Raw genomic sequence first — 48,699 nt, 5'->3', positions numbered from 1 at the left:
GGCGAGCGAACCGGCGGGGGCGACCCGGCCCGCCTCCACGGCGGCCGCGGCGTCGGCGAGCGCCTCGCGCGGCACGATGCGTTCGATCCAGTGCCACGCGGATGCCGGGTGGCCCGCCTCGTGCGCGTACTGGTAGCCGCCCGGAGTGAGCGCCGTCCAGGGGTCGACCCAGTCGAGGGCGATGCCGGCCGGCGTGAACGCCGGGGTCGCGGCATCCAGCGCCTCGACCGACATCGCCCCGAGCACCGCGAACTCGGCACTGCGGTCGGCGACCTCGACGCGGAGCATGAATCGCATGCGGTCGAGCCACGCCGCGAGGGGCGCGGCCTCGGCGCCCTCGACGATGAGCCACATGGTCTCGCCGTCGTCGATGACGTGCACGGCGTGCTCGATGCGACCCGATGCACCCAGGAAGAGCGCCTCGGCGCTCTCGCCCGGCTGCAGGCGGTCGAGCGCCTGGCTCGCCATCGAGTGCAGCCACGAACGGCGGTCGGGGCCGGTGACGCTGACGACGCCGCGGTTGGAGAGATCGACGATCGCCTCGCCGCGTTCGAGGTTGCGCTGCTCGACGATCGGGCCGCCGTAGTGGCCGACGATGCCGGCGTCGACGCCTTCGGCAACGACGGCGCCGGGTACGGCGAGGAACGGGGAGGAGGTCATCAGTCCACTTTCGCGAGTCGGGCAGAGGCGTGGGTGCGGAGGTCTTGACCGAGCGCTGCGATGTCCCACGCCCACAGCAGGTGCGCCTCGACGAGGCCGTAGAGCCGGGTCGCCGCCGCGTAGTCCTTCGCGCCGGCGGTGCGCATGACGGCGTCGGTCGCGAGGTCGATCCGCGGCCCCTTCACCTGGCCGAGGTAGAGCTCGCTGACGCCGCCGGGGTGCACGATCGACACCTCGAGGTCGAATCCCCCATCGGTGTTGCGCAGGGTCTCCACGGAATCGGCGTCGGGATAAGGGGGCTTGCCGACCGCCGGGAGCAGCCCCGGGCCGACGTCGCCCTCGCCGAGGTCGCGGGCGATGCGCCAATAGCCGGTCTCGGTCGCGAGAGGAGCCGGCTCGCCGCCCGCGGTCTCGGGGAAGAGCCACGTGTACGACGTGTAGTTCAGGTGCGGGAGGCCGTCGTGGCTGAAGCTCACGCGCTGGCCGAACTCATGGGTGACCGACCCGTCGCCGATCTTGTAGTCGATCACTCCAGACCCCTCCCAGACTCCGATGAGCCAGGAGAGCGGAACGAGCTCGGCCGGAAGGTCGACGGGCAACTCGATCACGAGTTAGCGCTGCCCCCGGAACAACTTGTAGACGACGACCCCGCTGATGTACGCGATCGCGACGGTCGCAAGGCCGAGCAGGCCGATGAACAGCAATTCGAGGGCGAGCAACGACTCCATGCGGAAAGTCTACCCGTTCACCGCGGCCGCTATGGGGGCCACCGCCGCCGCCGCGAGCGCGACCACGATGACCGCGCCGCCGACGCTCGCGCTCGCTCGGGCGACGAAGCCCGCGGGCCGCCTCGACGCCAATTGCGTGACGAGCGCCGCGAGCACGGATGCCGCGAGCACCACTCCGAGCGCCCCGTAGACGCCGAGCCACGAGGCGTCGCCGAACCAGGAGCCAGTGCCGCCGTAGGCCAGCGCGACGACGACGAGCGCACCGGCCAGGGCGATCGCCCACACGAGGAAGACGCCCGGCCATCCGCGTGACTCGGAATGCGTTTGCATGGTCTCCTCGTTCGGCTCGCACGTCGGGGGGCCCGGCGTCGCGTAGTATTGACGCACCTTACTACTGGAGGGTGAGTGCGTGGCGCAGCTGCTGATCTTGTCGCCGGCAGCCAACGATGACGTTCTTCCGGCTCTGTCACTCCTGACTCACCGAACGCGGGTCATTCCCGCTTCGCCTGAGCAGCTGGTCAGAGCGCCCGAATCCGATCTCGTCTTCCTCGATGCCCGCACGAACCTCGCGGGCGCGAAGGCGCTCTCGCAGATCCTGCGCACGACGGGGCTCTCGGTGCCGCTCCTGCTCATCGTCACCGAGGGCGGACTCACCGCGGTCACTCCCGACTGGGGCATCGACGACGTCGTGCTCGAGCACGCCGGTCCCGCCGAGGTCGACGCACGCATCCGGCTCGCGATCGGGCGCGCGCAGTCCGCCCTGCCGAGCGAGCGCATCCAGACGTCGGGCGTCGTCATCGACGAAGCGAGCTATTCGGCGAAGGTGCACGGTCGCACGCTCGACCTCACCTACAAGGAGTTCGAGCTGCTGCGCTTCCTCGCGGCGCATCCCTCCCGGGTGTTCACGCGCGAGCAGCTGCTCAGCGAGGTGTGGGGATACGACTACTTCGGCGGCACTCGCACCGTCGACGTGCACGTGCGACGTCTCCGCGCGAAGCTCGGCGACCTCGACAGCCTCATCGGCACGGTGCGCAACGTCGGCTATCGCTTCAACGTGCACGAGGAAGACGATCGCGACCAGCCCGTCACCGCCCGTTAACACGCTCCTCATCGCGGTCTCCCGGGTAAATGGCATGATGAGGGGATGACCGCCGACAGTGTCCTCGACGACGACCGGACGTCGAGTGACTTCGACGATGACTTCGAGCCGCTCGACATCGAGGGGGCGCCCGAGCTCCCCGCCGAACGGTACCTCGATCGCGAGCTGAGCTGGCTCGCGTTCAACCAGCGCGTGCTCGAACTCGGTGAAGACCCACGGGTGCCGGCGCTCGAGCGCGCGAACTTCCTCGCGATCTTCGCGTCGAACCTCGACGAGTTCTTCATGGTGCGCGTCGCCGGCCTGAAGCGGCGCATTGTGACCGGTCTCGCGGTGCCGACGAACGTGGGCCGCTCGCCCGCCGACGTGCTGAGCGACATCTCGAGGAAGGCGCACGAGCTGCAGGAGCGGCACGCCGCCGCATACCAGGAGCTCGTGAAACCCGCCCTCGCCGAGGCCGGCATCCGGGTCGTCACCTGGAACGAGCTCGGCGACGAGGAGCGCGAGCACCTTCGCGAGTACTTCTCGCGGCAGATCTTCCCGGTGCTCATGCCGCTCGCGGTCGACCCGGCGCATCCGTTCCCCTACATCTCGGGGCTCTCGCTCAACCTCTCGGTGCGCGTGCGCAACAGCCGCACGGGCCGACAGGAGTTCGCCCGCGTCAAGGTTCCGCAGATGCTGCCGCGGTTCGTGCGGGTCGAGCCCGACGAGTCCGTGGAAGACGCGCGATACATCACGCTCGAAGACCTCATCGCGAACCACCTCGGCGACCTGTTCCCCGGCATGGAGATCGTCGAGCACCACGTGTTCCGCGTCACGCGCAACGAAGACGTCGAGATCGAGGAAGACGAGACCGAGAACCTCATCAAGGCCCTCGAGAAGGAGCTGCTGCGGCGCCGTTTCGGACCGCCGATCCGGCTCGAGATCACCGACGACATGGACGACGTCACGCTCGGCCTGCTCGTGCGCGAGCTCGACGTGACCGAACAGGAGGTCTTCCGGCTTCCAGCTCCCCTCGACCTCGGCGGCCTCTTCGACCTGTCTCGTCTCGACCGGCCCGAACTGCACTACCCGACGCACGTGCCGACGACGCCCGTGCAGCTGCAGCCGTCCGAATCGAACCTGCGAGCGGATGTCTTCGCCGCCGTCTCCCGCAAAGACGTGCTGCTCCACCACCCCTACGAGTCCTTCGCGACGAGCGTGCAGTCCTTCCTCGAGCAGGCCGCCGCCGACCCCGACGTGCTCGCCATCAAGCAGACCCTGTACCGCACGTCGGGTCAGAGCCCGATCGTCGAGGCGCTCATCGACGCCGCCGAGTCGGGAAAGCAGGTGCTCGCGCTCGTCGAGATCAAGGCCCGCTTCGATGAGCAGGCGAACATCTCCTGGGCCCGAAAGCTCGAGAAGGCCGGCGTGCACGTCGTCTACGGCCTCGTGGGCCTGAAGACCCACTGCAAGCTCGCACTCGTGATCCGGCAGGAGAAGGGGGTCTTGCGCCACTACAGCCACATCGGCACCGGCAACTACAACCCCAAGACCAGCCGCATCTACGAAGACCTCGGGCTGCTCACCGCCGACGACCAGGTCGGCAAAGACCTCACCCGGCTCTTCAACGAGCTGTCGGGCTATGCGATCGAGAAGAAGTTCAAGCGCCTGCTCGTGGCCCCCCTCCACTTGCGCAAGGGACTGCTCAAGCTGATCGCGACCGAGATCCGCAACGCCGAGGCCGGCTTGCCCTCCGGCATCCGGATCAAGGTGAACTCGATCGTCGACGAGTCGATCATCGACGCGCTCTACCGCGCGTCGAATGCAGGAGTGCCCGTCGATGTCTGGGTGCGCGGCATCTGCAGCCTTCGTCCCGGCATCCCGGGGCTCAGCGAGAACATCCGCGTGCGGTCCATCCTCGGCCGCTACCTCGAGCACTCGCGCGTCTTCTCGTTCCTGAACGACGGCGACCCGCAGACGTTCATCGGCTCGGCCGACATGATGCACCGCAACCTCGACCGCCGCGTCGAGGCGCTCGTGCGACTCACCGAGATCGACCACCTCGCCGAGATCGACGCGCTCTTCGACCGGGCGATGGACGACACGACGAGCTCGTGGCGGCTCGACGGTTCTGGTGAATGGATCCGGCACTCGGTCTCCGAAGAGGGGCACCCCCTCGGCGACATGCAGAATGTGCTCATGCACCAGATCGGCGCGCGCCCGCGAATCGGGAAACGGCGTTGACGACGGCGGTCTATGCCGCCGGCGCGGTCTGCTGGCGCCTCATCGACGGCAAGGTGCATGTGCTCGTCATCCACCGCACGGTCTACGGCGACGTGACGATTCCGAAAGGCAAGGTCGAGCCCGGCGAATCGCTGCCACGCACCGCAGTGCGCGAGATCGCCGAGGAGACCGGGCTCGAGGTCGCACTCGGCGTGCCGCTCGGCATCTCGCGCTATCCGTTGCCGAGCGGCCGCGAGAAGATCGTGCACTACTGGGCCGCCGAGGTGAGCGAGCGCGCGGTGCAGCGATCCACGTTCCGGCCGAACGCCGAGGTCGCAGCACTCGAATGGGTGACGATCAGGCGCGCCCGTGGTTACCTGAGCTATTCGCCCGACGTCGAGATCCTCGATGCCTTCGCGAAGCTCGTCGACCAGGAGGTGACGAGCACGTTCGCCCTCATGCTGCTGCGGCACGGCAAGGCCTCGACGCGCAACGGGTGGAAGGGACCGGATGCCGCTCGGCCGCTCGTCGCGCGCGGCGTGCGGCAAGCGGCCGCCCTCGTCGAGACCCTCACGGCGTGGGGTCCGAAGCGCATCGTCACGAGTCCGGCAGTGCGCTGCGTCACCACGGTGACACCGCTCGCCGCCGCGACCGGGATGAACATCAAGCGCGACGACGGCATCAGTGAGGAAGCCTGGGAGTCGGGCAACGGCGAGGTGCGTCGCGTCGTGGGCAAGCGGGTGCGCGCCGGGAAGGCCGCGGTGCTGTGCAGCCACGGTCCCGTACTGCCCGAGATCATGCGCGAGATCGCCCTCGCCACCGGCACGCCGATCGGCTCGTATGTCACGGATGCCGCGGGGCTCGAGGCCGGCGCGTTCAGCGTCGTGCACCTCTCGGCCAGCAACCCGAGCTCGGGCATCATCGCCATCGAGACGCATGCGCCTCGGGCGTGACGCGAAGCGTCACGCTCCGAGGCGAAAGGCGGCAGCCCCGCCGCCTCCCAGCGGTGCGAGGCGCAGCCTCGCGGGCTGCGGCAGCCTCCTCGACGTGACGAGCACGTGACCTGCCAGGAACATCTACTGCAGCGTCACGCCCCTCCCCTCCCATCAACCTCCCAGCGGCGGCATCCGCCCCGACAGCGCTCGTTCACCTCCTGTTCACCGACGTGGCGGATGCTCGTAAGGCGCGCTCATTAGCGTCGCAGGCGGGTCGGCACCGGCCCCAAACCCCCTGCAATTGAAACCCCGGAAGGGAACCACGTGAACCTCAAGCGTTTCGGCGTGCCCACCGTCATCGCCGTCACCGCGGCGATCGCGCTCAGCTCCTGCGCCTCGAACGAAGGCGGTGCAGTCCCCGAGGAGTCGGCCTCGTCGCTCTCGGGCAACCTCGTCGGCGCCGGCGCGTCCTCCCAGGACGCCGCACAGCAGGCATGGATCGCCGGCTTCCAGACCGCGAACCCCGACGTCACGATCGACTACGACCCGTCGGGCTCCGGCGCCGGTCGCGAGACCTTCCTCGAGGGCGCGAGCGACTTCGCCGGTTCCGACCGTGCGTTCAACGACGAGGAGATCGCCGCGGGCGGCTTCGCCAAGTGCGCGGCGGACTCGAGCATCGTGGAGCTCCCGCTCTACGTCTCGCCGATCGCCGTCATCTTCAACCTCGAGGGCGTCGACGAGCTGAACCTCGACGCGGCGACCATCGCGGGCATCTTCGCGGGCACGATCACGACGTGGAACGACCCGGCGATCGCCGCCCTGAACGACGGCGTCGAACTCCCCGACACGGCGATCACGCCCGTGCACCGCTCCGACGACTCGGGCACCACGGAGAACTTCACCGAGTACCTCGGTGCGGCCGCTCCCGACGTGTGGACCTATGAGGCCGACGGTGTGTGGCCGTTCGAGGGCGGCGAGGCTGCCCAGGGCACCTCGGGCGTCGTCGACGCCGTGACCAACGGCACCGGCACGGTCGGCTACGCCGACGCCTCGCGCGCCGGCGACCTCGGTACCGTCGCCGTGCAGGTCGGCGACGAGTTCGTGCCGTACTCGCCCGAGGCCGCTTCCGCCATCGTCGACGCCTCTCCGTTCGTCGAGGGTCGGAGCGAGGGCGACCTCGCCATCGAGATCGACCGCACCTCTGAAGAGGCCGGCGTCTACCCGATCGTGCTCGTGAGCTACCTCATCGCCTGCCAGCAGTACGAGGACCCGGCCAACGTCGAGCTCGTGAAGGCCTACCTCGGCTACATCGCGAGTGAGGACGGCCAGGCAGTCGCCGCGGAGAGCGCCGGCTCGGCTCCGATCTCGGAAGCGCTGCGCGAGAAGGCAGTAGCTGCGATCGACTCGATCCAGTAGTAGGTTCGTGCCCGACCCCCGAAGTTCCGAGGAACGTGACGGGGTCGGGCACATCCATCTCCCAGATTTCCAACCAGATACCGACCAGAGAACCCGAGGATTGCGTCAGATGAGCACCGCAACCGCCGCGATCAAGGCGAAGCAGCGACCGGGCGACCGGGTCTTCTCGGGTTCCGCCGTCTTCGCGGGTTCGATGATCCTCGTGACCCTCGCCGCCGTCGCGCTCTTCCTCATCGTGCAGAGCCTCCCCGCCCTCGTCGCAACGACCGAGGAGGCCTCGATCCTCCCGACGAACTTCTGGGCCTACGTCGGCCCCCTCATCTTCGGCACGATCTGGGCCGCAGCTCTCGCGCTCCTCATGGCGGTGCCGGTGTCGATCGGCATCGCCCTCTTCATCTCGCATTACGCGCCGCGCCGCCTGGCCTCGATGCTCGGCTACATCGTCGACCTCCTCGCGGCAGTGCCGTCCGTGGTCTTCGGCCTCTGGGGCATCGGCGTGCTCGCACCGGCGGTGCAACCGGCCTACACGTGGCTCGTCGACAACCTCGGCTGGTTTCCGCTCTTCGCCGGTCCGGTCTCGGGCACCGGCCGCACGATCCTCACCGCCGCGATCGTGCTCGCCGTCATGGTGCTGCCGATCATGACGGCCATCTCACGTGAGGTGTTCCTGCAGACGCCGGTGCTCCATGAGGAGGCGGCCCTCGCGCTCGGCGCCACGAGGTGGGAGATGATCCGCACCGCGGTGCTGCCCTTCGGTCGTTCGGGCATCATCTCCGCTGCCGTGCTCGGGCTCGGCCGGGCGCTCGGCGAGACGATGGCCGTGGCGATGGTGCTCTCGGCCACCGGCGCCGTGACGCTCGAGCTCCTCACCTCGGTGAACCCGTCGACCATCGCCGCGAACATCGCACTGAGCTTCCCCGAGGCCTACGGCATGAACGTCAACGTGCTCATCGCCACGGGCCTCATCCTCTTCATCGTCACCTTCGCGGTCAACGCGTTCGCTCGCTGGATCGTCAGCCGTCGCAAGGAATTCTCGGGAGCCAACTGATGACCACGACGACCAGGGCCGACCCGAACACCGGCTCGCCGATCGCCAACTCGCTGACGGCGGGCCGCCTCCCGACCTCCGCTCCGTGGACCATCCTCGGTGCCGCGATCGCGATAGCCGCCGCGGTCTTCGGCGTCGTCGCCATCGGCTCGGGAGAGGGCTTCAACTGGGGCGGCGCGCTCCTTGTCGGTGCGCTGCTCTACATCCCCTCGATCTGGCTCTTCTCCACGCTCGTCGAGGGCGAGCGTCGCGCGATGGACCGGCTCGTCACCGCCCTCGTGTCGGGGGCCTTCCTGCTCGCGATGATCCCCCTGATCTCGCTCACGATCACGGTCGTGACCTTCGGCCTCTCGCGCTTCGACCCCGAGTTCTTCTCCTTCTCCATGCGCAATGTCACCGGCGAGGGCGGTGGTGCGCTGCACGCGATCATCGGCACCCTCCTCATGACCGGGGCCGCGGCGATCATCTCGATCCCCATCGGCCTCATGACCTCGATCTACCTCGTCGAATACGGCCGCGGCCGGCTCGCGCAGGGCATCACGTTCCTCGTCGACGTCATGACCGGCATCCCGTCGATCGTCGCCGGTCTCTTCGCCTACGCGCTCTTCGCGATCTTCCTCGGCCCCGGCGTGCGCCTCGGCATCGCGGGTGCTGTGGCCCTCGCTGTGCTCATGATCCCGGTCGTGGTGCGCTCGAGCGAGGAGATGCTTCGGCTCGTGCCGAACGAGCTGCGCGAGGCGGCGTTCGCCCTCGGCGTGCCGAAGTGGCTCACGATCGTGAAGGTCGTGCTTCCCACCTCGATCGCGGGCATCACCACGGGCATCATGCTCTCGATCGCCCGGGTCATCGGCGAGACCGCGCCGCTGCTCATCGCCGCCGGATTCACCGCGAGCATGAACTACAGCCTCTTCGAGGGCCGTATGCAGTCGCTGCCCGTCTTCGTGTACACGCAATACGCGAACCAGGGCAATCCGCCCGAGGCGTACATCGACCGCGCGTGGGCCGCCGCCCTCACCCTCATCCTCATCGTGATGGCGCTGAACCTCATCGCCCGACTCGTCGCCCGCTTCTTCGCCCCGAAGTTCGGCCGCTGACCCGCCAGTTAGGAAATCCGTGTCCAAGCGCATCGAAGTCCGTGATCTCAACGTCTACTACAGCAAGTTCCGTGCTGTCGAGGGCGTGACCCTCGAGATCGAACCCCGCAGCGTCACCGCGTTCATCGGCCCGTCGGGCTGCGGCAAGTCGACGTTCCTTCGCACGCTCAACCGCATGCACGAGGTCATCCCGGGCGCGCGCGTCGAGGGCGAGGTGCTCATCGACGGCAACAACCTCTACGACCCCGACGTCGACCCCGTGCTCGTGCGCCGCCAGGTGGGCATGGTGTTCCAGCGGCCGAACCCGTTCCCGACGATGTCGATCAGGGACAACGTGCTCGCGGGCGTGAAGCTCAACAACAAGCGCATCTCGAAGGCCGAAGCCGACGACCTCGTCGAGCGCTCGCTGGGCGGTGCGAACCTCTGGAACGAGGTGAAGGACCGCCTCGACCGGCCAGGCTCGGGCCTTTCCGGCGGCCAGCAGCAGCGCCTCTGCATCGCCCGCGCGATCGCCGTCTCCCCCGAGGTCATCCTCATGGACGAGCCGTGCTCGGCGCTCGACCCGATCTCGACGCTCGCGATCGAAGACCTCATCGAAGAGCTGAAGCTGCAGTACACGATCGTGATCGTGACGCACAACATGCAGCAGGCGTCGCGAGTCTCCGACCGCACCGCCTTCTTCAACATCGCGGGCACGGGCCAGCCCGGCAAGCTCATCGAGTACGACGACACCACGACGATCTTCTCGAACCCGTCGGTGAAGGCAACCGAAGACTACGTCTCGGGCCGCTTCGGTTGAGCTGCCGCGCCCGCGCCGTCAGTCGCGCGGGCTCAGCAGGTAGTCGTTGAGCGCTCGGGTCTCGTCGGCGTCGTACGCCACCGGCGAGCCGTCGATGTGGGTGATGCCGGCGGCGAGCCGCACGCTCGAGACGAGCCACGCGGCATCCGCCGTGCCGAGCTCGGGCACCCGGATGTCGCGATAGTCCGTGCGCGCGCCGGTTGCCTCGAGGTGCTCGAAGAGGCTCTGCTGCGTCGTGCCGTGCAGGATCGCGCCCGACGGCGCCGGCGTCGAGTACACGTCGCCGTGGCGCAGGATCACGCTCGACGTGGGGCCTTCCATGACGTACCCGTCGGGCGTGACGAAGATCGCGTCGTCGGCGCCGCGCCGCTTCGCCTCACGCAGTGCCGCCATATTCACGGCGTAGCTCAGCGTCTTCGCCCCGAGCAGGAGCCACGGCGCGCGCTCGGCGGTGTCACGGTCGTAGCCGCGGTCGAGTGTGACGACACGGATGCCTCGCGCTCGCACCGCGCTGAAGTCGGCTGCGGGTGCGACGTGCAACCACGCCGTCGGCGCGGGGCCGTGCTCGACCCCACGGCTCAGCACGAGCTTCAGCGCGAACTCGCCCTCGGCGGGCAGTGACGCGACGGCTCGGGCGATCGCCGCCTGCCACTGCTCGAGGTTCGGTTCGGGCAGCTCGCAGATGCGCGCGGAGTTGCGGAGGCGCTCGAGGTGGGCGCGGGCCTCCTGCGCGTGGCCGTCGATCACGGCGATGGTCTCGAAGATGCCGTCGCCGCGCTGCGTCGACAACTCGCCGACGCGCAGCGCGGGTGCCGAGGCATCCACCTCGCGGAAGGTCGCGTCGAGGTCGTGGCGGGTCTCGCCTGCGGGCACGGGTTCGATGAGGAGGGTCACGGTCGAGGCCATGCTCCGATGCTACGCGGATGCCGCGAGCCGGACGGGCGCGGGGGCATCCGTGACCGATCGAGAAGATTGAGGCCGGGCCGCAGAACGCCTCTCGGCGCGAGGCCGCTCGTAGCGGCGAATATTGGAGCCCGGGGTTACTGCGGCCCGGCCTCGTCCAGTCTAAACGAGGAGACCGCGGCGTTCATTCCTGTTCGCCCAGCGCGATTGCATTCACGCCCGGGCGATTCAGTCGAGGGAATCGCGTCGCCAGAGTCGAGCGCACGAGGCGAGCTCGTCGGCGAGTTGCGTGAGCCGCAGGGCTCGTCGTGTGAGCTCGCCCGGACGGGCCGCGTTCACAGCCGAGGCGGCATCCGCGTCGTCGGCGAGGCTCGTGAGCCCTGACGACGACACCCGCGCGAACGCCGCAGCCCGGTCGAGCGCCACGGCGAAGTCGCCCGTGAAGAGTCCGTGCAGGATGCGGTCGGCGAGCTCGCGCACCTCGTCGGGGCCGGCGGGCACCGGTGCGCCTGCGACGACCTGGTCGATCGTGTGCGAGACCTCGGTGCCGCGCTGGAAGGCGAGGCTCGAGCCGAGCGGATCCTGCCGGATGAGCGCTCGCAGAAGGTAGACCCGCCACAGCGCGCCCGGCAGGCTCTTGGCCGAGGCCTGCGACCACAACTCGGCGATGGAGTCGATGCCGTGCTCGTCGGTGTAGTGCACGAGGCGCTCGACCACGTCGGGATCGGGGTCGGCCCGCACCCGCGAGAGGATCGCCGAGGCGGTGTCGTGCGCGACACGGCTCAAGCGCGCGGGGTCTTCGCCGCCGAGGAATCCCTCGAACATCCCGGGCGGGAATCGTGTGGGGCGATGGAAGTCTGAAGCCATTGCCGCACACAATACCCGCCCGAGCCGAGAGCCGACCGGGGGTATTGTGGATTCGCGGGCCTCTAGCTCAGTTGGCAGAGCAGCGGACTTTTAATCCGCGGGTCGTGGGTTCGAGCCCCACGGGGCCCACTCCCGTCACCGCTTGCAGGAGAAGGGCTTCGACACCCTCGACGCGAACATCGCGCTCGGCCTGCCCGCTGACGACCGCGACTACGCGGCAGCCGCTGCGATCCTCGACGATCTGGGCTTGCAGTCCGTGCGCCTCCTCACGAACAATCCCGAGAAGATCGCGCAACTCAGCGCAGCCGGCATCGACGTGATCGAGCGAGTCCCACTCGTCACCGGCGAGGCCGCATCCAACCTCACGTATCTCCGCGCCAAGCGCGACCGGATGGGCCACCTCTTCGCTGCCGACATCTGACCGGCCCTGCCCGGAGCGAGCAGGCAGTCAGCGCGCACTGACAGCCGGCGGACGCGGGCGGGTGAACCTGCGTCAGGGTGCCGGCGGCTCGTACAGCAACCCGGTGGCCTCGATTGCGCCACTGGCTCGCAGGCGATCGCGCGCCTCGTGCTCGACGAGCACCGGAATGAAATCCCGGATGGGGTTGCCGTCGAGCCGCTGGTGCTCCTCGGTCACGATCGCCTCCACGTTCGCACGCGGGACTCCGGGGAAATGGGCGGAGAGACGATCGACCACGACGGCGACCGCACTGTTCTCGTCAGACCTGTCCATGCACAAAGTGTCCGCCTCCGAGCGCCGGGATTCAAGAGGCATGATCGCTCGACCGGTGACACGCCGGGTTGCATGCATGTGCTCCTCGCACCTGTCAAGGGCTGTCGCATGCAGGAAGGGACGCGTTAGATCGGATGCACGGAGTTGGGCAGCTCCGATTGGTGGACCGGCCCCGGCAGCGCGACATGATCGACAAGCGCATCCAAGGAGTCTGCAGGGCCGGTCCACCGCTTGGACATGGCCGGCACGTTCGATGGGGAAATGGTGCACGATGCTCACGCAACACGAAGCTCAGGTCGGCGGCTCCCACGTGGAGCTGACTCCTCTGAGCGAGACGGTCTGGCGGGTCTGCGACGACCGTTGCGATGACGGCGACACGCGCAAGCTCATCGGCTATCTGCAGCTCATCGACGATGAGGTCGAGATGATGTGGATGCGCCCGCGTCCCGGCGTCTGCTACCGGTACCGCAGCATCGAGGAGGCCGTGCGCGCCGTCGCGCTACGGCACGCGCTCGTGGCATCCGACCACCGTTGACGACCAGCCCCGGAACGCCCGCCGGTCACTCGATCGACAGGTTCGGCCGAGTGCGCACGCCGAATTCGTGCCGTAAGGCGCTGAGCGCTGCATACCAGCCCGCGAGGCCGTGCACGCCGGGACCCGGCGGCGTCGATGCCGACGCGAGGTAGACGCCCCGCGCGGGAGTGCGCCACGGCTCGGTCGAGACGACCGGGCGGCGCACGAGCTGGCCGAACGACGCTGCGCCGGCGGCGATGTCGCCGAGGACGTAGTTGGGATTGTGGTGCTGCATCTCGATCGCGGTGATGCTCGAGGAGGCGAGCACGACGTCGCGGAACCCCGGCGCGAAGCGCTCGACCTGGCGCGTGACGGCCTCGGTCTGGTCGATCGTGGATCCGGCGGGCACGTGCGTGTATGCCCACAGCACCTGCCGTCCGTCGGGCGCGCGCGACTCGTCGACGATCGACGGCTGCGAGGCGAGCACGTACGGCGAGTCGGCGTGCCGGCCCCGGTGCACCTCGCGCTCGGCACTCGCGATCTCGGCGCGAGTGCCGCCGAGGTGCACGGTTCCGGCATCATGGAGCGCCGGATGCCGCCACGGCACCGGTGCCGAGAGCGCGAAGTCGACCTTGGCTGCGGCGTCGCCGTATGCGAACCGGCCGAGCGCGCGGAGGTAGTGCGCAGGCAGGCGCCGTCGGGCGATGCGCGAGAGCGCACTCGGGGTCACGTCGAGGAGCACGGCGCGAGCCGGCGGCAGCTCCTCGAGGTCGGTCACCTCGGCATCCGTCACGAGCTCGCCGCCGTGGGCCAGGAGGTCGGCGACCATCGCGTCGATGATCGCCTGGCTGCCGCCCACCGGAATGGGCCAGCCGCGAGCGTGCGCGAACGCCGTGAGCGAGAGCGCCGCTCCCGCCGTGGAGAGGCTCGGCATGGGCCTGATGGCGTGCGCGGCGACGCCCGTGAGCATCGCGGGTGCCACCTCGTCGGTGAAGCGGGCGTTCCACAACGGCGACCCCTGCTCGAGCGCGGCGAGCCCGAAGCGCGCGGCGGTGAGCGGGTGGTCGGGCACGCGCAGCAGGTGCGAGCCGGTGAACGACGCAACCTCGTCGGCGTGCTCGACGAGGGGGCGCAAGAGCGAGCCGTACGCCGCTCCGTCGCGCCCGAGCCCCGCGATGGTGCGGTCGAGGTCGCGGTAGGCGATGCCCGCGCGCCCGCCGTCGAGCGGATGCCCGAACGACGCGGGCGGCAGGCGAAGCTCGATGCGGCGTTCGAGCTGGAACTCCCGGAAGAACCGGGATGCGAGCGCCATCGCATGCACGGCCGAGCACACGTCGTGCTGAAAGGCGGGCAGGGTGAGCTCGGCGGTGCGCGCCCCGCCGCCGGGGGTCGCGTTGCGCTCGAGCACCTGCACCGCGAGGCCCGCCCGGGCGAGCGTGACGGCGGCTGCGAGCCCGTTCGGCCCGGCCCCGACGACGATCGCGTCGAACGAGGTCATGTCGCCGTCATCGCCGCCGGGCGACGCCGGAGGTTCGTGGGCATCATGGGTTCATTCTGCTCCGGCGGTGCCGCCGCGACGACGACGGCGCGCGTCATCCGAGCGCCCGGCTCTCCCCGCGGTACTCCCGACCCTCGGCGAGGAACGCGAGCCGGCGAAGGGTCTCGGCGTTCCGCCACAGCAGCAACGGCTCCGTGAGGAACCACGGCACCCAGCGCGCGGGCCCGGCGGCAGGCTCCTCCTGCAGCCGCACGACGCATCCGCCGCCCCGCCGCTTCACGTCGATCGTCACCGTCGCCTCGCCGATCGGCCAGCCCCTGGCCTGGAGGACGGCACGGCGCGGCGGCGACCAGTCGAGGCTGACCGTCAGGTCGTCGATCACCGCGGGCCACACGCCGACGGAGTGGTGCAGCCGGCTCTCGGGCCGGGGCCACGTCAGCTCGACATCACGCATGCGGGATGCGCCGACCACCCACGACGGGTAGAGCCAGCCGTCGGCGAGCACATCGAACACCGCTTCGGGCCGGCACGCGAACTCACGCACGTTTCGCGACATCCGGTCTCCTTCACCTCGGCCGCATCGATGACACGTCGACAGGACGCGTCGATGGACTCGACGATACGAAGTCGTGGCGCCCCCGCGCGCGGGGTTGACACGACGTCAGCGGCGCGGGGTCGTGCCCCTACGATGCCGCTCTCGAACGGGCGACCCCGGCACCGCCCGACGGGCGTTCGAGCTACTCGGTCTGGCCGGCGAGCTCGAACCCGCCCGTCACAGCGGCCCCTCCCCAGTTGTCCCTCGAGCGCACCACCTCGTGCGTTCGGGATCACGCTAGACCTCGCATCGGCTGCGCACTAGGGGCGCAGTGATTTTGGCAAGGTGGCCGCCTCAGCCGACGAGCGCGCGGAACCCCGACATGAGCGCGACCCGCTCCGCCGAGGTGCGCGCGAGCGGCGTGACCGTGAGGCTCGTGACGCCGGCTTCGGCGAATGCCGCGACGCGCTCGGCGACGTGGGATGCCGGGCCGATGAGCGAGACCGCGCGCACGAGCTCGTCGGGCACTGCTGCGATCGCCTCGTCTTTGCGACCGTCGAGGTAGAGGTCTTGGATGCGAGCCGCCTCGGCCTCGAAGCCGAAGCTCGCGATGAGGTCGTTGTAGAAGTTCTTGCCCCGTGCGCCCATGCCGCCGACGTAGAGCGCGAGCTGCGGCTTCACGAGCGGCAGCACCGCCTCGGGATGGTCGGTGATGGCCAGTGCAGGGCTCGCGACGATGTCGAGCGGGCCGAGCTCGGCCGAACGGCGGGCGCGGCCCGCGGCGAGCGCGTCGCCCCACACCCCGGCCGCGCGCTCGGGGTGGAAGAACATCGGCAACCAGCCGTCGGCGATCTCGGCGGTCTGCTCGACCGATTTCGGGCCGAGCGAGGCGACCGTGATCGGGATGCGCTCCCGCACGGGATGGTTGATGAGCTTCAGCGGCTTGCCGAGTCCGGTTCCCTCGCCTGCGGGGAGCGGGATGTGATACCGCGACCCCTCGTACACCACGGGCTCTCGACGCCACACCATGCGGCAGATCTCGATGATCTCGCGCGTGCGGCCGAGCGGCGCGTCGTACCGGACGCCGTGGAAGCCCTCGATCACCTGCGGCCCCGACGCGCCGATGCCGAGCTCGAACCGCCCGTTCGACACGTAGTCGAGACCGGCTGCCGTCATCGCCGTCAAGGTCGGCGTGCGCGTGTAGATCTGGAAGATGCCCGACGCGAGCGTGATCGTCGAGGTGCGCGCCGCGAGGAATCCGAGCTGGCTCACCGCGTCGAACGAATACGCCTCGGGCACGGCGATCAGGTCGAGGCCGGCCCGCTCGAGCTCGGCCACCTCGTCGGCGACCTCGCGGAAACCACCCGCGTAGTTCAGGAACATGCCGACGCGCATCCACGGCTCCTCACGTTGGTTGGCCCGGGCGGGTGCCGACGGACACGTCAGACCCTAATCCAGGCAGCGCCCTGCGCCCCCGCGTTTGTGCCCTCTCCACTACACGCGGATGACGACGACGGGTTCCGTCGTGGGATGCGGACGACGGCACCTCGCCGCGAGCGCGCCTTCAGCAGTCTCGAAGACGGATGCCGCAGGCTGGTGTTCCGCGCTCAGCGCGCGGCGCGACGAACGGAGACGTGATGGGCTGGAGCGTGGTGCTCGACGTGGTGCTCGTGCTGGTGTTCATCGGCGCGCTCGTGAACGGATACCGCTCCGGCATCCTCGGCACCGCCGCCGGCCTCGTCGGCCTCATCGCGGGCGGCATCGCCGCGTACTTCGTCATGCCGTGGATCACCGGCATCGTCCCGGTGCCCGAGTGGCGGGCGCCCGCGGCGATCATCGCGGCGCTCGTGCTGCTCTCGCTCGGGTCGTGGCTCGGCGCCGTGGTGGGCAGCGCCCTGCGGCACGGCGCCCGAGCGGTGAAGCTCGGAGTCCTCGACCGCGTGCTCGGCGCGATCGGCAACCTGCTCGTCACGGCCTTCGTCGTGGCGCTCGTCGGCTCGGGCGTCTCGGCGATGGGCGTTCCCGTGCTCTCGCCCGCGGTCGCGAGCTCGCGAGTCCTCCAGGTGCTCGACGACGTGACGCCTGCCCCTGCGCGCACGCTCCTCGCCGAGCTCCGCACGGCCGCGCTCGGCGGCGCCATCCCGTGGCTCGTCGACGTGCTCGAGGCGCCCCAGGAGAGCCCCGAGTTGCCGACCGGCGTCATCGACGACGCGGAACTCGCCCGCGCGGCGGCATCCGTCGTTCGCATCACGGGCCCGGCATTCGAGTGCGGCAGCAGCCTCTCGGGCAGCGGATTCGTCGTCGCCGAGAACCGGATCGTCACGAACGCGCATGTCGTGGCCGGCGTCACCGAGCCGATCGTCGAAGCGCCCGGGCAACCGGCGGTCGAGGGGCGCGTCGTGGCATTCGACCCCGAGAACGACCTCGCGCTCATCGCGGTGGAAGGCCTCGCCACCCCGCCGCTCGCGATCGCCCAACCCGCGGCCGGCGCTGACGTCGCCGTCGCGGGCTATCCCTTCGGCGGGCCGTTCGAGCTGCGACCCGCGCGCGTGATGTCGAGCGGGCCGGTCACCATCAATGAGAGCGGCAGCACCTCGACCCGCGACATCATGACCCTCGCCGCCGACGTCGACCACGGCAACTCGGGCGGTCCGGTGCTCACGGTCGACGGCGCGGTCGGCGGCGTCGTGTTCGCGAAGGCGGACTCGGTCGACAACGTCGGCTTCGCGATTCCGGTCGCGACGCTCGCGCCGCTCGCGGCCGAGGCGCCCTCGCTCAGCTCGCCGGTCGCATCGGGGTCGTGCGTGCCCGGGTAGCGCACGACGCGCGCAGCACGACGACGCGCCGCGCGGCATCCGGCCCCGCTATTCGGCGCTGAAGCCCTCGAAGCGGATGCCCCAGCTCAACTGCCACTCTTCGCCCGGGTCGAGCCAACGCAGCCCACGGCCCGAGTTGAACGCCTCGGCGGGCGCCGTCATCGGCTCGACGGCGATCGCGATGTCGCCCTCTTCGCCCGGGAACTGCCGGGTCGTGAACACCTGCACGTAGTCGAACTCGTCGTCGGCCCAGATCGAGACGCTGCGGCCGTCGGGCGCGGTGAGCGTGTGCAGCACCTGGCCGTCTTCGCTCGCGAGCTCGCCGAACGCGTCGTCGAGCGAGAGCTCGCCGACCGGGCGGCCCTCGCGGAAGTCCCAATCGGTGCCATCGACCGGCACCTCGCCGGTGGGCAGCAGTCGCTCGTCGACCTCGATGTGGCTCGCGGCGTCGAGCCGCAGCGTGAGGTCGCGCGTCGGCACGTCGCCGATCTTCACGTAGGGGTGGGTGCCGATTGCGACGGGCGCGGGCTCGGCGCCGAGGTTCTCGACGAAGTGCGTGACCCGCAGGCCGTCGGCCACGAGCTCGTAGTGCACGGCCGTTCCGAGGAGGAACGGGTACCCGAGCTGCGGATAGATCGTCGCGGAGAGGGTCACCGAGTCGCGTTCGCGGGCGATCGGCTTGTACTCGGTGTACCGCAGCAGGCCGTGGATGGCGTTGTTGCGCGCCGGCTCGGTGATCGCGAGCTGGTGCTCCTCGCCCTCGTGACTCCAGCGGCCGTCGCGGATGCGGTTCGGCCACGGCACGAGCACGATGCCGGCGCCCATCGGCGGGGACTGGTCTTCGGCGAACTCGGGCACGAGGTCGATGCCGTTGATGCTGAGCGAGCGGATGCCGGCGGCGACGGCGGTGATGGTCGCGCGCACCTCCCCGCTCGAGGTCGAGGTCTCGAGGGCGAACTGCTCGCCCGTGGGAAGGGTCATGGATCCACTCTAGGGTCTCGGGCGAGCACCGAGAGCCCGGCATCCTCGAGCTCGGCGACGAGTGCCACGGGGGCCCAGGCATCCGTCACGAGCGCGTCGAAGGCATCGATCGGCGCGACTCGGCCGAGATGCACCTCGCCGAGCTTCGAGCCGTCGGCCACGACGATCGAGCGGGCGGCGGAGCGCAGCATGAGTGCCTTGACCGCAGCTTCGGGCAGGTTCGCATTCGTCACGCCGTGCACGGGGTCGACGCCGTTGCATCCGATGAACGCGAGGTCGACGTGCACCTCGTCGAGCATGGAGCTCGCGAGCGGATGCACGAGCGAGTGCTGCTTCGGGCGCAGCGTGCCGCCCGTGACCACGACGGTGAACCGCGGGATCTCGTCTTCGAGCTCGAGGGCGATCGAGAGGCCGTTCGTGAACACGGTGAGATCTTCGAGGTCGGTGCGAGCGCGCAGCGCCCTGGCGATCTGCAGCGTCGTCGTGCCGACGTCGAGGATGATGCTCTGCCCGCTGCGCACGAGCGAGGCGGCGTACTCGCCGATCTGCCGCTTCGGCTCGACGGATGCCGCGAGCGCCTCTTCGAAGCTCGGCTCGCGTTCGGGGCGCTCCGCCTCGAGCTGCGACGACACGGGCACCGCGCCGCCGTGCACGCGCCGGATGCCGCCTTGCCGTTCCAGTGCATCGAGGTCGGCCCTCGCGGTGACGGGGGTCACGCCGAAGGCGTCGCTGAGCTCGGCGACACGCACGAATCCGCGCTCCGCGACGAGGGCGAGGGCGAGCTCGCGCCGGCGCGGCGCGTCGAGCGCGACCCGCACATCGGCACGAACGCGGGCCTCGCCGACCCTGATTCGAGCGACGTCGACGTATTCGTCTCCAGCCATACCGGCATTCTGCGGCCTCACTGGTCGCTTTGCAATACGAAACCCAGTTGTTTGCGAAACGAAAGGCGCGTATCATCGCCGCGTGGCCGACCCGAACGAGACCGCCGACGCGGCATCCGTCCCCATCACCGACCCTCGCATCGAGGTGCGTCGCAGCACCCTCGCCGACGGTCGTGAGCTCATCTACTTCGACGACGCCGACACGACGCTGCCGCCAGAACGCGGCATCGACGAGCGAGCGCTCGACCCTCGACCGGCCACCGCGCACATGCGGCAGGATCCGCTCACCGGCGAGTGGGTCTCGATCGCCGCCGCCCGGCAGAACCGGGTGTTCCTGCCTCCTGCCGACCTCGACCCGCTCGCGCCGCAGCGCGAGGGCAACCCGTCGGAGATCCCGAGCACGTACGACGTGGCCGTGTTCGAGAACCGTTCGCCGTCGTTCGGGCCCGAGCTCGCAGCCGACGGCACGGATGCCGCGAGCGCCGCCGCCCTCGCCGAGCTCCGCAGCGTCGGGCTCGAACGCACTCGCACGTCGATCGGCCGGTGCGAGGTCGTGTGCTTCAGCCCAGAGCACGAAGGCTCCTTCGGCACCCTCACGGTGTCGCGCGCACGCACGGTGATCGAGGCGTGGGCGCACCGCACAGCCGCGCTGTCGGCGCTGCCCGGCGTGGAGCAGGTCTTCCCGTTCGAGAACCGCGGGAAGGAGATCGGCGTGACGCTCGGGCACCCCCACGGCCAGATCTACGCCTACCCCTACGTGACGCCGCGCACCCAGCGGCTCCTCGACTCGGTCGAGGCCTACGGGCCGACGCTGTTCGCCGACCTTCTCGAGCGGGAACGCAACGGGCCGCGAGTGCTCATCACGGGCGAGCACTGGACGGCGTTCGTGCCGTTCGCTGCGCGCTGGCCGGTCGAAGTGCACCTGCTCCCCCACCGCCACGTGCCCGACTTCGCGGCGACGAGCCTCGCCGAGCGCGACGAGCTCGCCGAGCTCTACCTGCGGCTGTTGCGCGGCGTCGACGCGCTCTACGACACGCCGACGCCGTACATCGCGGCGTGGCACCAGGCGCCCGTGCACGAGCGACGCGACGAGGTGCGGCTCATGCTGCAGCTCACCAGCCCTCGCCGCGCCGCCGACAAGTTGAAGTACCTCGCCGGCTCTGAGGCCGCGATGGGCGCATGGATCGGGGATGTCACCCCCGAGTCGCAAGCTGAGGCGCTGCGCGCCGCAATCGGAAGGGTCCAGGTATGAGCGAGGTCGCCGAGGCGATGCACGGGTTCGCCGAGTGGTTCGGACGGCCTCCCATCGGCACCTGGTCGGCGCCCGGCCGCGTCAACCTGATCGGCGAGCACACCGACTACAACGACGGGTTCGTCTTCCCGTTCGCGATCGACCGGCGAACGGCCGTGGCCCTCGGCGATCGTGACGACCGCGTCATCCGCGTCGCCTCGAGCCTCGCCGCCGAGCCCGTCGAGGTCCACCTCGACGAGCTCGCGCCCGATGCCGTGAGCGGCTGGTCGGCGTATCCGCTCGGCGTCGCCTGGGCCCTCGGCGAGCTCGGCGCCGATCTCGAGCACGTGCGCGGCGTCGATCTCTACCTGAGCTCCAACGTGCCGGTGGGTGCAGGGCTCTCCTCGTCGGCCGCGATCGAGTGCGCCGTCGCGCTCGCGCTCGACGAGCACTGGGGCCTCGGCTTCGACCGGCCCACGCTCGCGAAGGTCGGCCAGCTCGCCGAGAACCGTGTGGTGGGCGCGCCGACGGGCATCATGGACCAGTCGGCGTCGCTCCTCGGCGAGGCCGACGCCGCCGTCTTCCTCGACTGCCGGAGCCTCGACGCCGACGTGATCCCCCTCGGGTTCGAGACCGACGGGCTCTCCCTCGTGGTCATCGACGTGCGCGTCGAGCACGCGCACGCCTCCGGCGGGTACGCGGCGCGGCGCGCCTCGTGCGAAGCCGGAGCGCGCGCGCTCGGGGCCGAGTCGCTGCGCGACGTCCATCCCGACGATCTCGCTCGCGCCGAGGAGCTGCTCGACGACGAGACGTTCCGCCGTGTTCGCCACGTCGTCACCGAGAACCAGCGGGTGCTCGACACCGTGCGCACGCTTCGTGAAGACGGCCCTGGCGCGATCGGGCCGTTGCTCGACGCCTCGCACGTCTCAATGCGCGACGACTTCGAGATCTCGGTGCCCGAGCTCGATCTCGCGGTCGAGACCGCGCAGGCTCACGGCGCGATCGGCGCGCGGATGACGGGCGGCGGCTTCGGCGGCTCAGCGATCGCGCTCGTGATCGACGGGCTCGTGCCGGTCGTGACGCATGAGGTGCTCGCCGCGTTCGCCGAGCGCGGCTATCGCGAGCCCGCGGTGTTCACCGTGCGCCCGAGCCAGGGTGCGCGGCGCGACGCGTGACCGCGTGCACCGGCGAGCGGGCCTGACGCATCAGGACGCCGACACCCACTCCTCGGCGAGGATTCCGTCCGTGTAGCCGTCAACGCGGAGCGACGTCACGCGGAGGCCTCCCGCGCCGGCTCCACGGGACTCGGCGCGCCGCCCGTGATCCGCACGAGCTCGTCGAAGGTCGTGGGGAACACCGTCTTCGCGTGGCCGGCGGCTGCCCACACGACGGGATACTCCGCGAGCTGCACATCGACGATCGTGCGCACCGGTGCAGGGTGGCCGAGCGGTGCGACGCCGCCGATCACCTGCCCGGTGGCCTCCTTCACGGTTTCCTTCGACGCGCGCCGGATGACGCCGCCGAGCTCCGCGCCGAGCCACTCGGTGTCGACGCGGTGCGATCCCGAGGTGAGCACGAGAATCGGCTCTTCGTCGATCGTGAACACGAGCGAGTTCGCGATCTGGCCGACCTCGACACCGAGTGCCTCGGCCGCGAGCTGCGCCGTCGTCACGGCGTCGTCGAACCAGAAGATCTCGGAGCTGAGGCCGTGGCCGGCGAGAGCCTCGGCGACGCGGTCGACGGCGGGGTGGGAGGACTGGGCCATGCACCGATCCTACGATCGGGCGGAGATCGTCGGCGCGACGGAATCACCCAGCTAGAAGGCGATCCCGCCACCCGACACGTAGATGGGATCCTCACCGAGCCTGATCGAGACGCGCCCGTTGACGGGGTCGAGCCGCGAACTGCGACCGAACTGGTCGACGACCGTCACCGTCCCTGTGGCAGCGGCGGACACGGTGGTCGACGCCGTCGCCCACATCACGCGAAGGGCGCCGCCCGTGGCATCCGTGAACACGAGTGAATAGGCACCCTGCGGCACGGAGTCGCGACGATCGAAGACGCGATTCTGGAGCTGGCGCGTGAGCACCGCCATCGTCGTGAACGCAGGCTTCGGAGCGAGCACGCCGTCTTGCGAGGAGGGATTGCGCACGAGCCCGAAGTTCGCCTCGGGATTCTGCGGGTCGTTCCAGTCGTCGGCCAAGTCGTACACCATGTAGACGTCGATGCCCGCGGCGAGCGCGAGGGTTGCGTCGCGAACGAGGTACCGCGCCTGCTGCAGCTCGCTCACCCCGCCCGCGGCCTCCCCGGTCGTGAAGTACCCGGTCTCCCCGAGCCACAGCGGCGTATCCGCCGCAGCGGGATACTCGGCCATGAGATCGGTGATCTTGCGGATGACCGCTTCGTTGTGCCCCTCGGGTACTGCCGGTGCTCCGTAGTTGTGCACGCTGACGACGTCGACGAGGTCGAGACCCCCGAGGGCGAAGAACTCGGCGAGCCAGTCGTACGCCTCGTTGCTCGTCAACCACATTGCGGAATTGCCGCCGAGTGCCGGTCCGACGACTCGCGCAGCGGGCGCCGCCTCGTGCACTGCCTTCGACGCCGGCTCGAGGAGTTCCACGTAACACGCGGGGGTCCGGCCGCAGAGGCTGTTGCTGTAGGCGATATTGAACTCGTTGTAGATCTGGTAGTCCACTCGGCCGCCGTAGCGCTCGGCGGCCGCTCGCACGAAGTCCGCGTAGCCGGCGATCCCCTTCGTGCTCGAGGGCGTTCGCCCGTCGTCGTAGGGGCCGTAGTACGCGATCACGAGCGTCGGCCGCACGCCCCGTGCCAGGAGTCGCGCGACCTCGTCATCGGTCGCGGCATCCCAGGTGTACTGGCCCGGCGACAGTTCGATGTCCTCCCAGCGCAGGTCGACCCGGGCGGCGCCGAATCCGAGCCCTGTGGTAGCAGCGTCCTCTCGGATACCCGCCTGCAGCGCCGGATGCAGCGTCGTTCCGAATCTGCGCGCGCTCGCGCCGAGCGCCTCGTCGAGTCGGTCGATGATCGTGAGACTCGTCGAGCGAGCGGCATCCGCTCCCGACAGGTCGAGGCGGTAGTACCCTGGCCCGAGCGAGCTGAAGTCGAGTGTCGCGGCGCCCGTCGAGGTATCGGCCGTGCCGGTCTTGAGCAGCACATTGCCGGCGTCGCGCAGCTCCCACGCGATCTTCGGCGTTGGAGACGAGATCGGGATCCGCGCATCGCCGGGCGCGAAGAAGAGGTCTGGGACGCCGATCCCGATGGGGTTCTCGAACGCCTCGAATCCGCCGTTGGCGAGCACCGAGGTGGTTTGACCGCGTGCCGTGATCGTGAAGTCGTCGAACCAGAACGTGGCCAGATCCTGTGCCTGCAGCGCGATCGGCAGCACCGTCTCCGAGGCCCCCGTCGTGTAGCTCCACGTGAGCTTCCGCCACCCGTAGCTGCCGGCGGGCAGATACTTCCGATCCTGGGGGCGGCCCGCGTAGAAGATCGAGCCGGCATTGAGGCGCGCCCCTGCCGCGCGCACCCAGACGGCGAAGTCATAGCGCGTATTGGGCTTCACCGTGACACCCTGCGAGATCGCGCCGTAGACCCCGGCCTTGAGCGGCGAGGCATTCGTCACGCGCAGCGACACGGCTCCGCTGCGACGGACCGCGGTGTCGGCGACGAAGCCGACGTCGGCGCCACCTTCCGTCCACGAGCCCCATGAGTCGAAGGTCGATGACGGGCGCGCGGACGCGGGTTCGCTCGCGACGAGCGCGATCACGCCACCACCCGCGAGGAGCACGATGATGGCGGTGACGGCCAGGACGATGCGCCGGCGAGCGCTGAAACGACGAAACGAGAGCGGCATGTAGGGGTGCCTCCAAGAGCGAGCGTAGTCGCGTCGTTCCCTGAGCGCCCACCCCAAAACGGGTCGCCGATCAGACAACTGCGATCCCCCACCGCGACCAGAATACCGCGAAGCTCGGGTGCCGCAGAACTCGACCGCGTCGATCCGCCCCAATGCACTATCGTGCGAGCGTGACCCAGCAGCCTTCCCTCGCCCGCCGCCTCGGACTCCACGACGCCGTCGTGATCGGCCTTGCTGCGATGATCGGCGCCGGTGTCTTCGCCGCCTTCGCCCCCGCCGCGCACGCCGCCGGCGAAGGGCTGCTCATCGGCCTCGCGATCGCCGCCTTCGTGGCGTTCGCGAACGCGAGTTCGTCGGCGCAGCTCGCGGCACGCTACCCCGAGTCGGGCGGCGCCTATCGCTACGGTCGCGAACGGCTCGGCGAGTGGCCCGGCTTCCTCGCGGGGTGGAGCTTCGTCATCGGCAAGACGGCGAGCTGCGCAGCCATGGCGATCACGTTCGCCGCGTACCTCGCCCCTCCCGGCTGGGAGCGGCCGCTCGCGGCAGCCGCCGTGATCGTGCTCGCGGCCGTCAACCTTCGCGGCATCACCCGTACGGCGCGAGTCGCCACCTTCATCGTGATCGGCGTGCTCACGGTGCTCGTGGTCGTCGTCGCCGCCGGATCGGCGTCCGTGTTCCAGGGCGGCGCGCCGTTCGGCGCGGGTGATCTGCTCGCCGAGGGGTGGCTCGGCATCCTGCAGTCCGCGGGGCTGCTGTTCTTCGCGTTCGCGGGCTACGCGCGCATCGCGACGCTCGGCGAGGAGGTGCGCGAACCGGCTCGCACGATCCCCCGCGCGATCGCGATCTCGCTCGGGATCACGGTCGTCGTGTACGCCGCGATCGGCACGGTCGCACTCGCCTCGCTCGGCGCCGACGGGCTCGCGGCATCCGGCGCCCCGCTCGTCGACGTCGTCGAGGCCAACGGCTGGAACTGGGCCGAGCCGCTCGTGCGCCTCGGCGCTGCGGCGGCGGCCCTCGGCGCGCTGCTCGCGCTCATCGCGGGCGTCGGTCGCACGAGTCTCGCGATGGCGCGCGACGGCGAGCTGCCACGACCGCTCGCGGCGGTGCATCCGCAGTTCCGGGTCCCCTACATCGCCGAGATCGTCGTGGCCGCCGTCGTCGTCGTCCTCGTGCTCGCGGTCGACCTGCGCGGTGCGATCGGCTTCTCGTCGTTCGGCGTGCTGCTCTACTACTTCATCGCCAACGCCGCGGCGATCACCCAGCCGCGCGCCGACCGCCGGGTGCCGCGCGCACTCTCGGCGGCGGGGGCGATCGGATGCCTCGTGCTCGTCGTCACCCTGCCGCTCGTGTCGATCGTCGCGGGCGTGGCCGTGCTCGCCGTCGGCGTGGCGTATCGGCTCGTCTCGCGGGCCGTCCGCTCGCGACGCGGGGCCGGACCGAGCGGCACCGTAGGCTGACGGGATGAGCACCGACCCGTCTGCCCGCATCCTCACCCTCGCGGGCATCCAGGCCCCTGTCGTCGACGAGACCGCGTTCGTCGCGGCGGGCGCGGTCATCGTGGGCGATGTGCGCCTCGCCGCCGGGTCGAGCGTCTGGTACAACGCCGTGCTCCGCGCCGAAGCCGAGCGGATCACCCTCGGCGAGGAGTCGAACCTTCAAGACGCCGTCGTCTGCCACGTCGACGCGGGATACCCGCTCACCATCGGCCGTCGCGTCTCGGTGGGGCACGGCGCGGTGCTGCACGGCTGCACGGTCGAAGACGACTGCCTCATCGGCATGAGCGCGACGGTGCTGAACGGGGCCGTGATCGGCGCCGGCTCGCTCGTCGCGGCCGGCGCCGTGGTGCTCGAGGGAACGGTCGTGCCGCCCGGCTCGCTCGTGGCCGGCGTTCCCGCGAAGGTGCGGCGCGAGCTGAGCGACGACGAGCGGGCGGGTATTCGCCGGAACGCCGCCTCGTACCTGCACCACGTCGACGAGCACACCGCTCCCGTCGACTGACGGCGCTCGAGCCGCCGGCAGCCGGGTTGCCCGGTCGCAGGTGCCGTCGACCGGGCTCAGCTCAGGCCGATTCGGTGAGCAGCCGGCGGATTTTGCGAACCCGTCGCAGGACCCAGCGCGAGGGAATGGCAACGGCCATCGCGACGAAGCCGGAGAGCGAGCGGTCGTGACCGCCCAGCATCCGCTTGCGCTCGAAGGCCCTGCGGAGTGCCCCGCCCTGCAGGTTGTGCCGGCGCGCACGGAGCGGAAGCTGCCCGTCGTCTCGCGCGGCGACGAGCTCGTCGAGCCGGTCGGTCCAGTCGTCGTGCTCACGGCCGTGGAAGTAGTTGTCGGCGAGCCAGTCGGGGTCGGGATGCCGTCCGGCACCCGCGATGACGGCGTCGGCGCCGGCGAACAGGCCGCTTCCCTCGAAGACCGTGTTGATGAGCTTCGGCTCAACGCCGAACTCGTCGACGAGGAGTGCCGGCACGCCCGACGCCACCGCCTCGAGGACCGCCGTCGAGCTCACGGTGACGAGCACGGCGGCCCGCTCGAGGTGCTCGTGCATCGGACCGTCGAGCACCAGGAGGTTCGGCGGGAGGGTGCCGCCGAGCTCATCGCGCACGGCCGGGTCGGTGAGGAGCTCGGCGAAGTCGAAGGTCTCGGCATGCGTCTGCGCCTCGCCCGCCCGGGCCCGCACCTTCACGACGACGCGGCGCGCCGGGCGACGTCGCGCCGCGGCCGCAAGCCAGCCGAGGAGCTGCACGCGCTCCTCGCGGGTCGCGGGCACCTTCGCCTGGGCCGCGAAGACGAGGTCGGTGCGTTCCTGTGCGCTCGTGCCGCTCGAGTAGACGGTGCCGCTCGAGTCCGCAGTAACGCTCAAGTCGCTCCCGCCGCCGGCTGCCGCCATCACCGACGTGCGTGTCCGGAGGAACGGCAGGGTCGCGAGCCCCAAGGCGACCGGCACCTCGAGCATCGTGGCATTGCCCGTGAATTCGCGAACCTCGCGCCGGCTGTGCAGCACGATGAGGTCGACCTGCTCGCGGTACACGATCGCCTTCGGCTCGGCCGGGATGGTGAGGCCGGGGAATCCGCTCAGGAGCACCGGCCGATCGGGGCCGGCTGCCACGAGGGGCACGACGACGCGCACGAGCGGCCCCCGGAGCGAGAGCAGCACGGCGTCGGGTCGCTGCGCTGCGATGAGTCCGGGCAGTTCGTCGAGCTCGACCGTGCGCACGGAATCCGGCGAGAACATCGTGCCGGCGAGCGCGACACGGAGCTGTCTGGCGCTCGGAAGAACCGGCGTGGCGAGCACGACGAACTCGACCGACCACGAGTCGGCTGGCAGCTGCGAGGCGAGGGAGGCGCCCCACTTGACGTAGGAGTCGGAGTCCGCGACGACGAGGAGCGAGCGCCTCACAGCGCCGGCACCCGGCGGAGCTTCGCGCGCGGAGCCTCCTCGCCCGGGAAGACGCGCTTCACGCCGTCGCCCATGGCCTCGCCGATCACGCGGATGTCGCGCACGAGGTGCTCGAATCCCACCGGCTCGAGCGACGCCGCCTGGTCGGAGCCCCACATCGCCCGATCGAGGGTGATGTGCCGCTCCACCGCGACGGCGCCGAGCGTGACCGCTGCGAGCGAGATCTGCAGGCCGCGCTCGTGCCCCGAGTAGCCGATCGGAACGCCGGGGTAGCGCGAGCGCAGCGTCTCGATCGTGCGGAGGTTCGCCTCCTCGGGCGGCATCGGATAGCTCGAGGTCGCGTGCATGATGACGAGCTGGTCGGTGCCGAGCGTCTCGACGGCGCGGTCGATCTCGTCGAGCGTCGACATCCCGGTCGAGAGGATGACGGGCTTGCCCGTCTCGGCGATCGCGTCGAGCAGTGCGAGATCGGTGACCGAAGCCGAGGCCACCTTGTGCGCCACGACGTCGAGGTCCTCGAGGAACTCGACCGACGGGACATCCCACGGCGAGGCGAACCAGTCGATGCCGCTCCGCATCGCGTACGAGGCGATCTCGAGGTACTCGGACTGGCCGAACTCGACGCGGCGCCGGTAGTCGAGGTAGCTCATCGTGCCCCACGGCGTCTCGCGCTGCACGTCGCGCATGTGCTCGGGCGTCGCGATCTCGGGGGTGCGCTTCTGGAACTTCACGGCTTGCGCCCCCGACTCGACGGCCACGTCGATGAGCCGGCGCGCGATGTCGACATCGCCGTTGTGATTCAGGCCGATCTCGCCGATCACGTAGACGGGCAGGCCGGGGCCGATCGCGGATCGGCCGATGCGTACGGTCATGTCGTTCTCCCTCATTTCGAATCGTGCGGGCGCGCGGGATCGAGCGCCGTCCGGGCGACGTGGGAGTCACGCGCCTCGAGGATCAGGTCGGCGAGCTCGCGCACGGCGCCGTGCCCGCCGGGCTGCGCGAGTACATGGCGGGCCGCCGCGAGCGCCTCAGGCGCAGCATCCGGAACCGCGATCGGCCATCCGACGAGATCGAGGGCGGGCAGGTCGCCGCGGTCGTTGCCGAGATAGGCGATGCGATCGAGACGGATGCTCCGGTCTTCAGCCCATGCGCGAAGCACCGCACCCTTGTCCGAAACGCCCTGAGCGCACTCGACGCCGAGCTTCTCGGCTCGGCGCCCGACGACCGGGTTCTCCTCGGCGGAGATGATGAGCACGGGGATGCCGGCCGCACGAAGTCGGGCGATGCCGTGCCCATCGCTGCGGCTGACCCGCACCGTCTCGCGCCCGAGCTGGTCGACCATGACCGTGTCGTCGGTGTGCACGCCGTCGAAGTCGGTGATGAGCGCGTCGACCTCGATACGCGGTCGTCGCGACTCGACCGCTGAGCCCCGTCGGGATGCCGCGATACCCCGGTCGACGTACGACGCGAGCGCCCGCGCACGGTCGAGGTCGGCGATGCCGTCGATCTCGATGGCGTGGTCGGGATGCACGGGCTGGATGCCGACGCGCCCGAAGAAGCGGTGCCCGGCGGCGCGGAAGCCGTCGGTGCGGAAGACGTAGAACGCGCCCGTCTCGACGTACTCGGGCTGCCGGTCCTGGCGACGGGGGCGGTGGGAGGCATCGTGGTTCACGCCCACGGCGCCCTCCCCTTCCTCGTCGTTGCGCCAGAGGAAGATGTGCGACGGCGCCGCCGCGAGCACGACGTCGTGCTCGCCCGACGCCACGCGTTCGATCGCGGCGTCGAGATCGGCGGGGTCGATGAAGGGCGACGTCGCCTGGATGAAGACCGTGATCGCGCTCGGCTCGTTGTGCCGGTCGGAGCGGGGCCGTGCGCTCTCCGACAGTTGTTCGAGGGCATGCATCAGGGCCGACTCGCTCGACGCCGCGCTGCCGGCGAGCTCAGCGGGCCGCGCGATGACCTCCGCGCCCGCGCTGCGGGCGGCGGTGGCGATCTCGTCGTCGTCGGTCGTCACGACGACCCGGGCGATGCGCGTCGCGGCGAGCGCGGCATGCACGGCTCGCTCGATGAGCGGCACACCGCCGACGCGAGCCACGTTCTTGCCCGGCAGGCCCTGCGACCCGCCACGGGCGGGAATGATCGCGGTCGCGAGGGCGGTTGCGGCATCCGACGGTCTCATGCCGCCGACCGCTCCGACGGCAGCGATCGGCGCTGGTGGGGCGGCGACGTCGATCTGGGACATGGCGCGAAGCTACGCGCGCCAGACGGCCGCGCGGTGCACGACTGGTGAACGCCGGGCGACCGCGAGGTCGACTCCCGGTGCTGCAGGCGCAGCTCCGCGGCCGTCTCGGTCCTCCTCACACGTGAAGAGGACCGGGACGAGTCGCCGCGGTGGGCTCAGCGGCGCCCGATGCCGCCTCCACTGTGCTTGCACACGAAGCTGTCGGCACTGTCGGGGTCGCCCGACGCATACTGCGCCACCGAGGGGTAGGGGCAGAGCGGGCGGCTGAGATCGGCGGACCAGCTCGCAGGGACGTCGGCGTTGGCCGGGTTCACCCGCGCGTCGATCCGGTCGGGAGCCGATCCGAACTCGACCCAGTCGATCAGGGCGGTGAGCCCTTCGTACTGGTCGGTCGCAGGGCCGCCCCTCACATGCCCCATACCGGGCACTTCGAAGTACCGGGCGAACTGATCGGCCTGCTGCCGGTAGTTCGCGTCCAGTTCCTCGTACCAGGACGCGGTGTCGTCGACGGAGAACACCCCGTCGGATGCGCCGTGGACGACGATCATCTTCCCGCCGCGCTCGCGGAGCGTGTCGAGCCTCGTGGGATCCGGCGGCGTCATGAACTCCATGCCGCTCTCGGTGTAGATGCCGCTCGTCGCGTAGATGCTCTGCGCGAGCGCGTCGATGTCGGCAGTGAGCGGGGAGGCGGGGATGCTCGGATCGGGCGGCGTGCCGAAGATGAATCCGACGGCACCCGGATCGAGGCTCCTCGATGCGAAGAACTTCCAGAATGCCCAGTTGGGCTGGGCCAGTCCGGGATCGAACGGGAACGAGCTGTAGATCTCCTCGCCGTCGCTGGTGCGAGCTCCGGCGAAGACGGCCGAGACGACCGCCTTCTGCTCCGCGGTCAGGCAGGTGCCGTCCCGGTCGGACTCGCAGGTCAGGACGTCGCGATCGATGGAGAAGGCCTTCTGGCAGCGCACGCTGTCCTGCACCAGGCCATCCACGAGCCGGTCGAGCCCATCGCACCGGGAGAGGATGGCGTCGGCGATCACCCGCCGTTCGGCGGGGGTCAGTGCGGTGTTGAGGTCCGCGGCGTCGGTGGCTACGGTGACCCACTGCTGCGCCCCCCATATCTGCGCGACGGCGGCCTGCGGCAGGTTGAAGCCCGGCGCCACCGCGAGGAACCCGTCGTACTGGCCGGCGTAGCGCGCCGCGCCGACCATCGTGTGGCGCCCGCCGTTGGATCCGCCGGTCATGTACGAGCGATCAGGGGCCTTGCCGTACGCCGCCTCGATCAGCGCCTTGGCCATCGGCGTCAGGGTTCCGACGGCTTGATACCCGTAGTCGAGGCGTGCCTGCGGGTCGATCCCGAACGTCGGCCCCATCGAACCGGGATGTCCGGCGTCCGAGCTGATCACCGCGAAGCCGAGTTTCAGGCCGCTCTCGCTTCCGGCATTCCCGAGTGCGGTCGCGACATTCCCGTCGAGACCGCCGTTGGCCTGGTAGAGGTAGCGCCCGCTCCAGTCGGTCGGCAGGCGCATCTCGAATCCGATGCGGTAGGTCTGGCCGTCGACCTCGCTGACGCGTTCGTTCATGTGGCCGCGAACGAGGCAGTGCTCGCCGACCTCGACGCCCGACAGCGTGCCGGCCGCGATGATCTCGGCGCCGGTGATCACGGTGTTGCCGTACTCGAACGCGATGAGCGATTCGCACTCCCCGAGGGTTCCGGGCTCTGCGGGTGCGAGCTGCGGGATCGCCGTGGGCGGAACGGCGGGGACCGCGGCGGCGGCCGTGACCGCGCCGGAGATCATCAGCGCGACGACGGCCGCGGCACCGATGGTGACCGCGCGTATCCCGCCGCGCATCATCGCCGTCTCCTCGGTGCCGACGACGGTGACCGCCGGGCTCTGCACTTCACGATGGATGACATGTCGATCCTCTCCATGCAGCGCCGGCGAGGTCGTTCTCACCGACGCGGTGACAGCGGACGCAACGCTGCGCCGCCGTTGGTGCAACAGAGTAGACCTGTTGATTGCATAGTGCAACGATTGACGATTGCATCCAATACGGCGGTGCTACGGTTGTGCCGTTGCCTGCCGGAAGGATTGGGAGCGTGGGAAAAGGGGGCGAGAGTGTTCTTCTCGATGACCTCGGCTTCCTGCTCGCCCGCGCGAGCGCCGTGGGAGTCGCCGCCGGCAACGACTCCCTTCAGCCGCTCGGATTGACGGTACGGGCGTTCGCGACGCTCACCTTGGCCGTCGAGCACGACGGCATCACGCAACGCGGCATCTCGGACTTCCTGCGGCTCGATCCCAGCCGCGTGGTGGCCATCGTCGACGACCTGGAGAACCGAGGCCTCGTCTCGCGCCTGGTGGGGCGCGGCGACCGCAGGATGAAGGCAGTCGTCGCCACGCCCGCCGGTCATGCGTTGTTCCGACGGGCGGTGGCCGCAACGCGCAAGGGCGAGCGGGACGTCTTTCAGGGGCTGACCCCCGAGGCGCGCACCGAGGCGATCCGCGTGCTCCGACGGCTCGCCTTCCCCGACGAGGAGTGACGCACGCCGGTCGCAGGCGAATGCGCCCGACTGCCTACCGATGCAGGCGCTGCTCCGCCGCCTTCACGACGTTGGCGAGCAGCATCGCGCGGGTCATCGGGCCCACCCCGCCGGGATTCGGCGAGAGGTGGCCGGCCACCTCGGCCACGCCGGGATCGACGTCGCCCGTGAGGCGGCCCTTGCCCGTGTCGTCGTCTTGCACGCGAGTGATGCCCACGTCGAGCACGGCCGCGCCGGGCTTCACCCAATCGGCCTTCACGAGGTGCGGCACGCCGACGGCCGCGACGACGATGTCGGCGCGAGCCACTTCGGTGGGGAGGTCTTGAGTGCGGGAGTGCGTGAGCGTGACGGTGGCGTCGAGGCCCTTGCGGGTGAAGAGCAGCCCGAGCGGACGGCCGACGGTGAGCCCGCGGCCGATCACGGTCACGTGCCGCCCTCGAATCGGCACGTCGTAGCGCCGCAGCATCTCGACGATGCCCGCGGGCGTGCACGGCAGCGGCGAGTGCAGCTCCCCCTCGATGCCGAGCACGAGCCGGCCGAGGTTCGTGGGGTGCAGCCCGTCGGCGTCTTTGTCGGGGTCGAGGAGCTCGAGCATCGCGTTCTCGTCGTGCCCGGCGGGCAGCGGCAGCTGCACGATGTATCCGGTGACCTCGGATGCCGCGTTCAGGTCGCGGATCGCGGCGCGCACGTCAGCCGTGGTCGCCGAGGCCGGCAGGTCGACGCGGATGGACTCGATGCCCACCTCCGCGCAATCGCGGTGCTTGCCCGCGACGTACGACCGCGACCCGGGATCGTCGCCCACGAGGAGCGTGCCGAGCCCCGGCACGACCCCGTGCGCCTTCAGCAACTTGATGCGCGAGGCGAGCTCGCCCTTCACGGCCGAGGCCGTCGCCACCCCGTCGAGCGTGATCGCGGTCATGATGGCGCCTACTGCTCGAGGCCCGGGTACAGCGGGAACGCCGCCGTGAGGGCCTCGACGCGCGAGCGGAGCGTCGCGACATCCGCTTCGCCCTTGAGCGCGAGCGCGATGATGTCGGCGACCTCGACGAACTCGGCGTCGCCGAAGCCGCGGGTCGCGAGCGCCGGGGTGCCGATGCGAAGTCCCGACGTGACCATCGGCGGGCGGGGGTCGAACGGCACCGCGTTGCGGTTCACGGTGATGAGCGCCTCGTGCAGGAGGTCTTCGGCCTGCTGGCCGTCGACCGGGCTGTTGCGGAGGTCGGCGAGCACGAGGTGCACGTCGGTGCCGCCCGTGAGCACGTCGATGCCCGCGGCGCGCGAGTCGTCGGCGGTGAGCCGCTCGGCGAGGATCTGGGCGCCGCGGATGGTGCGCTCCTGGCGCAGCTTGAAGTCTTCCGAGGCGGCGATCTTGAACGCCGTGGCCTTCGCCGCGATGACGTGCATGAGCGGTCCGCCCTGCTGGCCCGGGAAGACGTTGGAGTTGAGCTTCTTCGCGAGCTCCATGTCGCGCGCGACGATGAAGCCCGAGCGGGGGCCGCCGATCGTCTTGTGCACGGTCGACGAGACGACGTCGGCGTGCGGCACCGGGCTCGGGTGCAGGCCCGCGGCGACGAGGCCGGCGAAGTGCGCCATGTCGACCCAGAGCTTCGCGCCGACCTCGTCGGCGATCGCGCGGAACGCGGCGAAGTCGAGGTGGCGGGGGTACGCCGACCAGCCGGCGATGATGACCTGCGGCTTGTGCTCGAGCGCCTTGTCGCGCACGACGTTCATGTCGACGAGGAAGGTCTCGGGGTCGACACCGTATGAGACGGCGTTGTAGAGCTTGCCCGAGAAGTTCAGGCGCATGCCGTGCGTGAGGTGGCCGCCGTGCGCGAGCTCGAGGCCGAGGATCGTGTCGCCGGGCGTCGCGATCGCGCTCAGCACCGCCGCGTTGGCGGTGGCGCCCGAGTGCGGCTGCACGTTGGCGTACTCGGCGCCGAAGAGCGACTTCGCGCGCTCGATCGCGAGGGACTCTGCGACGTCGACGTACTCGCAACCGCCGTAGTAGCGGCGGCCGGGGTAGCCCTCGGCGTACTTGTTCGTGAGCACGGAACCCTGGGACTGCAGCACCGAGACGGGAACGAAGTTCTCGCTCGCGATCATCTCGAGGTAGTTGCGCTGGCGACCGAGCTCGAGCTCGAGAACTTCGGCGATCTCGGGGTCGACCTCGGACAGCGGCGCATTGAAAACGGACTCGGCCAAGACTGGCTCCTTCATGACATACGGACCTACGTAGGGGTGCTGCCTCGCGCGCGCCAGCGCCGAGGTATGCGTACCGGCCCAGGCGTGCGGTCGGTCCGTGCCAGTCGCTCCCCGATGGTATCCATCTCAACGCCAGTCGCGACGCTCGCAAGCATAGCAACGGATGCCGGATCCGGCGTTTCCCGTGCGCCGCACGGGCGCGACGGTGACCTTCCATGACACGATGGTCCGATAGCCTGTTAGTTAGGATTCCTGACTCCCAGTACCGATCGGAGACGCCGTGCCCGGCATCATCCCCGCCCCCACCTCCTTCGAACTCCACGAGGGAGCGGCGCCCTTCCGGCTCGACGACGGCTCCCGGTTCGTCGTGAACGGCGCCGAAGCTGCAGCGGTCGCCGAGACGTTCGCCGGGCGAGTGCGCGCGGCCACGGGACTCGAGCTGCCCGTCGTCGAAGGCGAGGCCGGGGCATCCGACATCGGGCTCGTCATCGCCGACGGCGCGAGCGGCGGGTCGCCCGAGGGATACACCCTCGAGTCCGGCGGCGACGGCGTGCGCATCGCGGCCGATGCCGCTGCCGGGCTGTTCTGGGGCACGCAATCGCTGCGCCAGCTGCTTCCGCCCGAGATCGAGCGAGCGGATGCCTCGCGCGCACCGTCGGGCGGATGGACCGTGCCCGCGGCATCCGTCGCCGATTCCCCTCGCTTCGCCTACCGCGGCGCGATGCTCGACGTGGCGCGGCACTTCTTCGCCGTCGAGGACGTGCTCGACTTCGTCGACCGGCTGTCGCTGCTGAAGCTCAACGCGCTGCACCTGCATCTCACCGACGACCAGGGCTGGCGGATCGAGATCGAGTCCTGGCCCGAGCTCACGGGCATCGGCGCGTCGACCTCGGTCGGCGGCGTCGGCGGCGGCTTCTACACGATGGACGACTACCGCTGCATCGTCGAGTACGCGGCCGCGCGGTTCATCACGATCGTGCCCGAGATCGACCTGCCCGGCCATACGAACGCCGCGCTCAGCGCCTACCCCGAACTGAACTGCGACGGCGTCGCCCCAGAGCCGTACGAGGGCGTCGAGGTCGGCTTCTCGTCGCTGTGCGCGTCGCCCGAGCGAGCGGAGGCCACCGACCGCTTCCTCATCGACGTCACGCGCGAGGTCGCCGAGCTGACGCCGGGACCGTGGCTGCACCTCGGGGGCGACGAGTCGCTTGCGACGCCCCATGCCGACTACCTCGACCTCGTGCACCGCATGACGCGCGCGGCGGTCGCCGCCGGCAAGACCGTGATCGGATGGCACGAACTCGGCGCGTCGACCGAACTGCCTCGGGGTACCGTCGGCCAGTACTGGAGCCACGTCGAGCCCGAGGCCGACGCCGCACGATTCACGCGATCGTTCGTGGAACAGGGCGGGCGCGTCATCCTCTCCCCCGCCGACGTCGCCTACCTCGACATGAAGTACCCCGGCGATCCCGAGGGACCGCTCGGCGGCACGCTCGGGCTCGACTGGGCGAAGGGCCCGACGAGCCTCGAGGAGGCGTACGGATGGGAGCCCGTCGGCATCGTGCCCGGCATCGGCGAGTCCGACATCCTCGGCATCGAGGCGCCGGTGTGGACCGAGACGATCGCCACCGTGCCCGAGCTCGAGTTCATGGTGTTCCCCCGCATCGCCGCGATCGCGGAGATCGCGTGGTCGCCGTCTGTGGCGGCCGGCGGCTCACGCTCGGAGGCGGACTTCGCTGCGCGCCTCGCCGCGCTCGGCACGCACCTCGACGAGCTCGGAGTGGCGTACCACCGCGTCGGCGGCGTGCCGTGGGCGATGCCCGGCGACGCACCGGCGCCCCGAGCCGAAGCGTCTGCCGGCCTCCCCGCCCACTGACAGCGACGCACCATATACTCGCCTGACACATCGAGGGGAAACCGGTGAAGAGGCGCACGGCATGGGTGCTCGCGGCGCTGCTCATGGCATCCGCGACCGCGTGGGCCGGAGCGGCCCTGATCGCGCCTCCGCCTGCGCCCGCCATCGCGATCGTGCCGCAACCCGTCGAGGTGATCGGGGTTCGGGGCGATGCGTTCCAGCTCGACCGCGAAGCGCGGATCGTGATCGACGGCGATCCACGGGAAGCGGGAGCGGTCGCCCGGCTGCTCGCCGACCTGTTGCGTCCGGCGAGCGGCTTCGAGCTGCCCATCGTGCGCGGCGAGGCTGAGCCCGGCGATATCGCGCTCGTGCTCGCTGCCGGCGAGGCACCCGATGGCCACGTCGCCGAGGGGTACCGGCTGAGAGCCGATGAATCTGGAGTCCGCATCAGCGCGGCCACGGCGGCGGGACTCTCCAACGGCATGCAGTCGCTGCGACAGCTCCTGCCCGCAGCCGTCGAGCGCGGACTGCTGCTCTCGTCTCCGCTCGAGGTCGTCGCCGTCGAGATCACCGACTATCCGCGTTTCGCGTACCGCAGCGCGATGCTCGACGTGGCCCGGCATTTCTTCTCCGTCGCGGAGGTCGAGCGATTCATCGACGAGATCGCGATGCTCAAGATCAACACCCTGCACCTCCACCTCGCGAACGATCACGGCTGGCGCATCGAGATCGAGGGTTGGCCGCTGCTCACCGACGTCGGCGGCCTGTATGAGGTGGACGGCGGCCCCGGTGGGTTCTACACCCAGGAGGAATTCGCCGGAATCATCGACTACGCCGCGGAACGCAACGTCACGATCGTGCCGGAGGCCAACATGCCCGGCCACGTCCATGCCGCGCTCACCGCCTATCCGGAGCTCACGTGCAACGGCGTTGCGCCGCAACCTCACACGCCCGCGGCCGGTGGCGGGAGCACGCTGTGCCCGACCAGTGTCGACGCGGAGCGACTCGCCGAAGACGTCATCCGGCAGCTCGCTGCGCTGACCCCCGGGCCATACCTGCACCTCGGCGGAGACGAGGTCTTCGGCTACACCGAGGAGGAGTACACCTACTTCATGGAGCTCACGTCGGGTGTCGCCGAAGACGAGGGCAAGACGGTCGTCGGCTGGCAGGAGGTCGGTGCCTCCGACGCGCTGCCCATCGGCACGATCGGACAGTACTGGGGCTCCACCGTGCCCGAAGAGCTCGACGTCGCGCTCATGGAGTCCTTCCTCGACCAGGGCGGCGCGATCGTGATGTCGCCGTCCGATGTGGCCTACCTCGATCAGGTGTATCCCGATCGCCCCGCCGACTCCCGGCTCGGCCTCAGCTGGGCCGGTCCCACCGACGTCGCGGAGGCGTACAGCTGGGATCCAGCCCGCATCTTCGAGGGCGTCGGCGATGACCAGGTGCTCGGCATCGAGGCGCCGCTCTGGACCGAGACGATCACCTCCATCGACGACATCGAGTTCATGGCGTTCCCCCGTCTCGGCTCGCTCGCCGAGGTCGGATGGTCGCCCGCACCGGCGAGCGGAGAACATCGCGACTTCGACGAGTTCTCACCGCGCCTCGTCACCTTCCTCGAGCGTTTCGAGGAGCTCGACGTGAACTTCCACCGCTCGAGCGACCTGCCCTGGTGACGACAGCAGCCCTGGCGAAACCGTCCGCTCCGCCCTACCGGTGACCGGCGCCTCGGGCTAGGATCCCGCGCAGGCGCGGGTGTGCCGTGCCTCCGCGGAGAGACCAGGGGAGACGCACGATGTCCGGAGTGGTGCATTTCGAGATCCCGGCTGACGATCAAGGCCGAGCAAGGGGCTTCTACGGCGCGGCCTTCGACTGGCGGCTCGATGTCCTGCCCGAGCTGCAGTACACGAACGTGGTCACGACGCCCGTCGACGAACAGACCCAGCAACCGCTCGAGCCGGGAGCGATCAACGGCGGGATGTTCCAGCGCGAGGGCGATCTCACCCACCCCATCATCACGATCGACGTCGACGACATCGACGCCACGCTCGATCGGATCGCCTCGCTCGGCGGGAGCGTCGTGCTGGCGAAGACGGCGATCCCGGGCATGGGGTACTACGGGTACTTCCGCGACACCGAGGGCAATGTCCTCGGGCTCTGGACGACGGCGGCCGACGCCGCCTGAGCGCGAGCGACCCGGTGGACCGAGGCGTCAGGCCCGAAGGCTCGTCGACCACCCCATGAACGGGGGATTGACCCGGTCATTTCGGCACAACAGACTTCAGGCCATAGCGGTGTACCCGAACGCCGCTATTCCCGGAGGTTCTCATGCGCGCTTCCAGCGGCATCTCGACGAGACGAGTTCGTGTTCGCGAGGGCCGCACGCGCGGCTGGCTCGCCGTGATCGCGTCGGGGGCGGTGGTGGCGGCGATGCTCGGTGCAGTGCCGGCCTTCGCGTCGAGCGTGACGAGTGCGACCTTCACCGGGGGTACCGGCACCGTCTCGTCGGGCGGCACGCTGTATGCAAAGCAGGGTGGTGCGTTAACGCTCACGGTCATCACGAGCACCGACACGAAGTGTGTGGATGTTGCCGGCGCGATCACGGCGCACGACCAATCCGGCACGGCCAGGACGAACTGGAGCTTCACGACGACGGCCGGTGCGGGCAATGGTGCCCAGGCAGTGACCGTGTCCGCTTCACCGAACTTCAACCCGCAGGGGAAATGCACCGGGCAGACCAATTCCTTGCAGGCATCGTTCACCCTCGACAACGCCGGGCCGATCGTAACCGCCGCCCTGGCGCCCGCGGCCAATGCCGCCGGGTGGAACAGGGCCGATGTCGGGATCACCTGGTCGGCAACTGATGCCGGTTCGGGGATCGGCACCGGCCCCACTCCCGCCACGGACAGCGTGAACTCGAACACGGCCGGCGTCACGAAGAACGCCACGGCAAGCGACAGACTGGGCAACATCGGCACCGGCGCGGTGGTCGTGAAGCTCGATGAGACCAACCCGACCGTCACCGGAAACGTTGCTCCAGCCGCGAACGCCGCGGGCTGGAACAACTCCGACGTCACGGTCTCGCTCATCTGCGCGGATGCGCTCTCCGGCGTCAAGTCCTGCACCGGTGGCGGCACGGTTGTGCTCTCGACCGAGGGAGCGAACCAGTCGGTCGCCGGAACCGCGGTGGACAACGCAGACAACTCTGCGAGCGCCGGTGTCTCCGGCATCAGCATCGACAAGACGGCGCCGACCCTGACGGGCACGCCGACCACGTCGGCCAACGGCAACGGCTGGTACCAGGGCGACGTCGCGATCGGATGGTCCGGGGTCGATGCGCTGTCGGGGATCGACCCGTCGACGCAGCCCGCCGATGGCCTGATCACCGGTGAGGGCAGCGCGCTTACCACGAGCGCCTCGATCGCGGACAAGGCCGGGAACACGACGACGGCGTCGAGTGTGCCGGTGAATGTGGATCGGACGGCTCCGGTGACGGGTGTGAGCGGATCGTCGAACAGTTGGACGAACGAGCGTGTGACGGTGGTCTTGTCGCCGTCCGACAATTTGTCCGGAGTGGTGTCGACCTCGTATTCGGTCGATGGCGGCGCGGTCGAGAGTGGGACGAGCGTGACACTGGCGAGCGAGGGCGATCACGCGATCTCGTTCTTCAGCACGGATGCGGCGGGCAACGTCGAGGCCGCGCAAACCGCCCACGTGAAGATCGACAAGACGGCGCCGTCGATCGGTCACTCGTTCACGCCGTTGACGTATTCGGATGGTGCGTGGTCGAACCAGGATGTGACCGTCACGTTCGAGTGTGCTGACACTGGTTCTGGTGTCGCGTCGTGCACGGCTCCGGTGACGACGTCGTCTGAGGGTCTTTCTCAGCAGGTGACGGGCACGGCGACCGACAACGCGGGGAACTCCGCGTCGGACACGGCAGTCGTGAGCATCGACAAGACCGCGCCGACGATCTCGGCTTCGGCTGATCGGGCGGCCAACACTGCCGGTTGGTATCGGGACGACGTGACGGTGAGCTTCTCGGCGAACGATGCCCTGTCGGGTCTTGCGTCCACGTCGCCCGCCCAGGTCGTGGGTGAGGGTGCGAACCAGTCGTCGACCGGCACCGCGACGGATGCGGCTGGGAACAGCGCGAGTGCCGACGTGTCGGGGATCAATGTCGACAAGACGGCGCCGGTCCTCACCGCGGAGTTCTCACCTGGTTGGCACACCGATGACGTGACGGTGGTCTGGACATGCACGGATGCGTTGTCGGGGGTCGCAGCGGGGCCGGTGGATGACACGGTCACGGGTGAGGGCGGCAACCTGTCGTCGTCGGCCTCGTGCACGGATGTCGCCGGGAACACCGCGAACACGTCGGTGGACGGCATCCAGATCGACCGCACCGCACCGACGACCACCGCGACGGTTCCCGACCCCCTCGCGAGCGGTTGGTATGCCGACGAAGTCCTGGTCACGCTGACCGGGCACGACACGCTCTCGGGCATTGCCGCCACCCATTACAGCATCGACGGCGGTGCGGCCCAGCTCTACGCGGGCGCCTTCTCGTTCAGCCAGAAGGGCACGCACACCATCGCGTTCTGGAGCACGGATGCCGCCGGCAACAGCGAGGACACGACCGTCAACAGCATCACGCTCAAGATCGACGACGCGCCGCCGGTGACGACGGTGATCAACCCGATCTCGCCGGCCAGCGGCTGGTTCGTCACGAGCGGCATCCCGGTCGCGTTCGACGCCGATGATGCGGAGTCGGGCATCGCGGCGACGTACTACGAGATCGACGGTGGCGAGGCGCAGACGTACGGCGATCCGTTCACCGCGGAGCTCGCGACCGGGAGCCACACCATCACGTACTGGAGCGTCGATCTCGCCGGCAATACCGAGGCGAAGCAGACCACGATCGTGAACGTCGACGATGTCGCGCCATCCATCGTCGGCGTCGCGTCGCCGGCGGCGAACGGCTTCGGCTGGAACAACACGGACGTCGACGTGGCCTTCACGTGCACCGACGCCGAGTCAGGAGTCGCCGGTTGCGGTCCTGATGGAACGGTCAGCACCGAGGGAGAGAACCAACAGGTCCAGGGCGACACGCAGGACGTCGCCGGCAACGTCAATTCGACGACCGTCGACCACATCAATATCGACAAGACCGCGCCCACCCTCGTCGGCGTCGCGACCAGCGATGCCAATGGCGCCGGCTGGTACAACGGCGATGTCACGATCGAGTGGACGGGGAACGATGCGCTCTCGGGCATCGACCCGTCGACGCAACCGGCGGACAGCACGATCGGCGGCGAGGGCATCGACCTGGGCGCCTCAGCCAGCATCTTCGACAAGGCGGGGAACAAGAAGACGGCATCGGCGAGCGGAATCAACATCGACCGCACCGCGCCTCACATCGAGGGCGCTCCGACGACGGCTCCGAACGCTGCCGGCTGGTACCGCGACCAGGTCGTGCTGGACTTCACCTGCACGGATGCACTGTCGGGGGTGGCGTCCTGCCCGACCAGCGAGGTGATCGCCGGCGACGGCGCCGACCAGGCCGTCACGAGCGACCCGGCCAGCGACAAGGCGGGCAACCTCAGCGACGGCAAGACCGTGGGCGGCATCAACATCGACGGATCCGCCCCGAGCACGACGGCCAACAACCAGTGCACGAAGACCAACGGATGGTGCACGGGCCCGAGCGCGAATGTCGTGCTGACGGCCACCGACCAGGCCGGCCTGTCGGGGGTCAAGGAGATCCACTACCGGATCGACGGCGGAGCCGAGCAGGTGGCGGCAGGTGCAGCCAAGACGGTCAGCGTCCCGCTCGACGGCAGCGGTGCCGGCACCGTGCACTACTGGGCGGTTGACATCGCGGGCAACACGGAGGCCTCGAACGCCGTCGCCCTCAAGTGGGACAACATCGCCCCGATGGTCACCCACACCCTGTCACCCGTGCCGAACGCGAATGACTGGAACAACAGCGACGTCACGGTGACCTTCGGCGCCAAGGACGATGATGCGGGATCCGGCGTTGCCGACGTGACTGCGCCCGTGACGGTCACCACCGAGACCGACGGACAGGTCCTGGTCGGATCGGCCACGGATACCGCAGGCAACGTGGGAACCGACTCGGTCACCGTCAAGCTCGACAAGACCGCGCCGACCATCAGCGGCGCGGTCGTCAGTGGCACCCAGGGCGCCAACGGTTGGTATGTGGGGCCGGTCACGGTTCACTTCACGTGCGCCGATGACCGCTCCGGTGTGGCCACCTGCCCCGATGACGTGATCCTCACCTCCAACGGTGCGAACTCGGCCAGCGGCACGGTGACCGACAAGGCGGGCAACACGGCGGTCACGGCGGTATCCGGGATCAACATCGACACGGAGGCGCCCACGATCACCGCGGTCAACGTTGCCGGTGGACTCTACGTGCTCGGTGCGGTGCCTGGAGCAACCTGCGCGGCCAGCGACGGTTTCTCGGGCCTTGCGGGATCGTGCGTGGTCACGATCTCCGGAGGAACGGCCAACGGCGTCGGTGCCTTCACCTACACCGCGAGGGCCACGGACGCGGCCGGGAACACGGGAACGACGACCGGCAGCTACAGGGTGATCTACCGGTTCGACGGATTCCTGCAGCCGATCAACGACACCGCTCATCAGGTCGGCACGTCGACGAGCGTCTTCAAGGGCGCGAGCACGATCCCGGTCAAGTTCCAGCTCAAGAACGCGAGCGGCACGCTCGTGCAGGCGAATGCTGCGCCGGTTTGGCTGACCCCGGCCAAGGGTGCCTCGATGAGCCTGCCGGTCGACGAGTCGCTCTATGCGGCGACCGCCGACAGCGGCAGCACCTATCGAGTCGAGGGATCCCAGTACGGCTACAACTGGAAGACCCCGTCCGGCGGCCACTACCACCGCATCGGCGTCACCCTGGATGACGGACAGACCTACTACGTCAACATCGGCCTGCGCTGACAGCTACTTGACGCTGCCCGCCGTGAGGCCACCCACGAGGCGCTTCTCGATGAGCATGAAGAGCACCACGACTGGGATGATCGCGACGATCGAGACGCCGAACACGTAGTGCCAGCTGGTCTCGTACTGTCCGACGAACTTCGTGAGCGCGACCGAGAGCGGCTGGTTGCCCGCGGTCGAGAGCACCACGAGGGATGCCGCGAACTCGTTCCAGCACGCCACGAAGGTGAACACGATCGCGGTGACGATGCCGGGCCAGACCAGCGGCAGGCTGATCTTGAACAGCACCCTGAGCCGCCCGGCGCCGTCGATCTGCGCCGCCTCGTCGATCTCCTTCGGCACGCCGGCGAAGAACGAGTGCATGATCCACACCGCGAACGAGAGGTTGAACGCCGCGTTGATGAAGATCATCGCCGCCCACGTGTCGATCATGCCGAGCGCGACGAACTGCCGGAACAGGCCCGACGTGAGCACCGCGGGCTGCAGCATCTGCGTGACGATCACGAGGAAGAGGAAGACCATGCGCCCCGGGAACCGGAACCTCGCCGTGTAGTAGGCCGCCGGCATCGCCACGACGAGCACGAGCAGCGTGGCGAAGACCGAGATGACGATCGTCGAGATGAGGTTCTGCACGAGCGGCGTCTCGGGCGTCGACCACATGTTGACGTAGTTCTCCCAGTGCCACTCGGTGGGGAAGTACGTGGGTTCGACCGACCGGATCTGCGCCTTCGTCTTGACCGAGCCGAAGAACATGATCGTGTACGGGAGGACGAACACGACGAGCACGACCAGGCCGGCGAGCATGCGGAGCAGCAGCTTGCCGATGGGCACCTGGTCTTCGGTGTAGCGGCGGCGGCGAGCGGATGACGCCGGCGGGGCGATCGCCTCGAAGGCGGGGGCGGTGACGGCCACGGCTCAGACCTCCTTCATGGGCTTGACGACCCGCACGTAGATGGCGACGATCACGATGACGATCAGGAAGGCCACGACGGAGAGCGCGCTCGCCACGTCGACCTTGTGCTGGTTCTGGATGTACTTGAAGATCAGCGTCATGATCGTGTCGGCGTCGTAGCCGGGGATCGAGCCGGTCATCACCTTCAGGATCGGCAGCGAGTTGAAGACGTTGATGATGTTGATGAGCACCGCGACCGAGAGCGCGCCGCGCAACTGCGGCAGGATGACGCCGAAATAGGTGCGCGCCGGCCCTGCGCCGTCCATCTTGGCTGCTTCGAGCACCTCCCCTGGCACCGTCTGGAGCCCGGCGAGGATCGTGTACGTCGTGAACGGCAGCGAGACGAACACGGCGACCACGATCGACCACGCGAACGCGGTGTCGGGGTTGCGGGTCCAGCCGTAGCCCTCCGGCGTGTCGATCAGCCCGAGGTCGACGAGGAACGTGTTGACGATGCCGAAGTACGGCTCGAGCCCGTAGTACACGACGAGCGTCGTCATGACGACGGATGCCGCCCACGGGATGATCACCGCGAGTCGCACGATGCGTCGACCGGGGAACGCCTTGTTCAGGATCTGCGCGAGCCCGAGCGAGATGAGCACGGTGGCTCCCACGACGGCGACGACCCACACGATCGTGCGGACGAAGATCGGCCAGAAGTACGGGAACGAGAAGACCTCGACGTAGTTGTCGAAGCCGACCGAGCCCTGGTCGAGACCCGAGAGCGAGATGTCGCGGGTCGAGTTGAAGAACATGACGCCGGCGGGGAAGAGCACGACGCCGAAGATCAGGAGGAGGGCGGGCCCGATCCAGGGCAGCGATGCGAGCAGTTCGCGGCCGCCTGGCCGACGGGGGCCCGACCGGCGAGCGGCGGGTTCGGCGGTGTTCGGCTCGCCGTCCCGCCCGCGGGGGCTGCCGTCGGCAGCCCCCGCGGGGATCGGTGACGTCTCGGACGTGGTGCTCATGATTCGGTGGTCACCGATCCCTCCGGGGTTTGCGTGGTGTGGTACGGACTAGCCCGCGTCGACCTGTGCCTGGATCTCGGTCAGGACCTCCTGCGCGCCCTTCGACTGGAGCTGGCCGAAGAGGGCCTTGAACGCGCCATCCGTCGCCGACCACTTGGGGTTCGTGCTCGGGTAGAACTTGGCGTCGGGCAGGAGCTCGAGGAACGGTGCCAGCGCCTCCTCACCGGCGAGCTGCTCAGCGCCCGACTTCGTGACGGGGAGGAAGCCCTCGGCCTGCACCCACGGCACGTACACGTCGGCCGCGTAGTAGTAGTCGAAGAACTTCGTGATCGCGTCCTGCTTGTCGCCGTCGTTCTGGAAGGCCATGAGCTGGTCCATCACGCCGAGCGTGAACGGGCTGCCGTCCTGCGTGGGGATCGGCACGATCGAGTAGTCGAGTTCGGGGTTGCCCTCCTCGATCTGGCCGACGGTCGGCGGCAGGCCGACCTGCATGCCGATCTGGCCCTGCACGAAGATGTCCATGAGCGGCGAACGGTCGGTCGAACCCGGGTCGGCCTGCGTTGCACCGGCATCGATCATCTTCTTGATCTGCTCGGCTCCCGGCAGGTTCGCCGGGTCGTCGACGGTGATCTCCTCGGCGTCGCCGAAGCTGCCGCCGCCGCCCCAGAGCCACACGGCCGCCTCGGCCTGAGCTTCCTCGGAACCGAGCGGCATCCCGTAGCCGGCGATGCCGCCGCCGAGCGCGGAGACCTTCGTCGCGGCGTCGAGCAGCTCGTCCCACGTCGTGGGCGGTGCCGCGACGCCGGCCTGCTCGAGCAGCGCATTGTTCACGAACAAGGCACGTGCCGACGCGATGAGCGGCAGCGCGTAGGCGGTGCCGTCGACCTCAGTGTTCGCGATGAACGAGTCCTGGAAGTCGCTCAACACCTCGGGTGAGACGACCTCTTCGGCTGTGTAGAGCAGCTCATCGGCGGCGAAGCCGGCGAAGGGGCCGCCGTTGTAGATGTCGGGCGCCTCACCGCCCTGGATCTTCGTCGTGATCACGCTCTCGAGGTTGTCCCACGACTGCACCTCGAGGTTGACGGCGATGTCGGGATTCTCCTCCTCGAAGCCCGCGATGACGTCTTCCCAGAGTCCCTGGGTGTTGTCGGAGTAACTCGGGACGAGCATGTCGATGGTGGTCTTGCCATCTGCCTCATCGCCGGAGCCTCCGCCGAATCCGCAGGATGCCAGTGTGAGCGACGCGGTGGCCGCGATGGCGATCGCCGAGCCGAACCGTAGCGACTTCTTCATTCGTGCTTCCTCACTCTTGGTGGATGTGGGGCACGTGGCGTACTGGGCCTCGCGCCACGGTGCGTGCGTCCGGAAGCCCACTTCGAGCAGGCCGAAGTGATGCTTCCTGACGGTTTCGATCACACAATGATCAATTCCGTTCAGTGGACGCAGGAAACGTACGACGGATGCCACACCCCCGTCAAGACGGGAAACGCATTTGTTACCGGATTTTGTTCAGATTCCTCACAAACGGAGAATTTTCCCGATTTTCGCAGCAATGATCGCTCTCCTGATCGATAGACATCCCGAACGGTCATCTGCAATCATTGAATCGTCATACCGCCCGCGACAGACCGAGCGTGGGCTTCCCAGCACCCTGGAGCATCGATCGTGACCACATCGCAGTCCCCCACCGTCCCCGGCCTGCACATGGCGGCAGAACTCGCATCGCAGCCCGAGACCTGGGCGCGCGCCGCCGAGCTGCGCGACGAGCAGGCGCTGCTCCCGGGCTCCGGCGCGCGGGTCGCCGTCGTCGGGTGCGGCACCTCGTGGTTCATCGCGCAGTCGTACGCGTGGCTCCGCGAAGCGGGCGGGCACGGCGAGACCGATGCCTTCGCGGCATCCGAGGCCTTCGTCGACCGCGGCTATGACGCCGTCGTGGCGCTCACCCGCTCGGGCACGACCACCGAGGTGCTGCAGCTCGTCGAAGGGCTGCGTGGCCGCGTGCGAACGATCGGGGTGATCGGTGACGCCGCCTCACCCCTCGTGGGCATCGTCGACGACGCCGTGACGCTCCCCTTCGCCGACGAGCAGTCGGTCGTGCAGACCCGCTTCGCGACGACCGCGCTCGCGCTCTTCCGGGCGTCGCTCGGCGAGCGCCTCGACGGGCCCATCGCCGACGCCGAGCGCGCCGTCGCCGAGGAGCTCGACCCCGAGCTCGCCGGGGCCGAGCAGTACACGTTCCTCGGCCGCGGCTGGTCGGTGGGCCTCGCCCATGAGGCGGCCCTGAAGATGCGCGAGGCCTCGCAGTCGTGGACCGAGTCCTACCCCTCGATGGAGTACCGCCACGGCCCGATCTCGATCGCCGCCCCGGGCCGCGTGACGTGGCACTTCGGCGAGGCGCCCGATGGGCTCGACGCCGAGGTCGCCGCCACCGGTGCTCGTTTCGAGGCCGGGTCGCTCGACCCCATGGCCGAGCTCGTGCGCGCCCAGCGCGTGGCACTCGCGCGGGCCCGCGCACAGGGGCTCGACCCCGACGAACCGCGCAACCTCACCCGCTCCGTCATTCTCGCGTGATGACCGAGACGATCATTCGCAGCGCAGCGCGGTCGCTCGGCGCGGGCGACGCCGTCCTCGCGTTCGACGTCGGCGGCACCGACACCAAGTCGGCGCTCGTCGACGCGAGCGGCACCGTGCTGGGCCTGCGCCGCACCCCGACCCCGCGAGACCCGGCCGACCCCGCCGGCGCGATCGTCGC

Annotated in this window: 42 protein-coding genes, 1 tRNA gene, 2 pseudogenes and 1 riboswitch; of the genes and pseudogenes, 22 read left to right on the top strand and 23 right to left on the bottom strand. The window is 69.6% G+C overall.

Annotation, left to right across the window (positions count from 1 at the left end; genetic code table 11):
* From ESP51_RS14710 to ESP51_RS14700, 3 genes are all read right to left on the bottom strand, one after another.
* Positions 1-660, bottom strand: a 660-nt coding sequence (locus ESP51_RS14710; protein WP_422386854.1) for a YgfZ/GcvT domain-containing protein, incomplete at its 3' end; no start/stop codon positions are given.
* Complete coding sequence (locus tag ESP51_RS14705) at positions 660-1,268, bottom strand: nitrobindin family protein (RefSeq protein ID WP_129521642.1); 609 nt, start codon at positions 1,266-1,268, stop codon at positions 660-662. The genes ESP51_RS14710 and ESP51_RS14705, both read right to left, overlap by 1 nt.
* A gap of 129 nt (positions 1,269-1,397) precedes the next feature.
* Entirely contained in the window at positions 1,398-1,718 is a 321-nt protein-coding gene (locus tag ESP51_RS14700) for a hypothetical protein (protein ID WP_129521641.1), read from the bottom strand.
* Between the two features lie 79 nt (positions 1,719-1,797).
* On the opposite strand from ESP51_RS14700, the gene ESP51_RS14695 reads away from it, so the two are divergent.
* The 7 genes from ESP51_RS14695 (at position 1,798) to pstB (ending at position 9,981) form a co-directional block, all read left to right on the top strand.
* Positions 1,798-2,487, top strand: coding sequence for a winged helix-turn-helix transcriptional regulator (locus tag ESP51_RS14695; RefSeq protein ID WP_129521640.1), 690 nt, complete (start codon positions 1,798-1,800; stop codon positions 2,485-2,487).
* 45 nt (positions 2,488-2,532) lie between these two features.
* Positions 2,533-4,710 carry an RNA degradosome polyphosphate kinase gene (locus ESP51_RS14690; protein ID WP_129521639.1) on the top strand — a complete coding sequence of 726 codons (2,178 nt, stop codon included), beginning with the start codon at positions 2,533-2,535 and terminating at the stop codon, positions 4,708-4,710.
* On the top strand, positions 4,707-5,642 hold the full coding sequence (locus ESP51_RS14685) for an NUDIX hydrolase (protein WP_241843188.1): 936 nt from the start codon (positions 4,707-4,709) through the stop codon (positions 5,640-5,642). The genes ESP51_RS14690 and ESP51_RS14685 overlap by 4 nt, the downstream gene beginning before the upstream one ends.
* 306 nt (positions 5,643-5,948) lie before the next feature.
* Positions 5,949-7,040: a phosphate ABC transporter substrate-binding protein PstS gene (gene pstS / locus ESP51_RS14680; RefSeq protein ID WP_129521637.1), complete on the top strand. Its 1,092-nt coding sequence runs from the start codon at positions 5,949-5,951 to the stop codon at positions 7,038-7,040.
* Positions 7,041-7,149: 109 nt separating this feature from the next.
* Positions 7,150-8,088 (top strand): phosphate ABC transporter permease subunit PstC, encoded by a 939-nt coding sequence (gene pstC / locus ESP51_RS14675; RefSeq protein ID WP_129521636.1) that lies wholly within the window; start codon positions 7,150-7,152, stop codon positions 8,086-8,088.
* Positions 8,088-9,182, top strand: coding sequence for a phosphate ABC transporter permease PstA (gene pstA, locus ESP51_RS14670; RefSeq protein ID WP_129521635.1), 1,095 nt, complete (start codon positions 8,088-8,090; stop codon positions 9,180-9,182). The genes pstC and pstA overlap by 1 nt, the downstream gene beginning before the upstream one ends.
* 19 nt (positions 9,183-9,201) lie before the next feature.
* Complete coding sequence (gene pstB, locus ESP51_RS14665; RefSeq protein WP_129521634.1) at positions 9,202-9,981, top strand: phosphate ABC transporter ATP-binding protein PstB; 780 nt, start codon at positions 9,202-9,204, stop codon at positions 9,979-9,981.
* An 18-nt stretch (positions 9,982-9,999) separates the two neighbouring features.
* On the opposite strand, the gene ESP51_RS14660 is transcribed toward pstB, so the two are convergent.
* Positions 10,000-10,887 (bottom strand): aminodeoxychorismate lyase, encoded by an 888-nt coding sequence (locus ESP51_RS14660; RefSeq protein WP_129521633.1) that lies wholly within the window; start codon positions 10,885-10,887, stop codon positions 10,000-10,002.
* Between the two features lie 225 nt (positions 10,888-11,112).
* A complete protein-coding gene (locus tag ESP51_RS14655) occupies positions 11,113-11,751 on the bottom strand; it encodes a DNA-directed RNA polymerase subunit beta (protein WP_129521632.1) in 639 nt (212 codons plus the stop codon).
* A 56-nt stretch (positions 11,752-11,807) separates the two neighbouring features.
* On the opposite strand from ESP51_RS14655, the gene ESP51_RS14650 reads away from it, so the two are divergent.
* Positions 11,808-11,880 (top strand) — tRNA-Lys (locus ESP51_RS14650).
* Between the two features lie 7 nt (positions 11,881-11,887).
* A pseudogene (locus tag ESP51_RS14645) lies at positions 11,888-12,172 on the top strand (GTP cyclohydrolase II); the annotation flags it as partial.
* Positions 12,173-12,244: 72 nt separating this feature from the next.
* Here ESP51_RS14645 and ESP51_RS14640 read toward each other — a convergent pair.
* Positions 12,245-12,484, bottom strand: a complete 240-nt coding sequence (locus ESP51_RS14640; protein WP_129521630.1) for a three-helix bundle dimerization domain-containing protein — start codon at positions 12,482-12,484, stop codon at positions 12,245-12,247.
* A 271-nt stretch (positions 12,485-12,755) separates the two neighbouring features.
* Here ESP51_RS14640 and ESP51_RS14635 point away from each other — a divergent pair, with 271 nt between their 5' ends.
* Positions 12,756-13,019, top strand: a complete 264-nt coding sequence (locus ESP51_RS14635; RefSeq protein ID WP_129521629.1) for a hypothetical protein — start codon at positions 12,756-12,758, stop codon at positions 13,017-13,019.
* Between the two features lie 25 nt (positions 13,020-13,044).
* On the opposite strand, the gene ESP51_RS14630 is transcribed toward ESP51_RS14635, so the two are convergent.
* From ESP51_RS14630 to ESP51_RS14620, 3 genes are all read right to left on the bottom strand, one after another.
* Positions 13,045-14,496, bottom strand: coding sequence for a phytoene desaturase family protein (locus tag ESP51_RS14630; RefSeq protein ID WP_129521628.1), 1,452 nt, complete (start codon positions 14,494-14,496; stop codon positions 13,045-13,047).
* Between the two features lie 94 nt (positions 14,497-14,590).
* Complete coding sequence (locus ESP51_RS14625) at positions 14,591-15,052, bottom strand: SRPBCC family protein (protein ID WP_129521627.1); 462 nt, start codon at positions 15,050-15,052, stop codon at positions 14,591-14,593.
* A gap of 333 nt (positions 15,053-15,385) precedes the next feature.
* Positions 15,386-16,426, bottom strand: coding sequence for an LLM class F420-dependent oxidoreductase (locus tag ESP51_RS14620; protein WP_129521626.1), 1,041 nt, complete (start codon positions 16,424-16,426; stop codon positions 15,386-15,388).
* 242 nt (positions 16,427-16,668) lie between these two features.
* Here ESP51_RS14620 and ESP51_RS14615 point away from each other — a divergent pair, with 242 nt between their 5' ends.
* Positions 16,669-17,847 carry a MarP family serine protease gene (locus ESP51_RS14615; RefSeq protein WP_164990536.1) on the top strand — a complete coding sequence of 393 codons (1,179 nt, stop codon included), beginning with the start codon at positions 16,669-16,671 and terminating at the stop codon, positions 17,845-17,847.
* Positions 17,848-17,895: 48 nt separating this feature from the next.
* Here the strand turns inward: ESP51_RS14615 and ESP51_RS14610 are convergent, their stop codons facing one another.
* A complete protein-coding gene (locus ESP51_RS14610; protein WP_129521624.1) occupies positions 17,896-18,828 on the bottom strand; it encodes an aldose 1-epimerase family protein in 933 nt (310 codons plus the stop codon).
* Positions 18,825-19,712 carry a DeoR/GlpR family DNA-binding transcription regulator gene (locus tag ESP51_RS14605; protein ID WP_206737323.1) on the bottom strand — a complete coding sequence of 296 codons (888 nt, stop codon included), beginning with the start codon at positions 19,710-19,712 and terminating at the stop codon, positions 18,825-18,827. Before ESP51_RS14605 ends, ESP51_RS14610 begins: the two co-directional genes overlap by 4 nt.
* Before the next feature lie 124 nt (positions 19,713-19,836).
* Between ESP51_RS14605 and galT the strand changes: the two genes are divergently transcribed.
* Positions 19,837-20,964, top strand: a complete 1,128-nt coding sequence (galT, locus tag ESP51_RS14600) for a galactose-1-phosphate uridylyltransferase (RefSeq protein ID WP_129521646.1) — start codon at positions 19,837-19,839, stop codon at positions 20,962-20,964.
* Positions 20,961-22,118, top strand: a complete 1,158-nt coding sequence (gene galK / locus ESP51_RS14595) for a galactokinase (RefSeq protein ID WP_129521623.1) — start codon at positions 20,961-20,963, stop codon at positions 22,116-22,118. The genes galT and galK overlap by 4 nt, the downstream gene beginning before the upstream one ends.
* 95 nt (positions 22,119-22,213) lie before the next feature.
* On the opposite strand, the gene ESP51_RS14590 is transcribed toward galK, so the two are convergent.
* Both ESP51_RS14590 and ESP51_RS14585 read right to left on the bottom strand, forming a co-directional pair.
* Positions 22,214-22,708, bottom strand: a complete 495-nt coding sequence (locus ESP51_RS14590) for a YbaK/EbsC family protein (RefSeq protein ID WP_129521622.1) — start codon at positions 22,706-22,708, stop codon at positions 22,214-22,216.
* A 51-nt stretch (positions 22,709-22,759) separates the two neighbouring features.
* Positions 22,760-24,814, bottom strand: coding sequence for a hypothetical protein (locus ESP51_RS14585; RefSeq protein ID WP_129521621.1), 2,055 nt, complete (start codon positions 24,812-24,814; stop codon positions 22,760-22,762).
* Positions 24,815-24,966: 152 nt separating this feature from the next.
* Here ESP51_RS14585 and ESP51_RS14580 point away from each other — a divergent pair, with 152 nt between their 5' ends.
* Together ESP51_RS14580 and ESP51_RS14575 are read left to right on the top strand one after the other, a co-directional pair.
* Positions 24,967-26,271 (top strand): APC family permease, encoded by a 1,305-nt coding sequence (locus tag ESP51_RS14580; RefSeq protein WP_206737322.1) that lies wholly within the window; start codon positions 24,967-24,969, stop codon positions 26,269-26,271.
* 4 nt (positions 26,272-26,275) lie between these two features.
* A complete protein-coding gene (locus tag ESP51_RS14575) occupies positions 26,276-26,812 on the top strand; it encodes a gamma carbonic anhydrase family protein (RefSeq protein WP_129521619.1) in 537 nt (178 codons plus the stop codon).
* A 61-nt stretch (positions 26,813-26,873) separates the two neighbouring features.
* On the opposite strand, the gene ESP51_RS14570 is transcribed toward ESP51_RS14575, so the two are convergent.
* From ESP51_RS14570 to ESP51_RS14555, 4 genes are all read right to left on the bottom strand, one after another.
* Positions 26,874-28,211, bottom strand: coding sequence for a DUF6716 putative glycosyltransferase (locus tag ESP51_RS14570; RefSeq protein WP_129521618.1), 1,338 nt, complete (start codon positions 28,209-28,211; stop codon positions 26,874-26,876).
* A complete protein-coding gene (locus ESP51_RS14565; protein WP_129521617.1) occupies positions 28,208-29,083 on the bottom strand; it encodes an N-acetylneuraminate synthase family protein in 876 nt (291 codons plus the stop codon). The genes ESP51_RS14570 and ESP51_RS14565 overlap by 4 nt, the downstream gene beginning before the upstream one ends.
* Positions 29,084-29,094: 11 nt before the next feature.
* Entirely contained in the window at positions 29,095-30,453 is a 1,359-nt protein-coding gene (locus ESP51_RS14560) for an acylneuraminate cytidylyltransferase (RefSeq protein ID WP_129521616.1), read from the bottom strand.
* A gap of 155 nt (positions 30,454-30,608) precedes the next feature.
* The gene (locus ESP51_RS14555) at positions 30,609-32,351 is read right to left on the bottom strand and encodes a tannase/feruloyl esterase family alpha/beta hydrolase (RefSeq protein WP_206737321.1); all 1,743 of its coding nucleotides are present in this window, start codon (positions 32,349-32,351) and stop codon (positions 30,609-30,611) included.
* Positions 32,352-32,470: 119 nt separating this feature from the next.
* Here ESP51_RS14555 and ESP51_RS14550 point away from each other — a divergent pair, with 119 nt between their 5' ends.
* Positions 32,471-32,992 (top strand): MarR family winged helix-turn-helix transcriptional regulator, encoded by a 522-nt coding sequence (locus ESP51_RS14550; RefSeq protein ID WP_129521615.1) that lies wholly within the window; start codon positions 32,471-32,473, stop codon positions 32,990-32,992.
* A gap of 34 nt (positions 32,993-33,026) precedes the next feature.
* On the opposite strand, the gene ESP51_RS14545 is transcribed toward ESP51_RS14550, so the two are convergent.
* Entirely contained in the window at positions 33,027-33,911 is an 885-nt protein-coding gene (locus ESP51_RS14545) for a bifunctional methylenetetrahydrofolate dehydrogenase/methenyltetrahydrofolate cyclohydrolase (protein ID WP_129521614.1), read from the bottom strand.
* An 8-nt stretch (positions 33,912-33,919) separates the two neighbouring features.
* On the bottom strand, positions 33,920-35,194 hold the full coding sequence (gene glyA / locus ESP51_RS14540) for a serine hydroxymethyltransferase (protein ID WP_129521613.1): 1,275 nt from the start codon (positions 35,192-35,194) through the stop codon (positions 33,920-33,922).
* 69 nt (positions 35,195-35,263) lie between these two features.
* Positions 35,264-35,344: riboswitch (ZMP/ZTP riboswitch) on the bottom strand.
* Between the two features lie 130 nt (positions 35,345-35,474).
* Here glyA and ESP51_RS14535 point away from each other — a divergent pair.
* From ESP51_RS14535 to ESP51_RS14525, 3 genes are all read left to right on the top strand, one after another.
* A complete protein-coding gene (locus tag ESP51_RS14535; protein WP_129521612.1) occupies positions 35,475-37,070 on the top strand; it encodes a beta-N-acetylhexosaminidase in 1,596 nt (531 codons plus the stop codon).
* Positions 37,071-37,114: 44 nt separating this feature from the next.
* Positions 37,115-38,725 carry a beta-N-acetylhexosaminidase gene (locus ESP51_RS14530; RefSeq protein ID WP_129521611.1) on the top strand — a complete coding sequence of 537 codons (1,611 nt, stop codon included), beginning with the start codon at positions 37,115-37,117 and terminating at the stop codon, positions 38,723-38,725.
* A 119-nt stretch (positions 38,726-38,844) separates the two neighbouring features.
* A complete protein-coding gene (locus ESP51_RS14525) occupies positions 38,845-39,234 on the top strand; it encodes a VOC family protein (protein ID WP_129521610.1) in 390 nt (129 codons plus the stop codon).
* A 76-nt stretch (positions 39,235-39,310) separates the two neighbouring features.
* On the opposite strand, the gene ESP51_RS14520 is transcribed toward ESP51_RS14525, so the two are convergent.
* Positions 39,311-40,612 carry a hypothetical protein gene (locus ESP51_RS14520; RefSeq protein ID WP_129521609.1) on the bottom strand — a complete coding sequence of 434 codons (1,302 nt, stop codon included), beginning with the start codon at positions 40,610-40,612 and terminating at the stop codon, positions 39,311-39,313.
* Positions 40,613-40,625: 13 nt separating this feature from the next.
* On the opposite strand from ESP51_RS14520, the gene ESP51_RS14515 reads away from it, so the two are divergent.
* The gene (locus ESP51_RS14515) at positions 40,626-44,030 is read left to right on the top strand and encodes an OmpL47-type beta-barrel domain-containing protein (protein WP_164990534.1); all 3,405 of its coding nucleotides are present in this window, start codon (positions 40,626-40,628) and stop codon (positions 44,028-44,030) included.
* A gap of 3 nt (positions 44,031-44,033) precedes the next feature.
* On the opposite strand, the gene ESP51_RS14510 is transcribed toward ESP51_RS14515, so the two are convergent.
* From ESP51_RS14510 to ESP51_RS14500, 3 genes are read right to left on the bottom strand one after another with little or no spacing between them, the layout of a single operon-like run.
* Positions 44,034-44,942, bottom strand: a complete 909-nt coding sequence (locus ESP51_RS14510) for a carbohydrate ABC transporter permease (RefSeq protein ID WP_241843187.1) — start codon at positions 44,940-44,942, stop codon at positions 44,034-44,036.
* Between the two features lie 3 nt (positions 44,943-44,945).
* The gene (locus tag ESP51_RS14505) at positions 44,946-45,947 is read right to left on the bottom strand and encodes a carbohydrate ABC transporter permease (protein ID WP_129521607.1); all 1,002 of its coding nucleotides are present in this window, start codon (positions 45,945-45,947) and stop codon (positions 44,946-44,948) included.
* Positions 45,948-45,995: 48 nt separating this feature from the next.
* Complete coding sequence (locus ESP51_RS14500; RefSeq protein WP_129521606.1) at positions 45,996-47,240, bottom strand: extracellular solute-binding protein; 1,245 nt, start codon at positions 47,238-47,240, stop codon at positions 45,996-45,998.
* Between the two features lie 411 nt (positions 47,241-47,651).
* Between ESP51_RS14500 and ESP51_RS14495 the strand changes: the two genes are divergently transcribed.
* Both ESP51_RS14495 and ESP51_RS14490 read left to right on the top strand, forming a co-directional pair.
* Positions 47,652-48,518: an SIS domain-containing protein gene (locus ESP51_RS14495; protein ID WP_129521643.1), complete on the top strand. Its 867-nt coding sequence runs from the start codon at positions 47,652-47,654 to the stop codon at positions 48,516-48,518.
* Positions 48,518-48,699 (top strand): annotated as a pseudogene (locus tag ESP51_RS14490) (ROK family protein); the annotation flags it as partial. The gene ESP51_RS14495 and the pseudogene ESP51_RS14490, both read left to right, overlap by 1 nt.

This window comes from Agromyces albus, from assembly GCF_004134825.1.
Classification (GTDB): Bacteria; Actinomycetota; Actinomycetes; order Actinomycetales; family Microbacteriaceae; genus Agromyces; species Agromyces albus.
Note: the sequence above shows the minus strand (reverse complement) of the source record. Positions and strands in the feature narration are given on the sequence as shown.

Excerpts from the sequence above, each read along its gene's own strand:
- ESP51_RS14700 (WP_129521641.1), bottom strand. The coding sequence starts at position 1,718 with ATGCAAACGCATTCCGAGTCACGCGGATGGCCGGGCGTCTTCCTCGTG.
- ESP51_RS14690 (WP_129521639.1), top strand. The coding sequence starts at position 2,533 with ATGACCGCCGACAGTGTCCTCGACGACGACCGGACGTCGAGTGACTTC.
- pstC (WP_129521636.1), top strand. The coding sequence starts at position 7,150 with ATGAGCACCGCAACCGCCGCGATCAAGGCGAAGCAGCGACCGGGCGAC.
- pstA (WP_129521635.1), top strand. The coding sequence starts at position 8,088 with ATGACCACGACGACCAGGGCCGACCCGAACACCGGCTCGCCGATCGCC.
- ESP51_RS14660 (WP_129521633.1), bottom strand. The coding sequence starts at position 10,887 with ATGGCCTCGACCGTGACCCTCCTCATCGAACCCGTGCCCGCAGGCGAG.
- ESP51_RS14655 (WP_129521632.1), bottom strand. The coding sequence starts at position 11,751 with ATGGCTTCAGACTTCCATCGCCCCACACGATTCCCGCCCGGGATGTTC.
- ESP51_RS14640 (WP_129521630.1), bottom strand. The coding sequence starts at position 12,484 with ATGGACAGGTCTGACGAGAACAGTGCGGTCGCCGTCGTGGTCGATCGT.
- ESP51_RS14635 (WP_129521629.1), top strand. The coding sequence starts at position 12,756 with ATGCTCACGCAACACGAAGCTCAGGTCGGCGGCTCCCACGTGGAGCTG.
- ESP51_RS14630 (WP_129521628.1), bottom strand. The coding sequence starts at position 14,496 with ATGACCTCGTTCGACGCGATCGTCGTCGGGGCCGGGCCGAACGGGCTC.
- ESP51_RS14625 (WP_129521627.1), bottom strand. The coding sequence starts at position 15,052 with ATGTCGCGAAACGTGCGTGAGTTCGCGTGCCGGCCCGAAGCGGTGTTC.
- ESP51_RS14620 (WP_129521626.1), bottom strand. The coding sequence starts at position 16,426 with ATGCGCGTCGGCATGTTCCTGAACTACGCGGGTGGTTTCCGCGAGGTC.
- ESP51_RS14615 (WP_164990536.1), top strand. The coding sequence starts at position 16,669 with ATGGGCTGGAGCGTGGTGCTCGACGTGGTGCTCGTGCTGGTGTTCATC.
- ESP51_RS14610 (WP_129521624.1), bottom strand. The coding sequence starts at position 18,828 with ATGACCCTTCCCACGGGCGAGCAGTTCGCCCTCGAGACCTCGACCTCG.
- ESP51_RS14605 (WP_206737323.1), bottom strand. The coding sequence starts at position 19,712 with ATGGCTGGAGACGAATACGTCGACGTCGCTCGAATCAGGGTCGGCGAG.
- galK (WP_129521623.1), top strand. The coding sequence starts at position 20,961 with ATGAGCGAGGTCGCCGAGGCGATGCACGGGTTCGCCGAGTGGTTCGGA.
- ESP51_RS14590 (WP_129521622.1), bottom strand. The coding sequence starts at position 22,708 with ATGGCCCAGTCCTCCCACCCCGCCGTCGACCGCGTCGCCGAGGCTCTC.
- ESP51_RS14585 (WP_129521621.1), bottom strand. The coding sequence starts at position 24,814 with ATGCCGCTCTCGTTTCGTCGTTTCAGCGCTCGCCGGCGCATCGTCCTG.
- ESP51_RS14580 (WP_206737322.1), top strand. The coding sequence starts at position 24,967 with ATGCACTATCGTGCGAGCGTGACCCAGCAGCCTTCCCTCGCCCGCCGC.
- ESP51_RS14575 (WP_129521619.1), top strand. The coding sequence starts at position 26,276 with ATGAGCACCGACCCGTCTGCCCGCATCCTCACCCTCGCGGGCATCCAG.
- ESP51_RS14565 (WP_129521617.1), bottom strand. The coding sequence starts at position 29,083 with ATGACCGTACGCATCGGCCGATCCGCGATCGGCCCCGGCCTGCCCGTC.
- ESP51_RS14560 (WP_129521616.1), bottom strand. The coding sequence starts at position 30,453 with ATGTCCCAGATCGACGTCGCCGCCCCACCAGCGCCGATCGCTGCCGTC.
- ESP51_RS14545 (WP_129521614.1), bottom strand. The coding sequence starts at position 33,911 with ATGACCGCGATCACGCTCGACGGGGTGGCGACGGCCTCGGCCGTGAAG.
- ESP51_RS14525 (WP_129521610.1), top strand. The coding sequence starts at position 38,845 with ATGTCCGGAGTGGTGCATTTCGAGATCCCGGCTGACGATCAAGGCCGA.
- ESP51_RS14505 (WP_129521607.1), bottom strand. The coding sequence starts at position 45,947 with ATGAGCACCACGTCCGAGACGTCACCGATCCCCGCGGGGGCTGCCGAC.
- ESP51_RS14500 (WP_129521606.1), bottom strand. The coding sequence starts at position 47,240 with ATGAAGAAGTCGCTACGGTTCGGCTCGGCGATCGCCATCGCGGCCACC.
- ESP51_RS14495 (WP_129521643.1), top strand. The coding sequence starts at position 47,652 with ATGGCGGCAGAACTCGCATCGCAGCCCGAGACCTGGGCGCGCGCCGCC.